The organism is Streptomyces odontotermitis (assembly GCF_050510915.1).
Lineage (GTDB): Bacteria > Actinomycetota > Actinomycetes > Streptomycetales > Streptomycetaceae > Streptomyces.
On sequence record NZ_JBNJLS010000002.1, the window covers coordinates 848429 to 906099 of the forward strand.

39 protein-coding genes (2 of these 39 running past the window's edge) are annotated in these 57671 nt (G+C 67.9%); 25 read left to right on the plus strand and 14 right to left on the minus strand.

The genetic code is table 11. The features are described 5' to 3' along the window. A protein-coding gene (locus ACQB60_RS10040) for a YciI family protein (RefSeq protein ID WP_496925491.1) crosses the window boundary here: on the plus strand, nt 1–217 show its 3' portion. 191 nt of this gene lie to the left of the window's left edge; 217 of the gene's 408 nt are visible here — the last part of the coding sequence; its start codon lies off the left edge, out of view; it ends in the stop codon at nt 215–217. Continuing rightward, nucleotides 214–1374: an RNA polymerase sigma factor gene (locus tag ACQB60_RS10045; RefSeq protein WP_496925492.1), complete on the plus strand. Its 1161-nt coding sequence runs from the start codon at nt 214–216 to the stop codon at nt 1372–1374. Before ACQB60_RS10040 ends, ACQB60_RS10045 begins: the two co-directional genes overlap by 4 nt. Nucleotides 1375–1451: 77 nt before the next feature. Here the strand turns inward: ACQB60_RS10045 and ACQB60_RS10050 are convergent, their stop codons facing one another. From ACQB60_RS10050 to ACQB60_RS10065, 4 genes are all read right to left on the minus strand, one after another. Next, nucleotides 1452–2015, minus strand: coding sequence for a hypothetical protein (locus ACQB60_RS10050; RefSeq protein WP_496925493.1), 564 nt, complete (start codon nt 2013–2015; stop codon nt 1452–1454). 333 nt (nt 2016–2348) lie between these two features. Next, nucleotides 2349–3350 carry a DMT family transporter gene (locus ACQB60_RS10055; protein WP_496925494.1) on the minus strand — a complete coding sequence of 334 codons (1002 nt, stop codon included), beginning with the start codon at nt 3348–3350 and terminating at the stop codon, nt 2349–2351. A 145-nt stretch (nt 3351–3495) separates the two neighbouring features. Beyond that, nucleotides 3496–4257 (minus strand): ArsR/SmtB family transcription factor, encoded by a 762-nt coding sequence (locus ACQB60_RS10060; RefSeq protein ID WP_496925495.1) that lies wholly within the window; start codon nt 4255–4257, stop codon nt 3496–3498. A 51-nt stretch (nt 4258–4308) separates the two neighbouring features. Next, a complete protein-coding gene (locus ACQB60_RS10065) occupies nt 4309–5610 on the minus strand; it encodes a beta-ketoacyl-[acyl-carrier-protein] synthase family protein (protein ID WP_496925496.1) in 1302 nt (433 codons plus the stop codon). Nucleotides 5611–5993: 383 nt separating this feature from the next. Here ACQB60_RS10065 and ACQB60_RS10070 point away from each other — a divergent pair, with 383 nt between their 5' ends. After that, nucleotides 5994–8189 (plus strand): tetratricopeptide repeat protein, encoded by a 2196-nt coding sequence (locus ACQB60_RS10070; protein ID WP_496925497.1) that lies wholly within the window; start codon nt 5994–5996, stop codon nt 8187–8189. A gap of 221 nt (nt 8190–8410) precedes the next feature. Then, the gene (locus tag ACQB60_RS10075) at nt 8411–8830 is read left to right on the plus strand and encodes a hypothetical protein (protein ID WP_496925498.1); all 420 of its coding nucleotides are present in this window, start codon (nt 8411–8413) and stop codon (nt 8828–8830) included. A 290-nt stretch (nt 8831–9120) separates the two neighbouring features. On the opposite strand, the gene ACQB60_RS10080 is transcribed toward ACQB60_RS10075, so the two are convergent. Continuing rightward, nucleotides 9121–10230, minus strand: a complete 1110-nt coding sequence (locus ACQB60_RS10080; RefSeq protein WP_496925499.1) for a TRM11 family SAM-dependent methyltransferase — start codon at nt 10228–10230, stop codon at nt 9121–9123. Nucleotides 10231–10325: 95 nt separating this feature from the next. Next, entirely contained in the window at nt 10326–10973 is a 648-nt protein-coding gene (locus ACQB60_RS10085) for a hypothetical protein (protein ID WP_496925500.1), read from the minus strand. Between the two features lie 549 nt (nt 10974–11522). On the opposite strand from ACQB60_RS10085, the gene ACQB60_RS10090 reads away from it, so the two are divergent. The 13 genes from ACQB60_RS10090 (at nt 11523) to ACQB60_RS10150 (ending at nt 27553) form a co-directional block, all read left to right on the plus strand. Beyond that, on the plus strand, nt 11523–11852 hold the full coding sequence (locus ACQB60_RS10090; protein WP_496925501.1) for a hypothetical protein: 330 nt from the start codon (nt 11523–11525) through the stop codon (nt 11850–11852). 90 nt (nt 11853–11942) lie between these two features. Then, complete coding sequence (locus tag ACQB60_RS10095; RefSeq protein ID WP_496925502.1) at nt 11943–12254, plus strand: pore-forming ESAT-6 family protein; 312 nt, start codon at nt 11943–11945, stop codon at nt 12252–12254. Nucleotides 12255–12337: 83 nt separating this feature from the next. Further along, the gene (locus tag ACQB60_RS10100; RefSeq protein ID WP_496925503.1) at nt 12338–12736 is read left to right on the plus strand and encodes a DUF6507 family protein; all 399 of its coding nucleotides are present in this window, start codon (nt 12338–12340) and stop codon (nt 12734–12736) included. Then, the gene (locus tag ACQB60_RS10105) at nt 12733–14856 is read left to right on the plus strand and encodes a hypothetical protein (RefSeq protein ID WP_496925504.1); all 2124 of its coding nucleotides are present in this window, start codon (nt 12733–12735) and stop codon (nt 14854–14856) included. The genes ACQB60_RS10100 and ACQB60_RS10105 overlap by 4 nt, the downstream gene beginning before the upstream one ends. A 19-nt stretch (nt 14857–14875) precedes the next feature. After that, nucleotides 14876–15649, plus strand: coding sequence for a hypothetical protein (locus ACQB60_RS10110; protein WP_496925505.1), 774 nt, complete (start codon nt 14876–14878; stop codon nt 15647–15649). A gap of 67 nt (nt 15650–15716) precedes the next feature. Beyond that, nucleotides 15717–15998, plus strand: coding sequence for a hypothetical protein (locus ACQB60_RS10115; RefSeq protein WP_496925506.1), 282 nt, complete (start codon nt 15717–15719; stop codon nt 15996–15998). A gap of 68 nt (nt 15999–16066) precedes the next feature. Continuing rightward, nucleotides 16067–17407 (plus strand): type VII secretion integral membrane protein EccD, encoded by a 1341-nt coding sequence (gene eccD, locus ACQB60_RS10120; RefSeq protein WP_496925507.1) that lies wholly within the window; start codon nt 16067–16069, stop codon nt 17405–17407. 401 nt (nt 17408–17808) lie between these two features. Further along, entirely contained in the window at nt 17809–18651 is an 843-nt protein-coding gene (locus ACQB60_RS10125) for a CpaE/TadZ family protein (RefSeq protein WP_496925508.1), read from the plus strand. Next, nucleotides 18648–22745, plus strand: a complete 4098-nt coding sequence (eccCb, locus tag ACQB60_RS10130) for a type VII secretion protein EccCb (RefSeq protein ID WP_496925509.1) — start codon at nt 18648–18650, stop codon at nt 22743–22745. The genes ACQB60_RS10125 and eccCb overlap by 4 nt, the downstream gene beginning before the upstream one ends. After that, a complete protein-coding gene (locus ACQB60_RS10135) occupies nt 22742–24154 on the plus strand; it encodes a DUF6177 family protein (protein WP_496925510.1) in 1413 nt (470 codons plus the stop codon). Before eccCb ends, ACQB60_RS10135 begins: the two co-directional genes overlap by 4 nt. A 387-nt stretch (nt 24155–24541) precedes the next feature. After that, nucleotides 24542–25369, plus strand: coding sequence for a hypothetical protein (locus tag ACQB60_RS10140; protein WP_496925511.1), 828 nt, complete (start codon nt 24542–24544; stop codon nt 25367–25369). A 293-nt stretch (nt 25370–25662) separates the two neighbouring features. Continuing rightward, on the plus strand, nt 25663–27297 hold the full coding sequence (locus tag ACQB60_RS10145; RefSeq protein WP_496925512.1) for an immunity 49 family protein: 1635 nt from the start codon (nt 25663–25665) through the stop codon (nt 27295–27297). A 37-nt stretch (nt 27298–27334) separates the two neighbouring features. Continuing rightward, complete coding sequence (locus ACQB60_RS10150) at nt 27335–27553, plus strand: hypothetical protein (protein ID WP_496925513.1); 219 nt, start codon at nt 27335–27337, stop codon at nt 27551–27553. Between the two features lie 112 nt (nt 27554–27665). Here ACQB60_RS10150 and ACQB60_RS10155 read toward each other — a convergent pair whose 3' ends face one another. The 5 genes from ACQB60_RS10155 to ACQB60_RS10175 all read right to left on the minus strand — a co-directional run bounded on the left by ACQB60_RS10155 (nt 27666) and on the right by ACQB60_RS10175 (nt 41642). Then, nucleotides 27666–28799: a hypothetical protein gene (locus ACQB60_RS10155; protein ID WP_496925514.1), complete on the minus strand. Its 1134-nt coding sequence runs from the start codon at nt 28797–28799 to the stop codon at nt 27666–27668. A 985-nt stretch (nt 28800–29784) separates the two neighbouring features. Beyond that, the gene (locus tag ACQB60_RS10160; RefSeq protein ID WP_496925515.1) at nt 29785–30405 is read right to left on the minus strand and encodes a hypothetical protein; all 621 of its coding nucleotides are present in this window, start codon (nt 30403–30405) and stop codon (nt 29785–29787) included. 313 nt (nt 30406–30718) lie between these two features. Then, the gene (locus ACQB60_RS10165; RefSeq protein WP_496925516.1) at nt 30719–31435 is read right to left on the minus strand and encodes a hypothetical protein; all 717 of its coding nucleotides are present in this window, start codon (nt 31433–31435) and stop codon (nt 30719–30721) included. Continuing rightward, nucleotides 31436–37915 carry an RHS repeat domain-containing protein gene (locus tag ACQB60_RS10170; protein ID WP_496925517.1) on the minus strand — a complete coding sequence of 2160 codons (6480 nt, stop codon included), beginning with the start codon at nt 37913–37915 and terminating at the stop codon, nt 31436–31438. Between the two features lie 121 nt (nt 37916–38036). Further along, nucleotides 38037–41642 carry a laminin G domain-containing protein gene (locus ACQB60_RS10175; RefSeq protein ID WP_496925518.1) on the minus strand — a complete coding sequence of 1202 codons (3606 nt, stop codon included), beginning with the start codon at nt 41640–41642 and terminating at the stop codon, nt 38037–38039. 1488 nt (nt 41643–43130) lie between these two features. Between ACQB60_RS10175 and ACQB60_RS10180 the strand changes: the two genes are divergently transcribed. The 6 genes from ACQB60_RS10180 to ACQB60_RS10205 all read left to right on the plus strand — a co-directional run bounded on the left by ACQB60_RS10180 (nt 43131) and on the right by ACQB60_RS10205 (nt 51151). Further along, nucleotides 43131–46523: an ALF repeat-containing protein gene (locus ACQB60_RS10180; RefSeq protein ID WP_496925519.1), complete on the plus strand. Its 3393-nt coding sequence runs from the start codon at nt 43131–43133 to the stop codon at nt 46521–46523. Nucleotides 46524–46618: 95 nt separating this feature from the next. Then, the gene (locus ACQB60_RS10185) at nt 46619–47020 is read left to right on the plus strand and encodes a hypothetical protein (protein WP_496925520.1); all 402 of its coding nucleotides are present in this window, start codon (nt 46619–46621) and stop codon (nt 47018–47020) included. Between the two features lie 55 nt (nt 47021–47075). Next, entirely contained in the window at nt 47076–47480 is a 405-nt protein-coding gene (locus ACQB60_RS10190; protein WP_496925521.1) for a hypothetical protein, read from the plus strand. An 89-nt stretch (nt 47481–47569) separates the two neighbouring features. After that, complete coding sequence (locus ACQB60_RS10195; RefSeq protein WP_496925522.1) at nt 47570–48106, plus strand: hypothetical protein; 537 nt, start codon at nt 47570–47572, stop codon at nt 48104–48106. Between the two features lie 90 nt (nt 48107–48196). Then, nucleotides 48197–50419, plus strand: a complete 2223-nt coding sequence (locus tag ACQB60_RS10200) for a trypsin-like serine protease (RefSeq protein WP_496925523.1) — start codon at nt 48197–48199, stop codon at nt 50417–50419. 291 nt (nt 50420–50710) lie between these two features. Continuing rightward, nucleotides 50711–51151: an Imm63 family immunity protein gene (locus ACQB60_RS10205; RefSeq protein ID WP_496925524.1), complete on the plus strand. Its 441-nt coding sequence runs from the start codon at nt 50711–50713 to the stop codon at nt 51149–51151. 180 nt (nt 51152–51331) lie between these two features. On the opposite strand, the gene ACQB60_RS10210 is transcribed toward ACQB60_RS10205, so the two are convergent. Both ACQB60_RS10210 and ACQB60_RS10215 read right to left on the minus strand, forming a co-directional pair. Beyond that, entirely contained in the window at nt 51332–53467 is a 2136-nt protein-coding gene (locus ACQB60_RS10210; RefSeq protein ID WP_496925525.1) for a TNT domain-containing protein, read from the minus strand. A 774-nt stretch (nt 53468–54241) separates the two neighbouring features. Beyond that, entirely contained in the window at nt 54242–54568 is a 327-nt protein-coding gene (locus tag ACQB60_RS10215; RefSeq protein WP_496925526.1) for a cold-shock protein, read from the minus strand. A 238-nt stretch (nt 54569–54806) separates the two neighbouring features. Here ACQB60_RS10215 and ACQB60_RS10220 point away from each other — a divergent pair, with 238 nt between their 5' ends. Then, nucleotides 54807–55409 carry a hypothetical protein gene (locus ACQB60_RS10220; protein ID WP_496925527.1) on the plus strand — a complete coding sequence of 201 codons (603 nt, stop codon included), beginning with the start codon at nt 54807–54809 and terminating at the stop codon, nt 55407–55409. A gap of 509 nt (nt 55410–55918) precedes the next feature. Here the strand turns inward: ACQB60_RS10220 and ACQB60_RS10225 are convergent. Continuing rightward, complete coding sequence (locus ACQB60_RS10225; RefSeq protein WP_496925528.1) at nt 55919–57349, minus strand: serine hydrolase domain-containing protein; 1431 nt, start codon at nt 57347–57349, stop codon at nt 55919–55921. 108 nt (nt 57350–57457) lie between these two features. Between ACQB60_RS10225 and ACQB60_RS10230 the strand changes: the two genes are divergently transcribed. Next, nucleotides 57458–57671: the start of a GNAT family N-acetyltransferase gene (locus tag ACQB60_RS10230; RefSeq protein ID WP_496925529.1), read on the plus strand. 278 nt of this gene lie beyond the right edge of the window; 214 of the gene's 492 nt are visible here — the first part of the coding sequence; it begins with the start codon at nt 57458–57460; the stop codon falls past the right edge of the window.

Below are 57671 nucleotides of genomic sequence, written 5' to 3' on the forward strand. Positions count from 1 at the left end.
CTACGACGGTGAGGGGCGGCCGCCGGTCACCGACGGCCCGTTCGCGGAGACCAAGGACCTGATCGCCGGGTGGATGGTGATCGACGTGGAGACCTACGAGCGCGCGATCGAGCTGGCCGGTGAACTGTCCGCGGCTCCGGGCGCGGGCGGCAAGCCGATCCACGAGTGGCTCGAGGTGCGCCCGATGTACGGCGAGCACTGCCCGACCGCCGAATGAACGAGCCGCTGCTGAGGGAACCGGCGCTGAGAGAGCTGGTACCCGAGGTGATCGGTGTTCTCGTCCGCCGCGGAGCCGACTTCGCGGCGGCCGAGGACGCCGTGCAGGACGCCCTGGTCGAGGCCGTGCGCGGATGGCCGGACCAGGAACCCCGCGACCCCAAGGGCTGGCTGATCACGGTGGCCTGGCGCAAGTTCCTCGACGCCGTCCGCGCCGACGCCTCCCGGCAGCGGCGCGAGGAGCGAGTCGAGGCCGAGCCCCCGCCCGGCCCGGGCGAGACGGTGGACGACACGCTTCACCTCTACTTCCTGTGCGCGCACCCCTCCCTCACCCCGGCCTCGGCCGTCGCGCTCACGCTGCGCGCGGTCGGCGGTCTCACCACGCGGCAGATCGCGCAGGCGTACCTGGTGCCGGAGGCGACCATGGCCCAGCGGATCAGCAGGGCCAAGCGGACCGTCTCCGGCGTCCGGTTCGACAAGGCCGGTGACGTCGCCACGGTGCTGCGCGTGCTCTACCTGGTCTTCAACGAGGGTTACTCCGGCGACGTCGACCTCGCCGCCGAGGCCATCCGCCTCACCCGTCAACTGGCCGCCATGACCGACCACGAGGAGGTCGCGGGCCTGCTGGCGCTCATGCTGCTCCATCACGCACGGCGCCCGGCCCGGACCGCCCCCGACGGCAGCCTCGTCCCGCTCGCCGAACAGGACCGCACCCTGTGGAACACCCAACTGATCGCTGAGGGCGTCGAGTTGCTCCAGGCCGCGCTTGCCCGTGACCGCCTGGGCGAGTTCCAGGCCCAGGCGGCCATCGCCGCGCTCCACGGCGACGCCCAGCGGGCCGAGGAGACCGACTGGGTGCAGATCGTCGAGTGGTACGACGAGTTGGTGCGGCTCACCGACAGCCCGGTGGCCCGCCTCAACCGGGCCGTCGCGGTGGGCGAGGCCGACGGCCCGCGCGCCGGCCTGGCGGCGCTCGCGGAACTCGACCCCGCCCTGCCCCGGCACGCGGCCGTCGCCGCCTACCTGCACGAGCGCGATGGCGATCGAGCGACGGCGGCACAGCTCTACGCCCAGGCCGCCCGGACAGCGCCCAACATCCCCGAACGCGACCACCTCACGCGCCAGGCGGCCCGGCTCAACGCGCAGTTGCGCGGTTGAGTGATGGGTTCGTCGGTGGACCCGTAGGCGGCGCCATGGGCAGCGGAGCGCGGGCCGTCCGCCGCACACGGATCCCGTCACCGAATAACGCAGATCTCCGACAGAGCCACGTTCCATTCACCGAGTTCCGCGACGAGAACACGTCGGGCCAACTCGCGGGCCCGGCTCCACCCCGCGTCGGCAGACAGGGCGGCTCTCGTCCAGCGGTCGGCGTTCTCTGCACCGCTCATCTCGCCGAGAAGCGCATCGATCTCGCGCAGGTCAGCCATGACGCCCTGGTCGAGTTGCCCCTCTGCCCCTGCCCCTGCCCCAGCCACCAGTCCTTCGGTCATGCCGAATGCGTGGTCGAAATCCAGGGCGATCTCGTCCGTCGCGACGCCATACGCGTCCAGCCAGGCCGTCTGGGCGGCAGCATCAGCTGCCAACAGCGTCAGTGACTCGATCAGCAGACGCCGCCGGAACGACGACCCGGGCCTCTCCGCTGCTCTCTCCGCCGCGCGATCGTCGCACGAAGTGTCCACTACCTCCCCCTGCACTCCCTGCCCGCTTGCCCCTTCGGGCATTGCCCTGCCAGGCATGGCCCGAAGAGCCAATGTCGTGCGCGGGCACGGATCCCTAATGTCGAACTCGCGGTAGTCCACTGCACCTCCCCCCCTCGCCGTGGACTGCCGCCTTCCCCGTGCCGACGGCACGGTTTCGGTCGGTCGCGCTGCTGCCGTACTGGCTGCAGCCGGCGTCGGTGGCGCTCGACCTTCCGGTGGCGCTGCTGTCCGTTCCGGATCCGCAATCTCCGCAGGGCAGACGATCGAGGCGTAACCGACGCCGCTCCGGCCGTAGTTGAGGAATCCGCGGGCAGAGAAGCCTGAGTTCACGCGGCAGGAACTGTCCTCCCCTCCCCCAGCCTCCCAGGCACCCCCGCAGTCGGACGGCCCCGCACCCTCACCCGCACCACAGCGAGCACCCCTCGCGCCGCGTCAGGACCCGGCACCCGCCTGCTCCCTGTCCACCACGACATCGGTCTCCACCGCGACATCAGCCTCCACCCCGCCCTCACCGCCACGACGCTCCGTCCGGGACCGCGACCGGGAGACGGCCACACCCGCCAGGCACAGCAGCCCGCCCAACAGCGTCAGCCAGGCCGGCACCTCGTCCAGGAACACCCAGCTGAGCACCACCACGATGGCCGGGACGGCGTACGTCGTCGCGCCCATCTTTCCGGCGGGTGTGCGGGCCAGGGCGTAGCTCCACGTGGTGAAGGCGAGAGCGGTCGGCACCACGCCGAGGTACACCATGTTCAGCGTGGCCGAGGCCCCGGCCTCGGGCAGCTCCGTCACCAGCTGCCCCGCGAACGGCAGGCACGCGATCGTACCGACGAGGCAGCTGAACGCGGTGACCTGCAGCGGCGTTCCGTAGGAGAGAGCGGGCTTCTGCGCGACCACACCGATCGCGTACGCCACGGCCGCGAGCACGCACAACACGACGCCCAGCAAGGGAGTTGAGCCCGAGGACTCCGAGGATCCGGCCGACATCGACAGCCCGACCACCACCGCGCCGCCAAAGGACACGGCCATTCCCGCTATCAGCCGGGGCGGCAGCGCCTCGCCCAGCAGCCGGGCCGCGAGCAGGGCCATGAGGATCGGCCCGATGTTCACGAGGAGAGCGGCGGTGCCCGCGTCGACCAGGCGCTCACCCCAGTTGAGGGCAACCATGTAGCCGCCGAACCAGACCACGCCGGACACGACGATCCCCCGCCACGCCTCGCGCGGCGGCAGCCCTTCACGCCGGATCAGCACGAGCACGATCAGCACGACGGACGCGGCGGCAAGCCGTCCGAGGGCCAGCGCTCCGGGTGAGAAGGCGGCACCGGCGCTCCGGATCGACACGAAGGCGGAGGCCCAGGCGAACACGGTGAAACACACGGCGCCGATGGTGAGCGCGGCAGGTGAGAAGGCAGCCAGACGGGATCGGGATCGCATGGCGGCCACTCTAGGAGCGATTCATTTCGGCGTCTACCGAAATATTGAAGGCGTACGCCGCCACCATCGCCTCGACCTCCACCTCAACCTCCTGCCACTGCCACCGCCACCGCCACCGCACCCGGACATCCACTGCGCACCACCGTCACGCCCACGCACTCGCGTTGATCCCCAGCAGCCGCTCAAGGGCCCGCTCACCGGCATCAGTGACCACGAGCCCCCGGCCGCCCTCCACCGGCCGTACGACCCACTCCAGTTGCAGAGCCCGAGCACACAGACGGGCAGCGGCCACTCCTCCGAAGTGGCGGCGGCGCTCGGTCCAGTCCAGACACGAGCTGGCCACGGGCCGCCGCCCAGTACCGCCAAGATCGACCCCCACCTCGGCGAACCAGCCCCGCCCCTCCTCCGTAAGCTCGAACACTCCGTCCGTACGCAGGAGTTGACGCGCCTCCAAGGCATCGGTCACCGCCAGACCGAGACGCCCCGCGAAGTGGTCGTAACAGGTACGGGCACGGGCCAGTGGGTCGGTCGCGGACACCACCGGCGTCGCGTGCGCGGCGTCCCGGCCGGGAACGGCGTGCGAGGCGAGGCCGTCGACCAGCCGCGCGGTGGCTGCATCGGCGATACGGACGTGAACGCGCCGCCCCTGCCGCTCGGTCACGCAGATCCCCGCGGCGCCCAGCTTCGCCAGATGCCCGCTGACGGTGGACGGCGCGACGTCGGCGATCCGCCCCAGCTCGCCCGCCGTCCAGACCCGTCCTTCAAGGAGTGCCATGCAGATGGCCGCTCGGGTCTCGTCGGCGAGCGCGGCGGCGAGCGCGGCGAGACGAGCGGCTGGCGGCGCGGGCTCCCCCGCATCGACCTGCGGAGCCGGGCGGGCCTGGGGAGCCTTGGGGGCGGTATCCATGCCTGCAGGATGACCCATCACTTCGCCATTCACCGAATAGTTCGACGATTTTCACGAACTGCCGCGCCCGTTCCCGTCACGGAGACGACGGAAGGCCAGCACGGCGTTGTGTCCGCCGAAGCCGAAGGAGTTGCTGAGCAGGATGTCGCGGTCCGAGGGAAGCGGGCGCGGGTTGCCGGTGACGACGTCCAGGCCGAGGTCGTCGTCGGGGTGCTCGAGGCCGACGGTCGGCGGAATCAGCTCATGATGGGCGGTGAGTACCGCGAGCCCGGCCTCGACCCCTCCCGCCGCACCCTGCAGATGCCCGATCGCGCCCTTCGGCGCCGTGACGGGCACGTCGCGTGCACCCTGGTCGCCCAGCAGCGCGCGCAGGGCGACCGCTTCGGCCAGGTCTCCTTGCGGAGTGGCGGTGGCGTGCGCGTTGACGTGGGCGACGTCGCCCACGGTGGCACCGGCATCGGCCAGGGCCTTCCGCAACGCCGCCAGCACACCGGAGCCGTCGGGCCTAGGCGCCGTCATGTGATGGGCGTCGGCCGAAATACCCCACCCCGCCGCTTCGCAATAGACGCGTGCACCCCGGCGCCGAGCATGCTCCTCGGACTCAAGGACGAGAAGCCCGGCCCCCTCGCCCAGTACGAATCCGTCCCGGTCCCTGTCGAAGGGGCGCGATGCACGCTTAGGCCCGTCCGCTCCGGGCGACAGGGCCCGCATGGAGGCGAAGGCAGCCATGATCGTCCGGTTGATGCACGCCTCGGTCCCACCGGCGATCACCACGTCGACGTGGCCCAGCCGGATCCGGTCGATGGCCTGCCCGATCGCCTCAGAGCCCGACGCACACGCGCTGACGACGGTGCGGGCCTCGCCCCGTACGCCCAGGTCGATGGCGATCCGGGCGGCACCTTCGTTCGGAACCGTCATGGGCGCCGTGTGCGGCGACACCCGACGGGGCCCCTTGTCGCGCAGTACATGACTGGCATCGGCGAAGACGGGCGCGCCGCCGATGATGGTGCCCACGCTCACCCCGAGGCGGTCGGGATCGACAGCCTCCTGGTCCAGCCGGTCCAGACCCGCGTCGCTCCACGCCTCCCGGGCGGCGATCACGGCGAATTGCGTGCTGCGGTTCATCGTCCGCGCCTGAGCGCGCGGCAGTACGTCGAAGGGGTCGAGGGCGGCGGGGGCCGCAATGGAGATGGGGAGATCGTCGAAGCCCTCCCCCAGGGCCACCGCACCGTTCATGCCGGATATGAAGCCGTCCCAGGTGGCGGACGCGGTGCCGCCGAGCGGGGTGATGAGGCCGATTCCGGTGACGACGACGCGGGTGCCGTGACCGCGGGCGACGCTCGCTTCTGACATGGCGCGTCCTAGTCGGTAAACGGGACAAACGCGGGCATTTAAGACGATAGCACCGGCGGAGATCGAGGGAGATCGGTGAACAATTCCTCTCGATGAGCACCAGACACGAAACCGGCACCCCACAAGGCTCCAACTCCCCTTCACTTGAGGCGAGTTGACGGAGGAGACCCGACGGCGATTCGCACTTCGATCACAATCCGCGCGATCCATTCCATGCGCAGCCAATGCGATCGCCATGTCCGTATGGCGAACATCCAAGTCTTGCCATTTGGTCGGCCTCCTGGCCCCTCCCGGGCCCTGCCCTGCCTCTCCTGCCCCTTCCCGGTGTCTCGGTCCTGCGGTAAAAGCGAGGAACGGTACGTGGTGCGAAGCGGGGGTGTTGCTTGAACCAGAGGTCATGGCGGCACATCGGCGCATGGGCGGCACTCGCCCTGTGCGGTGCGCTGGGGGTGGGGAGCGCATTGATCGCTGCCGTGTGGCTGCCCGCTGTCTGGGCCGTGTCAGCGGGCGGAGCGGTCAGCGCATGCACGGTGTTTCTCGGCGGCCGGATACAGAGGTGGCTCGAACGCTCGGTGGCGGAACGAGAGCGGGTGGCGGCGTCGACCGCCGTACCGGGGTCGGGTGGTCTCCTGCCGCTGGTGGCGGACATGGGTGACGCCGTCCGGCTGGGTGTGCATCCGGCACGTACCGCACAGGAGGCCGGGTCGCTGTCACAGTCGCCGTCGCCGTCGCCGCCGGCGCCGGCGACACCGCGTGGGCTCCCCGCCTACGTCCCCCGCGAGATCGACACGGCGCTACGGGCGGCGATCGCCCGCGAGGCGTTCGTCCTGATCGTGGGCGAGTCCACCGCGGGCAAATCGCGTGCCGCGTTCGAAGCCATGCGATCCGTCCTCCGCTCACATCTCCTCGCGGTACCGGCCGATCGCAGCGGAGTCGGACCGCTCGCGGCGTACGTGTCTCAGCGCACCGAACCGGCCGTACTGTGGCTGGACGACCTCGAACGCTTCCTCGGCAGCGACGGCTTCTCGCCCCAGATCCTGGCCGAACTGGCGGACCGTCCAGGGACCGTGGTGCTGGCCACGATCCGCTCGTTCGAGTACCAGCACTTCACGGCTCGCAGCGAACCGGCCGTCAATGAAGGCGACCGAGCAGCGTGGCGCGCGAGCCGCCATGTCCTCAAGAGCGCGCACACCTTGTACCTCAACAGGATCTGGTCACCGGAGGAGCTGGGGGCCGCGTCGTCGTTCAGTGACGATCCCCGTATCGCCTTGGCGCTCCACCGGACGCACTCCTTCGGGCTGGCTGAAGTCCTCACGGCAGGCCCGGAGTTACTGCGGGACTGGCGCACGGCGTGGGAGGCGGGTGCCCATCCCCGGGCGGCGGCCCTGGTGGCGGCGGCCGTCGACTGCCGCCGCGTCGGTCTCGACGATCCGGTCCCACGGGAGTTGCTGGAGGAGCTGCACCACCACTACCTGGCGGCGCGGGGAGGTCACGCGTTGCGCCCGGAGCCGTTGGAGGAAGCCTGGCGGTGGGCGCTGCAGCCCGTGCACGGGGCGAGCAGCCTGATCGTCCCGTCAGGACCCGACCTCCAGGAACCCCGTTTCAGGGCTTTCGACTACCTCATGGACCAGCCCGGCCAGGCGTCCGTCCCGGCGGAGACCTGGGACATCGCGATCAGCCATGCCAGTGCGGACCAGGCGTCCCTCATCGCCGGCAAGGCGTACTGGTATCAGCGCAAGACGTTTCATCAGGCCGTCGACGCAGGCATCGTCGACGACGTCTTCTCCCGGGCCTCCGCCCTGGCGGACCGACGCCGCTATGCCGAGGCCATCGCGCTGTTGTCGCAAGAGCTGGAGCGACAAGAAGCATCACCCGGCGACGACCTTCCACCCCACCACACGTCGCTGCGCCACCAGATCGCCTTCTACACCATGCTCATGGGCAGACATGCCGAGGCGGAGGCAGCCTTCAGGGAGCTTCTTGCGGAGCAAGAGGCACTGCTTCCGCCAGGCGACGAGTACTTGCACGCCCTCCGGCACAACATCGCCTCCTGCACACGCCGCCGCGGGGACCTTGAGGGCGCCTTGGAGCAGTTCCGCGCCCTACTCGCTGACCGGGAGACTTATCTGGGTCCCACGGCGCTGAATACGCTCGACACCCGCCGGGTGATCGCCAGGGTCGTGGCGGACATGGGGGACCCCGTAGAAGCGCTGCGTCAGGCTCGCGAGGTTCTCGCTGCCGAAGAGGCACATCTGAGCCCGGACCACACCAACACGCTGGAAACCCGCTGCCGCATCGCCGATTTCCTGGCCCAGACCGGCGACCACGCCGTCGCGCTGGAGGTCTTGGGCGCCTGCCTGCCGGACCTCGTACGCGTCTACGGAGACGAACACCCGTATGCCCTCAGGGCTCGGTGGCAGTGGGCCATCTACGCCGTGGAGTGCGGTCGTTGGGCCGAGGCTCTGGAGGAGTTCGAGGCGGTTCTGGTGGTGCGTGACCGCTGCTTCGGGTCGGACCACCCCGATACGCGGGAGGCGCGTGCCGAGCTGGCGGAGTTGCGTTCGCGCCGAGTGCGCTAGAAGTCCGATCAGAATGCCGGGAGTTCCGACGACCCGCACACGGGCGGGTGCCGGGCGCCCGACATCTGGAGCACCGCATCAGTGGGCCCCGGATGCGGCTCGTCGTGATGCACAGGCCGTGGCAGTGCTGCTCCACGTGATGATGTCCAGCCTGCCGGATATCCCTCCCTTCGGGCGAAGCCCTGATGGCAGGATGATCGCCCCGACGATCCTGAGGGGCCATGCCCGTGCATACGCCTGCCGACCACCTCGAACTGGCGCGTGCCGAGAACAACAGCGCCGTCCTGCATCGACTCGCGCGTTGCCCGTACCCCTTCGTCTGGCACGCACTGGCCGCCAACTCCGCTACGGCGCCCGACACTCTGCTGGAACTGAGCACGGCTCAGGACAGTGCCTGGAACGACAACAGGCTCCTTCGCCTGCTGGCCGAGCATCCCCGTGCGGACCGCACAGTGCTGCGAGCCGTCCGTGACGCCGTGGTGGCGAAGCTCGCCGAGGGCGAGCGGCCCTATGCCGCGGTGCTCGCGCTGGCAGGACGGACGGAACTCGCGGCGGCAGAAGTACGAGAACTCGGGGCTCTTCGTGGAGCTTCTGCCCGTCTGCGCAGTCAGCTCGACCGGCGCCTCAGGCTCCGTACATGACCCCATGCCGGATCAGCCGCAGACAAACCCCTTCCCCGGGCTGAACCGGCGCTGCTTAAGCAAGTTGGTAGCCACCGCGCGGCGCAGGATGACCGCCGGGCTACACCGCGGGCGGCGCTAGGGGGCTCCGGCTTGAGGCTCGGGTTCGACTGCTCTCGGCTTACTGACGGACGAGAGCGACGATGCTCCAGATCATCTCTCTGCTCGGCATTTTGAACTCAAGGGCGGCGGCGTCCATCACGCCATGCTCGGCGTCGCCCATGCGCAGGCTGCCGATCTCGATCCGCAGCTCATCCTCCGTGGCGGAGGCATTCGTTGACGCATGCGCGGGCACGGGCGCAGGTGCGGGAGCGGTAGGTGGCTGTGGTGTGCGGTTTGTGGCAGGTGCGCGTCGTGCAGTGCGGAGCCGTTGTCGCGAAGGCGGGTCCGAAGGTGCTGCCGGGACTGTCGTGCGGGGTGGGCTTGGTGAAGACGAGTACGTCCTCGTGCTGGATCACCGAGAGGGGGACGCCTCGGCGGCGGGCGTCACGGACGTTCTTCATCTGGAAGAACGAGGGGCGGGTGACGAGTTGGCTGTCGCGGATCCCGGCGAGCAGGGCGACGCAGCGTTCGGTGGGAGTGAGTCCGGCGGATCGTCCTGCGGCCAGGACGGCGGAGGGCAGGTCGATGAGTTCCCCGCGTTCGCGCCAGGGCCGGGTGCTGACGACGACGGTGCCGCCGGGGCGCAGCATGAGGCGGCATTGGGCGAGGATCTCGGTGAAGGCGTTGAGGAGTTGGTCGGTGGAGACGTGGGCGAGGTTGGTGGGGTCGTGGCTGTAGCGGTAGTGGGTCTTGGTCACGCCGCGTTCGCCGCTCTCGCGGGTGGAGCGGACCTGGCCGTGGACGGAGGAGCCGTATGGGGGTGAGGTGACGACGAGGTCGACTTTGCCCAGGTGGCGGTCGTCGAAGAGGTCGGTGAGGTGGCGGGCGTCGCCGCAGCCGATGAGGCCGATGCCGGTGCTGCTGGTGCGGATACCTGTGCTGGTGCTGGTGCTATTGCTGGTGCTGCTGGTGATGGGGGATGTGTCGTCGTGCTTGCCGCAGTCGTTGCGGCGGGCGCGGGTGGGGGCGGCCATGGTGTGGATGACGTTGTCGCGGGCGAGTTTGGCCCAGCGGGGTTCGTATTCGACGCCCAGGGCGTTGCGGCCGAGGTGGAGGGCCTCGACGAGGGTGGTGCCGATGCCGCACATCGGGTCCAGGACCAGGTCGCCGGGCCTGGTGTAGGTGGTGATGGCGTGGGCGGCCAGGGCGGGGAGCATTTTGGCGGGGTGGTCGGCGGAGCCTGGGACATAGCGGTCGCCGCGTTGGAGGCGGGCGGGGGTGGGGGCGGTGTTCCACACCGAGGCGGGGCAGCAGGGCATGTGCGGGGTCTCCTTGGTCCTGGGTGCTTGGCCGTTCGGTCGGGTGGGGCTCGGGTGGGTGGGGTTCAGGCGGATGGTGCTCAGGCGGGTGGGGCTCAGCCGTGGTGGATCGCGGAGAGCACGATCAGGTCGCTGTGGATGACCCCGGGTGCGGCGTCGGCAGGCGGGGACGGCATGAGCTTGTCGCCGACGGCGTGAGCGTGTGCGATCACGATGTGCTGGAGGTAGCGGAACCCGGCGGTGCGTGCGCAGGCGATGAGGGTGCCCAACGGGTCGGTGAGTACTCCGGCTTCGCGGTGTTGACGGGTGGCGAGGAGGAGCAGGCCGTCGTTGGGGAGGAGGTGGTGGGCTCGGTGGAAGAAGCCGGGCCAGTCGTCCTCCCCTGTCCCGGGCGTCTTCGTGCAGCCGGTGTCAGGCGTCGGTTCGGGGGTGGGGAGGGCGTTCGGGTGGAGTTCGGCGACCAGGACCGGTGCGGTGCTGGTGGCGGAGATGGGGCCGTCGGGGGTGTCGGGTTCGGGGTAGGTCGTGCACGGGGTGCGGGCATCCATGCCGGGTGCGGTGTCGTGGATCGAGATCCTCAGCAGAGGGGCAGGGGCGTGATCGGGGCCGGAGCATGGGCCGGGGCCGCGATCCTGGGTGAACTCGGTGCGGATCTTGTCGAGGGCCCAGTCAGGGAGGACTTGGTCGCGATCGGGGCCAGCGGCCTGCTGGCCTGCCTCAGGCAGCCAGATGGCGGTCGGCAAGGGGTGAGCGGAGGACTGGGAAGGCGGGAGAGACATGGGCGGGGCCCTCGGGCTCGGGATCCGCCTCGTGCTGACACCAGGTAATAGGGATCGCGCTCCCGGAAAGTGTCACCGGGCGAGCACTGGCCTGCCCGCTGAGCCGTCGCCCGCACTCACCTCGGCCGTAGGGGGCGGGAGAGAGCGCGCGTCTTCGCTGTCGCCGGGTCGTTTGCCTCTGGTACGGGATCACTATGCGTCCACCGTGGTTGAGGCGCACTGATTCGGCCACAACCGGCTTCCGCTACCGCTCGGCGCTCAGCACCTTCACGCCCGTCAAAGTGCTCGACTGCAGATGAAACGGGGCACGGCAGCGCCTCCCGTCTCGCCTACAGAGACAGTCGTCGAGCGGATCACGCCACCGCCCTCAACTGTGTTGCGCTTGCAACGTCTTATGGGAGAGGATGTTCGATGCGCTACGAGACGTGAGTGGCGCGTGTGCGCGCAGTGACCAATGTGACGGCGTGAACGCCTCCTGTGCGCACCTCGGTTGGCGAACTACGGGGTGGGTTCATGAAGTTCGACATGGGTGACACGACCCTTGCGACGCTCGGCAAGCAGACGGTCGGGTCCAGCGACGATCTGGGCACGCTGATCCATCTTCTGATCCAGGCGGCGGAGCCGCTGGAGGGAAAGTTCAACGGGTCGGGCAAGGCGACCTTCGACTCGTTCAAGGCGCGCGCGGATGAGATCACAGCGGCACTGAACGGGTCGCTGTCCTCGATCCTGGGCGGTCAGTCCGGCATGGACGTCGCGTTCGGCTCGGGTGACCAGGAGCAGGCGGACAACGCCCACCAGAACATGGGCCTGGCCAACTTCGAGGGCGCCCGCTTCTCCGGCTGAGCCGCCCCGGCCGCCGCACCGACACATCCGGCCTGCCCGGACCACTGAGACCGGGTGGCCAACCAGACATCGAACACGGGGAGTTCCGCCATGGCAGGAAACCAGGACCGCCGCTCGTACGACACCGGCGCTTCCAGCGAGGTGCAGGGCGGCCTGCACCTCATCATCGGCCAGCTGGAGCGTGTGCTCACCGACCGCGACAAGGCGGTGAAGGCCGCGATGGCCGATTACCAGGCCGACGGTGTCTCGGACGAGTACCACGGCAAGGAAGTGCGCTGGCACAAGGCCGCCCACGAGGTCCGCGAAATCATCCACCTCGTGCGCACCACCCTCGAGAAGAACGACGGCACTGCGCAGTCGACGCTCGCCAGGGCACGCGCAGCGGTCAACAACATCGGCTGAACAGCCAAGTAGTCGGCGAGGTCTCGCCGCTGGCAAGCGCGCACATGGGGACACGGGGCACGGGGTTGAAGTAGGGGGTTGGCATGCCTAATTGGGATATCGAGCCAGGCGGAGTGCGCCGGGTCACCTCGCACGTGACCGATGTACTGGACGCCTTGGCCGAGCTCGAGGGTGCGTACGGCAAGAACATGGCGGGCAGCGCGGCATCCGCGGGCGTTCTCGTATCAGGGACGGAGGGCGGCGGCAGCAGCCGGGCGACCGGTCTGGTCGCCGCAGCACTGGTGGAGTTCATCGAAGGCACCGCCGAGGAAATGAAGTTCATCGGCGAGCGAGCCGGCAAGTCGGTCACCGGCGCGTTGCTGGCGACTGCCGCCTACGAGACGGGCGACCTGCACATGGCGGCCACGATCCAGGGTGAGGCGGCCAACATCATCGACCCGACGCTGGACATGCCGGGAGCCTTGAAGCGGGGCCAGCTGTGATCACTCCCGAAGACGTTCCTCACTTCGTCGGGGACCTCGGCCAGCTGCAGCAGCACGCCGCCGGGCTGCGGACCAATGCCGCCGGTATCCGCCGGGCGGGCAGCGCGGCGCACACCAAGTTTCAGGCGCTGGCGGCCTTCTACCACGCTCCCGAGGCGGGAGACCTGTTCTCCTCCACTGCCCCGGTGCGTGACAGCGCGGACCTGTTCGCGGACAAGGTCGAGATAGTCGCCGAGGCGTTGGACGAGTACGCCAGTGCCGTCGAACCGATCAAGGCCAAGCTCGCCGACCTCAAGGCCAAGGTGACCACCTTCGTGGCGGGCCTCAAGACGGACGGCGGCGAGATCGACGAGGACTGGACCCAGGACCAGGACAAAATCGACGAGTACCAGGGCATCTGGGACGGGATCGCCGCAGCCAAAGGCGCTTTCACCGCCGCGGAGATTGCCGCCAACAACAAGATCACAGCGTTGGTGGGCGGCACCCAGTACGTAGCGCAGGGCGACAAGGGCACCTTGATCCCGCGCGGTTCCAAGGTCTACGGCTATACCGGTGACGCGCTCAAGCATGCCAAAGAGCTGCCCTGGGGGACCCCTGAGACCCGGACCTACAGCAAGTGGGATGTCGGGCACCACATAGAGAACGTCAGCACCGACTTCAAGGACCTCGCGGTTGGCACCGTCACGGGCCTGTACGACCTCTTCGATACCGGCGAGGACGGCAAGTACGCGCGTGAGGGACTGATGCGGGTCTTCGTGGGCGTGGACTCCTACCTGCTCGACCCGCGCGGCGACCGAGACGATCTCAAGCCCGGCGTGAAGCAGTTCCTCGACGAGAGCCGCCCGTACCCCCTCGCCTTCGCCAAGGGCATGGTCGGCTGGGACGACTGGTCCACCAACCCCGACAAGGCAGCCACCACCCTGGCCTTCAACGGCCTCACCCTCGCCTCGGGTCCCCTCGCCGCCGTCTCCAAGATGGCCAGGGCCGGAGGCGTGGCCAAGACAGCAGGCACCGTGGCCAAGGTCGGCGAGGCCATCGACCCCATCAGCGCGGTCGCCAAGACCATCGGGGCCACCACCCGCCACGCACCCCGGATCGCGGAAGTAACTGCTCGCATCCGGGCCGGTGTCGGCGACGTACCGCAGACCGGATCCGTCAGCACCAGGTGGAAGTACGCCGAGAACGCCGAACTCCACATCAGTAACGGCGAAGTCACCATCGTCAAGAACGGCACCCCTGACACCACACCAGCCCTCGTCGAGCCCCGCGCGGACCAACGCACCCCCTCCACTCAGACGCCACACGAGCCTGAACTCGTAGGCATCGGTGGCCGCGCACCCGAAGGCGCAGCCGCCCACGCAAGTGGGAAGCTCCCTCACCAAGCTGGTCACTCCTCGGCGTCCGGCACGGGGGCGGGCGCAGCATCAGGAGGTGGCGGCGGCCATGCGACAGCGAGTAACGGAAGCGGCCCACATCACGACGGTTCCGCCTCCGCAGGTTCAGAGACTCACCACGGATCCGGAGGCGGTGGGCAGGACCATGGGGCAAGGCACGTCGGTCATGGCGATGAGCGGCCACACCTGATGCGCCAGGACGACAATTTCCGATCGGAGCATAATCACAAAGGGCAGCGCAAGTCGCACCTCAATAGCGACGGCGACCTTGTGCCCGCCAACCCGGACGGCGAGGCGACGATCGTCGATCACATCGTTGGCCGCGATCCCCGTAAGTCAGACAGCCCCTATACGTCACTCAGCCGCAACGGAGCTGACGCCAAGGCTTTTGGTACGGGCAAAATCATCATTGATCTGCCAAGACTGGAACGGGACATCGCCTCGGGTCGGGTCACGGGCGTTGACGTCTACTCCCCGGAGCAAGTCCAGGCTGCGCTGCAGGCGGACGCTGACCGGATCGCCGGGCACCATGTCGACCTCACCGTCCCGCCGGGTTCCTCCCGCGCAGAGGTACAGGAGATCGCGCAATCATTGGGCCTCAGCAAGGGTAAGACAAAGCGGGTTGCCCAGCGGATGGTAGACATGATGAACACCACACGCGACGAAGAATGGCTGATCAAGGGCGTCGTCCCGCACGAGTACATCACCGGGCCACACGGCGGTTGATCATGAAAGGGCACCACGGGTGAGTGAGTTCAAGCAGCTACTTGGCACGGATTTCAACGGTGAACCAACGACCGACATGGAAGAGCTGATCTACGACGGTCTTGATGACCCACGTCATCAAGACCGCGTGCCGGGGCTCACCAACCTGATGAATGACCTGGCAGCGCCACCGAAGGAGCGCTTTCTCTCATGCGTAGCGCTGACGACATGGGGTGAGTCTGCCGGGTACAACAAAGTGGTGCACATCGCCGAGTCTCCCAAGACCGCACCGTGGTACGACACCCTCATCGACCGGAAATTCTCGGTTGACAGCACCTTCGCACAACTCGCGGTAGCCGTCAGCGACAGCGATGAAATCGCAGAGTCCAAAGGGACACTTGCGCAACGGCTCGAGTCGTTCCGTTCCTTGGTAGACATCGCGGACAGCGAGTATTTCGAGGACAAGCTCGGAGATCTCCTCGACCAGGAAACAGCCAGATCCATCCTTGACAACATCGTGGAAACGGTACGACGGGGGGCGATGAAACTAGCCGTTGGCGAACCGCATAAATTCGACCTCGCCACTCAACTAGTCGATCTGGCCAGCGCATCCGCCCTTGCCGACGGCCCCATCGCTGCCGAGCTTGTCATGCATGTGCTGAACGTTGCCGCATCACACCGCACCTTGGTCCACGCAGTTACAGTGCTACATCGATCGAAGTCTCCAGAAGTAAAGCAACTTGGCGAGTACATCAGCTCCATCGGTGACGAGCAGGTAAGCCGGATGGCATTGGAGGCCATCCGGACCGCCTAGCTGCCTCCAAGAGCTCTTCGCTGAATGCACACACGTATACAAATCAAGCCGACAGAAGCGGACAACCGTGGCAGCCCAGGACTACGACAGCCAGCTGTTGGAGTCGGTATCGGTTCGACGCCGACGGCTCCGGGATGCCCTGCTGTTCGGTGTGCAGCGGCAGCGGCGGACAATTGACGAGCGGTGGGGGAAGGTCCTCGCCGGAGTGGTGATCGCCGCGGTGCTGTGTGCCGGGTGCGTAGGGTGGTCGTTCGTCTCGCACCGGCTCATCGGGAAGAGCCCCTACAGCTCCTCTGTGCCTACTTCGCCTGCGTCGTCTTCGCCTTCCACGGCGCCTTCCTCTCGATGATTGGTTTCTAACGCGTGATATCTGCGGGGTCGCTGAGTCCCACGGGCCGTACGGGAAGTACGGGCCGTGTGGCGTTGAGTCGGGTCACTCTCGTCGGTGAGCGGCGGAGGGTTGATCTCGTGCTTCCCTCGCAGGAGCCCATCGGGCTGCTGCTGCCTGAGGTGATGCGGCTGCTGGACGACCAGGTGGGTGGGCGGCCGGAGTTGCGGCATCTGGTGACCGCCGATGGGTCGGCGCTCGCCCAGGACAGCACGCTGGAGTCGGCCGGCGTCGTCGATGGTGCCGTGCTGCGCTTGGTGCGGCTTGAGGATGCGCCTTCCGCTCCCGTCGTGCATGACGTCAGTGATGAGGCCGCGGACGATCTGAATGTGCGGGCCTGGCGGTGGGGCGCGAAGGCTCGGTCCGTCGTGGCCGGGGCTGCCGTTGTGGTGTGGGTCGTAGTAGCGGGCGTCTTGGCTCGTGGGCAGTTCGAGCTGGCAGTGGTCGGGAACGCGCTGTTCGGTGGCGCTGTGGTGTTCGGGCTTGGCGCCGGTGTGTTGGGGCGGTCGAGGCGGACGGAGTTGGCGGCCACGGCCGTGTGTGCCGCTGGAGCCTTGGGCGTGCTCGGTGCTTGGACCGCTGCCGATGCGCATGGCTGGTCCGGTGGGGGGCGATTGGCCGGCCTGGCTGCGGTCGTTGTGGTGGTGTTGGCGCTCCTGGGGTGGGTTACCGGGTTGGGGCGCGGGGCCTTCGTCGGCGCCGGTGCCGTGGCCGGGTGTGCGGTGCTGTGGGAAGCGGCCATAGGAGTACAGGGCGGGGCCGGGACTGGTAGCGAGCAGGCTCGTGTTGGGGCCTTGCTCACTGTCGTTTCCGTGGTGGCGCTGGGTGTGCTGCCTCGAGTTGCGTTGATGGCTTCGGGGTTGTCGGGGCTTGATGACCGGCGCTCGGGTGGGGCGTCGGTGAGTCGGTACAAGGTGGGGGCCGCGTTGGCCGCCGCTCATCGTGGGCTGGCGTTGGCCTCGGTCGCCTTGGCTGTGTCGGCGGGTGCGGCGGGCGTGCTGGTGTTGCGGGCGCCTTCGGTGTGGACCGTGTTGGTGGCCGTCGCCTGCGCGGTGGTGCTCGCCTTGAGGGCGCGGGCGTTTCCGTTGGTGGGTGAGGTGGTGGGGTTGCTGATCGCCTCCGCCGTGGTCGTTGTCGGGCTGGTTGTGGTGTGGCTGGGGCGCTCTGCGTCTGCGGCTGGGCCGCTCGCTGTGTTGGGTGTGTTGGCGCTGGCGCCGCTCGGGGTTCTGGCTGTGCGGCCTGCGGAGCATGTGCGGGTCCGGCTGCGGCGTGTGGGTGATCTGGTGGAGTCGGTGGGGGTGATTGCCCTGTTGCCTCTGGTCATTGGGGTGTTCGGTGTGTACGGGCGACTGCTCGACACCTTCGCGTAGGGGAAGGGGTGGTGGTCGTGGCTGGAGCTGGAACGCCGGACTGGCAGCGGGATGTGCTGCGGGAGCTTGGGGCTGCCACAGCGGAATCCACCGCCGCGCTGCGTCTGGTGGCTTCGGAGGAAAGGGCGGCAGGTCAGGGGGCTCGGCCCGATTCGAGTACTGCGGACTCGGTGGCCCCGGACCCGCGTACGCCGGGAGGTCGTGCGCCGGTGTCGGCTCAGGGTCCTCGAGATGCACAGCCCTCCCAGTCTCCTCAACCCGGCCAACCCGGCCAACCCGCGCCGCGAGCACCTCGCGGAATGCCGGACCCCCGTATCCCGATGGTGGCGCCCGAATCCGTACCGACCGTCGACCCGCGCCTCGCACGCGCGCTGGGATCGCCTCAGCACGGGGATACCGCGGTGCGCCGCACCGGACGTTCCCTGCGCCGCCTCACCTCTTCCGCCGGGCAGGAAGTCGCCGAGCAGACCCGGCTCGCACAGGAAGTGCAGCAGCCGGTCACCACCGGGCGGGTCATCGCGGTGACGTCCATCCGTGGCGGGGTGGGCAAGTCGACCGTTTCCGCGCTGCTCGCCCGCACCTTCAACCACTACCGGCACGACCCCGTCCTCGCCCTGGAGGCCGATGCCGCGCTGGGCACCCTGCCCGTGCGTATGGGCGCGGAGTCGGTGCGCTGGTCGTGCGCGGAACTCGCCCATCTCCTCTCCCCCGCCATGCAATTGACCGACGTCACCGGCTACTTGGTGCCCGTGGCCGATGGCGGGTGGCTGTTGCCCGCCAGTCAGGGGCGCGTCGGAGCGCCGCTGGACGTGCCGACGTATCGGACAGTCACCCTCGCCCTGCGCCGCTACTTCGCGGTGACCGTTGTGGACTGCGAGACCCTGCCCGGCGAGGTCGCACGTACCGCCATGGATACCGCCCATGCCCGGGTCGTGGTCGCGCCCATGACCGCGGAAGGCGTCAACGGCACTCGCGTCGTCCTTGACTGGCTGGCTCAGCTGCCGCACTCCGCGCTCGCGACCACGGTGGTGGCGCTGACCGCCCACTCCCCCGACATGACCCTTGATCTCAAAGCGGCGACCGCGCACTTGCGGGAGACGGGTGTGTCCGTCGTGCCGCTGCCTTACGACCGTCATCTGGCCCAGGGAGGCCCCATCCACACCGGCATGCTCGGACAGAGCTCCCGTGACGCGGCCGTCCAGTTGGCTGCGGAGGCGATGCAGCGGGCGGTGCGGGTGCGATGACGCAGCAGCTCGTACACCGTCCGGCTCGTTCCACGCGGCCGCCCAAGGCTGCCGATCAGCGCACCATCGAGCCGCCGCCGAATCTGCCCGAGGGCAAGATGGGCAACGCCGCGACCGCGCTGCTGCCCATGGCCGGCGTGATGGGTTCGGTCGTGATGATGACGATCATCCGTAACAGTCAGTTCGCGGCTGTCGGCGCGATCGTGCTTGTTTTCGCTCTGCTCGGGGCTGTCGCGCTGTTCCTGTCCCAGCGGGGCAAGGCGCAGCGCACCCGGCGTACGCAGCGGGAGCGGTATCTGGAGTACGTGGAGGAGCAGCGCGTCGAACTCGGCGCCGCGGAGAGGGAGTTGCGGCAGCGGGCCCGGTTGCTGAATCCGCCGCCGGAGGCGCTCTACGACCTCGTACGGGATCCGGCGCGGCTGTGGGAGCGGCGTCGGGCGGATGCGGACTTTCTGCGGGTGCGAGTCGGTACCGGGGATGTGCCCGTGCAGGACCTCGCCATCGGCCAGAACTCGGGCAGTGGCGTGCTGACCCCGCCCGATCCGTTCATGCTGAACGAGGCGCGGGCGCTGCAGCACCGGTTCGCCATCGCCAATGACTTCCCGCTCACGGCCGGCCTGGACCGAGCGGGCAACGTCAGCGTCGTCGGTGATGACCGGGAGGCCGTACTGCGCGTCGCTCGGGCCCTGTTGGTGCAGACAGCCGTGACGCATGCGCCCGATGATGTGGCCGTTGCCCTGGCCGTTCCGGGTGGGCGGCTGGAGGCGTGGGAGTGGGCGAAGTGGCTGCCGCATGTGCTGGACGCGTTGGAGGACGACGGTCCGGTCGCCGCGCGGCGGATCGCGCCGAGCCTTGCGGAGCTGGCCCGGCAGGGCGCGCACGATCTGCGGCGGCGGGCCTCGTACGCGGCGGAGGTGCGACGCGGGCTCTCCGACAAGAAGGCGCTGCGGCTGTCGGACCGGCTGCTGGTCATCAGCGACTCGTACGGAGAGACGGCAGCTGAACTGCCGCGCCCGGACACGGCTGTTGATCTTCCCACCATGGGTTTGACCGTGCTGCATCTGCTGCAGGAGCAGGTGCATGAGCCGGACGAGGTCAGTGTCCGGCTCACGGTGAACGGCGATCAGGTCACCGTCGAGGACCTGCGCACCCCGGACGCCATCCCCGGACGGGGCAGCGTCGACGCGGTGAGTGTCGCGGGCGCGGAGGGGCTGGCGCGGATGCTGGCGCCGCTGCGGCTGTCCGCGGAGTCGGCGGCGAGCGAGGGCGCGCCGATCTCCGGTCCTGTCGACTTCCCGCAGCTGCTGGGCATCGACGATCCGGCCGCGCTCGACCTCACTCACCTGTGGGCGCCGCGCTCCGAGCGGGACTTCCTGCGCGTGCCCATCGGTCTCAACGACCGCCATGAGCCAGTTCTGTTGGACCTCAAGGAGTCCTCCGAGCTGGGTATGGGCCCGCACGGGCTGTGCGTGGGCGCCACCGGCTCCGGCAAGAGCGAGCTGCTGCGCACCCTGGTTCTGTCTCTGGTCGCCACGCACTCGCCCGAGGAGCTGGCGATGGTCCTGGTCGACTACAAGGGCGGCGCCACCTTCGCGCCCTTCGCGCAGCTGCCGCACGTGGCTGGGGTCATCACCAACCTGGAGAACCAGGCCGATCTCGTCGAGCGCGTCCACAGCAGCCTCGCCGGCGAGGTCAAGCGCCGCCAGCAGGTACTCAAGGATGCCGGGAACATCGCCGACATCGGGCATTACGCCACCCTGCGCGCCCAGCGCCCCGAGCTCGGCCTGGAGGCACTGCCACATCTGTTCGTGGTCATCGACGAGTTCGGTGAACTCCTCACCGCCAAGCCGGACTTCATCGACCTGTTTCTGTCCATCGGGCGCATCGGCCGCTCGATCGGCGTGCACCTGCTGCTGTCCAGCCAGCGCATCGAGTCCGGCAAGCTCAAGGGCCTGGAGACGTATCTGTCCTACCGGCTCGGCCTGCGCACCTTCTCCGCGGACGAGTCCCGCACCGTCCTGGACACGGTGGACGCCTTCCAGCTGCCGCCGCTGCCAGGCTTCGGCTACCTGAAGGTCGACACATCGACGTACGAACGCTTCAAGGCGGGTTACGTCTCCGGGGCCTACCGGGGACCTGCCCTGAGGGCTCAGGACGATGACGAGCCGCTGGCCTGGCCGTATCCCACGTACAACACCGGCAGCCCGCACAGCGCGCAGGGTGAGGCAGCCGGTCCCACCCCGACGATGCGGGAGCGCGAGACCGGTCCCACCACCCTGTCGGTGATGGTCGACCAACTCACCACCGCCGCACCGCCGGTACGCCGCATCTGGCTGCCGCCGCTGCCCGAGACGGTCACGCTCGACCAGTCGGCAGGACCGGTGCAGGCCGACGCCGACGGCCTGCACCTGGCCGGTGGCGGCGGCACGCGCGCCAGCCGTGGCACCCTGGACCGGCAGGCCCACGGGCAGCCCCAGGGGCACGGGCGGCTCATGCGCGTCCCCCTCGGCGTCCTCGACGACCCCGCCAAGCAGTGGCAGGCCCCCTGGTTCCACGACCTGACCGTCGCTGGTGGCCACACCGCCGTCATAGGCGGCCCACAGACCGGCAAGACCACGCTGCTGCGCACCCTCGCCCTCTCCCTGGCGCTCACCCACACGCCCCGCGACGTCGCCGTCTACGGCCTCGATCTGGCGGGCGGCGGCCTGTCCGCACTGTCCGGCCTGCCGCACGTGGGCGGCATCGCGGGCCGTGCCGACCACGAACGCGCCGCCCGCACCGTCGCCGAGGTGACCGCCCAACTCGCCACCCGCGAAGAGCTGTTCCGCACCCACGGCATCGACTCCGTCGACCAGCTGCGCCGCCTGCGCGCCCAGGGACAGCTGACCGAGCTCGGCTCCACCGACGTCGTGCTGCTCATCGACGGCTTCGGCGCCCTGCGCGAGGAGTTCAACGAGCTCGACGACTCGATCGCCGACCTCCTCAAGCGCGGCGGCGGCTACGGCATCCATGTCGTGGCCGGCATGCTGCGCTGGAACGACGTGCGCATCGCCACCCAGTCGATGTTCGGCTCCCGCATCGAGCTGCGCCTGAACGATCCTGCCGACTCCTCCGTCGACCGCAAGCTCTCCGAGACGCTCTCCCCCGACACTCCGGGCCGCGCCTTGACCGAGGGCAAGCTGTTCGCGCAGACGGCACTGCCGCGCATCGACGCCGCCGCGGCCGCTCACGGCCTGGGCGAGGCTCTGGAGGAGGCGGCGCGCACGATCCGCGCCACCTGGCACGGTGAACTTGCCGCGCCCGTACGGGTACTGCCCACGCAGCTGCCCGCCGCGAAGCTCCCCACCCCGCACGCCGAACCCTCCCGCATCCCCCTCGGCGTCGACCAGGACACCCTCGCGCCCGCGCTCCTGGACCTGTTCGGGTCCGACCAGCACCTGCTGATCCTCGGCGACAACGAATGCGGCAAGACCAACCTGCTCAAGCACATATCCCGCCAGCTCACCGCCCGCCACAGCGACAGCGAGCTGGTCTTCGGCGTCTTCGACCCGCGCCGCGGGCTGCGCGGCGTCATCCCCGAGCCCTACCGCGGCGGCTACGCCCACAACGCCAAACTCGCCCAGGCCCTCGCCACCGGCATCGCGGGCGAACTCGACAAGCGCCTCCCGGAGACCGCCGACCCCGACGAGATGTCCATGCCGTCCGAGCCCTCCTTCACCGGCCCGCGCATCGTCATCCTCATCGACGACTACGACATCCTCACCACCGCAGGCCAACAACCCCTCACACCCTTCCTTCCCTACATCTCCTCCGCCCAGGACATCGGCCTGCACTTCATCGTCGCCCGCCGCGCCGCCGGTGCCTCGCGAGCGCTGTACGAGCCGTTCCTGACCACGCTGCGCGAGACCGGCACCACCGCCCTCCTCATGAGCGGCGACCGCACCGAGGGCCAGCTGTTCCCCGGCCTCTACGCCTCCGCGCAACCGCCGGGCCGCGGCACGCTCGTCCGCCGGGGACGCCGCCACCAACTCATCCAAACCGCCGTAACTGACGAAGCCGACAAGCCAGAACCGGAAGACGCAGAACAGTCGTGACCAAGGACGTCATCACCCTCACCCCGACCATGCCCGACATCAACACGATCCTCGCGGGCCTGTTCGCGGGCGGCCCCGACCTGGGCGTGCACAGCGTGGCTGAGGGCGCCGTCGTCCAGCTCTGCGCACCCGACGGCCGCCCCCTCGTCGCCGTCGAGGCACCGCAACTCGTCCACCACCCCAGCGAGGCCCCCCGCCTCCTCGGCGACCAAGTCCCGCTCCCTGACGGCCCGTTCTGGTGGACCGAGGCCCGCGCCACCACCTCCATCCCTGAGGCCGAACGCCTCGCGGGCTCCTTCGCCGGCCGCGTCGCCACGGTCCTGAACGGCACGGTCTGGCCCCCGGAGGCTGCCCACACGGACGTCGTCCCCCTCACCACCGACCTCGCCACAGCCCCGCCCGCGGACCCCACCGCACCACCCGCCGTCGACGCTCTCACCGACAAGGCGGCCGTCGTGATGCAGGACCGCCCCGTGATCGCGATGACGACGTGGCTGGCCGATGCGGTGCGCACCGCAGCGGAATCCGACCGCGCCCTCCACCTCGTCACCCCGCCCCACACCCGCCTCACGTCGGCAGCCCGCACGGCCCTGCACGGCCACCCCAACCGCTGGGTCGTCCAGCACCCGGAGCACGGCTTCTACGACGGCCTGAGCGGAGCTCAACTCCGATGGCGGGAGGGCGCCTTCACTCCCGTACGGGATGAGGACAGCGACGCCCTTCCGGCACCCGCGTTCAAGCCCGACACCGACTCAGGCGAACGGCAGCTGATCGTCTCGATCCGCACCGCGCACCCGCCAACCGCGGACCTCACGCTCGGCCACGCCCTGGAAACGGCCTTCCAGCACCTCACGGGGGCGCCCCCGGCCGGCTGGGGCACGTCTGAACCCATCAACCTCCCCTGGTCCACGCGGCAGTTGACGGACTTCGCCCGCAGCCGGGCCCCTCGCCCCACCCTCCTCCTCGCCCTCGGCCACCCTGACCACGGCCCCGCCCAGGCCACGCTCCAGGTCACGCGCACCACGGCCGGGGTCGAGGAACACATCACGCTCACCCTTGGCTACGGCGAGGACGAAACCCCGCCCCTCGCCATGATCGAAAACCTCGCGACCACTCTCGCGGCAGAGCACAACTTGCTCTCCATGCTCACCTCGCTGCGCACCGCGCGTCGCGACCTCACGACACTTCCCGTCTTTGAGGCCCCGCCCATTCCTCATAGCTTCACGCTCGGTCCTGAGGCGGTGCGGGAGGTCGGCCTCACCCACGCCCAGCACCTGCCCCACGACCTCACCCCGATCCGCCTCGGACCGGCCGCCGACCCCGCCCTGCACTACCACCTCGGCGACGGCACTGACACTCAGGCGTGGGCGGCCCTTCAGCAACTCACCACTCACCTCAGCAAGGCGTAGCTCCGCACATGCGGCCGAGGCAGCTGCTCCCTCGAACTCCACCACTCACACGGCATCGGAGACACCATGCGCACGCACAGACAACGGTCGTTGGCCACGGGCGCGACCGTCGCACTCGTCCTGCTTCTCGCGGCTTGTGGCAGCAGTGACTCCGACGACAAGGGCCACCAGTCCGGCGCTAGCGCATCGCCCGAGTCCGAAGCCAGCCCGGCCGCCGCTCATCCACGTCCCCTGCCGCTGAAGTCGGCCACTCACAAGACGACATGGACAGGACGCGGCCCGGATCGCGGCACCTACACGTTTCCGGTCAAACTCACGGCCAAGAGCCTGGAGCGCGGCACCACAGCCGACTTTTCCGGTGTCCAGCTCTCCGGCGATGTTGCTGACATGACTCCCTACTACCTCACCGTCTCCTACACCAACACCGGCAAGACGGAGATGTCCCAGCCCGACCTCATCAGCGACTTCTCCGTGGCGGGCGCGAACGGCCAGGCAGGCAAGCAGCTCGCCCTGCAGAACCAAGGCGGCCTGGCAAGCCGTGACGTGCCGCTCCCTTGCGACGGACCCCCGATCCGCGCGCTGGCGCCGGGTGACACAGCAGAGGTCTGCCAGACCTTCATGCTGCCCAAGGAGGCGACGCCCGCCTCCGTCTCGTACACGGGTGACGACAGCGGCACGCTCCTGTGGCAGGTCGCCAAGGGGAAGAAGGGCAAGGGGGGCAGTGACGGCGACACGAGTGAGGTGTCCGACGGCGTCCTGCCCGCACACAAGTCCGCCGACTCCGTATGGACGGACAGCAAAAGCCGCCCGGTCGCGGTACGCGCCACCCCCAAGAGCGTGCGCGCCGGAGCCATCACCGATCTGGGCCACTTCGATCTGGACGAGGACCAGAAGAAGCTGGTGCCCTATTACGTCACGATCGACTTCCGCAACACCGGCAAGCACGACCTGTTGCCGCAGATGCCGGACGGCGTCGTCCTCAACACCGCTGGAGGGCAGCCCGTCCAGAAGATGATGCTGCTCAGCGTCGGCGGTCCCGGTGTCGCCCAGTGCCCCGAGGCCGTGCCGGACAAGATGGTGGTCCCCAAACGCTCCGTCACCCTGTGCTCCGTCTTCATGCTGCCCAAGGGCGACCGACCCGCCAGCATCACCTACAAGGGCGACACTCTCGACGCTCCGACGATCACCTGGCGGGTCACCGTCAACAGACGGTGACGAGGATTCCGTCCTCGCCCGCGCGGAGTGTCTCCCACCGACCAACAGCACCGGGATCGGCCAGCCTGGGAACGAGTCTTGCGCTCTCGGCCCGATAGCGGCATCGCCGCATTCGTCTGACACCACCTCAAACATTTCAACGACCGCTTGGACCTCAGCCATCGAACCGGCTGACGAATACTGAGAACACGGAGCGCGGCACAGTGCACATAGAACGACACCGAGTGGGCGAAGCAGCGATTTCGGCAGCCCGTGACGACTTCCCCAACAGGATCGGCTCGATGGTCAACTCCATGTCGAAGGCCAGCCGGATGGGCACGTACGACTGGCAGCTGATCTCGGAGGAGTTCCTCGACTACCTGGGCGCGCTCTCCGCCGAGACTCCCGATCTCAACACGCCGGAGGCCAAAGCGATCCTTCAGGACGCCGCCGAGGCGGCTACCGGGGCTGTGTCGTACGCCGCGTACTACCCGTACAGCTACTTCACGATCTTCCTCAGCTACGTGAACTTCGGGATGAGCTACGACGTCGAGCCGGCCTCCGAGACAGACCCGGACGACTGCCGAGAATCCGTCACCGCAGGTGAATGGCTCGACGCCTTCTGCCTGTCGATCCTGGTCGACAAGACAGAACACCATGGCGAGGCATTCCATTTCGGCCGCGAAGAGCCCCAGGAGGGCGCGGCCGGGCGCCCCCCGGTCGAGCTGATCAACGGCCTCATGGCGTACGTGATCGGAGACACCGGAGACGACTCCAGCTATCCCCCATCCAAGGAAGAGAAGATTGCGGCGATCGACGCGGCGATCAGCCGGATTCACGCCCTGGACAACGCAAGCGACCACGCCTTCCTCGACCACCCGCACACCACTGCGCTGTTTGCGCTGCGCGCCTTGTCTGCCGGTGAACAGGAAGCCTTCCGCTCCGCGCTGACCAATCTGCTGCTGTCCCACAGCACCACGCCCGGTCCCGGCGCGGAGCCCCGAACCCTCCTCCCGCTCCTCCCGCTCGCTCTTGCCGCGCTCGCCTACCGCCGCAAGGGCTGGTCGCTACCGGTTCAGACGGACTATCTGCCGCGTGCGCTGGTCACCGGGTTCGAGGAATCCAGGCCGCGGGTGGGTGCCTTCGGCAGCAACCGACGCCCGGACGCAGTAGCTCACCTCACTTCAGGAAGTGTGCAGTTCGAGCGGCCGGAACACCCCAAGGTACTCACGGACGACAACGTGGCCTGGCTCGAAGGGAGCACGAAGGAGGTTCTCGACCCGAACCGCAAGGAACCGGTTTCTGCCGCGGATTGGTCGGACGCCATGCACGACCAGGAACTGCTGTTCCGGTGGCGTTCCACGCTGACGTCCGACATCACCGACGAGCAGTGGGAGAATCTCACACTGGCCTCGAGGTTGGGGGCCGGAGCCTTCCGTGCCGCCCGCGGCGAAGCCAGTCACGACTCGCACTACACCGGTGCCTGGCGTTGGCTCACCGCAGTCAACTTCGCGCTCATCACGGGGACTCGTGAGGACTTGGCCACCCTGGTTCTGATCGATCCGACGCTACTCGCCGACGGTTCCGCCTACGCGTCGTACTACCAAGCCCTCCACGACTACCTACGCAGCGGGGACCCCGAAGCGGCCACGGAGCGCGCCGTCCACGACTGCGCGAAGGCCCAGGGCGGGAGTTACTTGCCCCCGCCCACCATCCTGCTCTCCCAACTTGTCGAGGGCGACGAAGAGAGCTTCAACCTCGCCCTCCTCGACGCTCTCGAAGCCCATCGCGACCACTACCGTTTGGCCGACCGGGCAGAGGACTCCGATGCCGCGGTCAACCTTCACATCCTGGCCCTGACCTGCCACGCGCGCCGCAGAGGCTGGAACATCCACATCTCGTCCCCCTACCTGCCGGCTCGACTTCTCCAGGCCGCCAACCCTTTGTAAAGGTGTCCTCGACGCCGTACGCGCCGGCACCGGCCACGTGTACGGCGAAAGGGACCTCGCTTTCGCCGGCGTCTCAACGGCCGGTCTGATCGCCTGGTACTCGCGCAGCCACGTCCACGATGACGAAATCAGCGTGGTCCTCGCGCACTTCCCGCGGGTGTTGCGGCCCGGTGATCCGCTGCTGATCGGCTGCTACGTCGGTGAAGAGTCTCGGCTCAAGACGGAGGGCTACGGCGGCCGCCCGATGAACGTGTAGGTCCGTCGTCGCCAGCCAGACAAAATATGCGCGCCGGGAAGCCGTATCGCCACTTCCCTTGTGCACCGAGCCAGTTGTCAGAAGGCGCGCTGGACCCGCTGGCCTCGTCGAATCACTCCGGCAGGTGATCCGACCCTCCATAGTCCGGGCTTGAGAAGTCCGGGCTTGAGAAGCTCGGGCGCTGTCCGGTGGCAGTGCTTTCGCCATCCGGGCTACTGAACCCGGGCCTGTTGTAGCCGAGTTGAGGCATACGGCCCGCGGATCCTTCCCGGCCGTACCGCCGAGGGCTGTCGTAGGAGGGGTCCGCGAGCGCGTGCCTCAAGAACGGCATGATGCCTCGCTCCAGCAGCGCCGTCTCCCACGCTTCTCTGGCCCGGTCCACCGCCTCGTTGGCTCTGCCGTCTGCGCTTGTCTGCAACGAGGTCGAGCCATTGCGCAGAGCTGACATAAGTAGTCCGGCCACCGCGACGAGAATGCTCGCGCCGGTCAGCGCCGTGAATACCCAACCGGCCCCCACCAGGTGGTCAGCGATGGCCGGTGTGGGTTTGAGCAGCATTAGGAGGAGGCCGACGAGGAAGAAGAGCACGGCTGCGCATCCGGCGAGGACTGGGGCGAGCACGAGCATGACGGCGAGGAGTCCAGGGCCTACCACTTCCGTTATCCCGTCGGACTTTGCTTCGCGCCTGGTCCGCCGGGTACAGGCGGCCGGCGGTTGTGCGGGCGTGTGCGGTGGCCGTGCCCCCGCCCCCGTCGGCGCTTCGGGGCGAACGCGCAGGCCGATAATCGCTGCCAGCAGGCGACGGCCGTAAGACATCCCGGCCCACCGTTGCGGAGCTACTCCGCCGCTGGCCCACGGGCCTTCGGATTGTCGCGTGCCGAGAACGGTTTGGGCGAGACGACGCCCCAGGCTGGCTCGTGCGCGGCGGCCTGCCGCTGCCGGGTGGACGGACGGGGCCGGGGCGGAGGAGGCCGGGTTAGGTGATCCGCATGTCGTGTATGACGGCTCGTGTTGGATCGCCGTACCGCGCTGTTCCTCACGAACCCGCACGTAGTGGTCGTACTCCGACGCTGCGGCTGCCGCGATGAGGGCGGTCGCGTTCAACGCCATGGTGCGCAGCTGTTCTGGATTGAGCCGCTGGCCGAGGCCGGCCAGTTCGGGGCGGTCAGAAGCGGTGCGCAGCGCCTCGTCGAGGACGCTCTCGTACGTCTGGCGGTCTTCAGCCAGCAGATGTGGAGCGCTCTTCACAGCCCCTCCTCCCCGATCGCGGGGCCCTGGCGCCATCGTGGCCTGCCCGGGCCGTCAAGGCCAGGTGCCGTTCCGTCGGTCGGGGTTGCGGGGTGGGAAGCGTCGCTCTCAGAGCGCGTGGGGTCCGAGAGCTGCGGTTGATTTACGGGTGGCTCCGCGGGGGTCGGCTCGGGCGAACGTGCCTCGGCGCCCGCGTTGGCGGGCCGTCTCGGCGAGGGCATGTCCCGCCGGACGGGGTCGGTTAGGGGTGCGGCGGGTTCTGTGGCGGCCGGTTGTGTACGAGGTGGAGGCTCGCTCGGTGCGGTGGCGGGTGGGGGGATGGCAGTCTCTGGCTCGTCGGTTCCCGGCGTCGCGCCCAAGGCGCTGGTAGGTGAAGTCGTCCCAGCCTCTGCCGCCGCTCCCCCGGCATCAGCTGGTTGTCGGTTGCCGGTCACCGCCTCGTTCACCGTCTGGATGCGGCTGAGCTGGGTGAGCAGCATGGGCGCCGACATTCCCACCACGACGGCTGCGTACTCGCCGTTGATCTGCCCTGTCTCGCCCAACAGCGCAGCGGTACCGGCGCCCATGAGGCAGTGCACGAGGGCTGCCGCGATATCGACGGAGGGGTCGAAGTAGGCGAGGAAGCGCGGGCGGTTGTCCTGCGTTGGCTCCGTCGCCCCTGCCGCGACCGACTGGCGATGGGCAAGGCGGTCGACTCGCCAGGACGTGAAGCGGGCGTAGAAGTCCACGGCGCCCCGTAGCAGACCGCCTGCAGCCCCCAACAGGGCTAAGGTCGTGACGTCCACGGTCTCCCCCGGCTGGTGGCGCCGGCGTCTGGCGGCGAGCTAGCGAGTATTGGATGAGCGTAGAGCCGCGGACGAGTCGGATGGAAGGCCAACTGGGCTGGCGGGCACTCGTCGTTGACGGCAGTGAGCGGGCAGAGCTCATGGGTTCTGGGCCTCACCTGTCGTCGAACACACCTGACGACGACGGGACCTTCTCGCCGCTACTCGCTCAGCCCGACAACACACCAGCCACGCGTGGCTGCTTCGGTGAGAACTCGACCCCAGTCTTCCAGCAAGTCGCTGAATTCGTCGAAGTCACCTATCCAGGCGCCCGGTTGGGCAGCGTGTGCGGTGAAAGCCTCACGCAGTTCACCGAGTCGGGGCCGCACCCGCTCCCACGTCGCCGCAAGTTCCCGCGTGGTGTCCGGGGTCTTCGCCACGAGCAGGCCGTAGGCGACGCGAGGGTCGTCGCTGGAGAGGCCCGAATCAATGTGCTCGGCTTCGCCATCCAGCCCACCCCAGATCAACCCGCGGAGCAGTGAGTCCAGTTCGACCCGCATCAGCGGATCGGCATGGGCTCGGAGGGACTCCCACCGCTCTCCGGCCCAGAAGTGCGCCTTGAACGAACCTAGGGTGCGCCGGAATTCATAGATGCCGAAGCAGCCGCCGCCGGGCCCCGGCGGCCACACCCACTCCCCCTCGTCCTGCGGCGTGGCGTCGAGTTCCCACAGCCCTGTCTCGTCGTCGTACCAGGCGCTCCTCAGGCGTGACAGCCGCTCGCCAGGTGGGGCCTCTGCCAGCCATGCCCAGTCGACGGTCAACACAGTGATGTCCAGGCCCATGCGGTGAGGGTACTTACCGGATGTCTGGCATGGACCAGGCTCCCGCTTCAAGAGGGTTTATCGATGTCAGCGCTGATCAGCCTTGGGACGTGGCCCGAAGTATGGCGAGGCCGCCATCATCCGAACCTGTTGATTAGATACCTCTTCATTGCAGTGAACTCTTGAGGGCACTTCTGGCTACATTCCCCATACACACCACAAGCTGAAACGCACAGGAGGAACGCTGTCACGGAGCCCACAAGGGATGACTGGAAAAGAATGCGAAGGATCACTTCCCAAGTCCTTGAAGCTCGTTCGATGGAACATTCCTCGGCTATCTGAGCGCTATGACACAGGCCACAGAGGCTCCAATAAGGAGCCAGGTAACTACGCTTCCCGCAATCCCCCAGCCACCCAATGTGGGAACATCAGATGCCGCCCTTTTCTTGCGGACTCTCACCAGTGGATAAGGCTCGGACCAAAAGTACGCGGGAAAACCGAACCCAAAGACCAGCGAGGCAATGAGCCAGTATCCCACGCTGGTCGCCCTATGTTTAGTTCGGAAGATCATCCCAATCAAGGCGACAGCGCAGCAGATCAGTACGGGAATAGCTAGGTACGGCATCACCCGCCAGTACATGACTGGCACCAGGAGGTCCAAGCTCCCCAGCTCTCCAAGCTTATCCCGATCCCGGAAGGAGATCTGGCCACTCTCGGCGCCGAGCTCCTTCCGCATATCAGACTCGAACTGTTTGTTCGCCGGCTCCAGAGCATCGACCGGATAGCTGAGCTGCTTGTCCTGGAGGAACCCCGTCGACCAGGAAACACGGGCGTCACCAGAGTCAGAGCCGACAACGTCGACAACAGATACGTCGCCGCTTCGGGCGTCGCGCAGGAACTCGGTGGTGCTCACGTCACGGGGCAGGAGGAAAGAGCACAGCCCCGCAAATCCTGCCGTCAACACCAGCAGCGCTAGGACTCGGAATGCCCGGTCTGCGATTCGGGTAAAGTCCCCGATCTTCGACCCCGCGGGGGTGGCCACAATACTCACTTATCCGCCTACCGTAACCGTCCAGTAATACATCTGCCGAAGTGTCCCCGCCTGGCGCCCTTCCGCCCTGTCAGGAAATACATGAGTCAGAGATTCTAGACCTGTCTCATTGTAAGCCGCGAAGGCGACCGTGAAGGAGCGTTTCCGCCTATCGACGTTGACCACCTGGTATTCCTCATCCCATGAGCCCAACCACGCATCGGGAATCTTACTTCCCCACTTCCCCCCGGTAGTCATGCCTGCGAGGTCTTTCAAGAAATTGGTCTTGGGGTCTCTACGGGAAGCCTTCCCTCCCAGCTCTTTCGGGGAGACCTTGAAATCAGATCCTTCAATTTTCCGACTGAGGCTTTGGAGAAGTTTCCTGTTGTGCTTATTGCTTGCCAGTTGCCGTGTAATCAGGCTACCTGCCCCAAACACATAGCTGGCACCGTCCCCGTTCAACCAGTCATTGACGACGTCGTTCATGTCCATCTCCGACCCGACCCGCGCCAAGTCGGCGCAGGCAGCTGCCGATCCTGACGTAACCGACGCACCTTCTTGACAGGGGGAGGTGTTCTCAGCAAGGGCCATGACGTATTTCTCCATCTCAACAGCCATGGCTTTGTACAACCCTCCCTTGAATTTCTTCTTCAGGCTTCTGAATGCTGATTGGCAGGGCCCGTTGCAACCTCCGCCAACCGTGCCCGAACTCCCAACGCTGGCGGTTCCGCCTCCCCGCCCTCCACCCGTATGCCCGATACCGCCGCCGTTGGGCTTGTGCCCGTCGTTCCCATGCTTGGGGCAAGGGATGCCATCACCCCCGCACTTCAGTCCGAGGCCGCTGGGGTCGGCGTTCCTCAGCGGGTTCTGCGCTCCGTAGCTGTAGCCATTGAGGGACTGGGTGATATCGGTTTGCAGGAGCGGATCGACACTGATGAACTGCCCGACGCCCGGATCATATTCACGCGCCCCGACATGTGTAAGCCCTGTGCTGTCGTCGACCGGCTTGCCGAGGAAGCCCTTGTCGTCGGGCCAGGTGGCCGCCCCGGGGCCGCGGGAGGCGCCAAAGGGCGTGGTGTAACGCTTGGTGAGGGCGTACGTGCCGGCTTCCAGCGAGAGGCTGGACGTGCCGTGGTGGTCGGCGGCCAGGAAGCTGAGCTTGGAGGTACCGGAGGCCGACGTGCGGACGGCGATCGTCTGACCGCCAGCTGTGTAATAGCGGCTGCCGGAGAGAGTCTTGGTGCTGCCCTTGGCTGTCAGGTGGACCTCTGTAGCGCCAAGGTAGAGGACGGTCTCGCCGTCGCCCTTGGCTCGGCGGATGAGGAGCTCGCCGTCAGCGTCATACAGGTAGCTCGTCTCCGCGGTGTCTTCGAGGGTCTTGGCCAGCTTTCCTTCGCTGTTCCAGGCGAGGGTCTGCTGGGACTTGGGGCCTGGGCGCTTGGTGGTGTTGCCGGTCGCGTCGTACTCGTAGGTGCCGGGCTTGGCACCGGAGGTCTTGGTGAGCGGGTGGGGTTGGTTGGTGGGGGTGTTGCCGTAGTCGTAGGTGGTGGTGTCGTTGCCTGAAGCCTTGTGCTGGGTTTCGGTCTTACGCTGGCCTGCGTCGTTGTAGGTGTACGACGTCCAATACGGGGCCGCGCCGTCGATGTTCGCCACCGCGCGGCCGGACGGCGCGCAGTCAGCAGTCTTGGGAGTCCAGGCTTCGCTGAGGCGGCTGTGACCGTCGTAGGCGAAGCACTGGTAGTCGGGCTTGCTGGTGCCGCCTTGTGTGGTGGCGTCGAAGATCGAGGTGACGTTGCCCGCGTCGTCCTGGGTGAACTTGAGCTCCTGCGGCATGTAGCCGTGCACGTCGTCGGTGACGTAGGAGCGGGTCAGACGGCGCGTGCCGGCCTCGTAGTCGTAATTGAGGTATGCCTTCTTCGCCGAGCTGGTGCCGTCCTTGCCCAGGGTGAGCTGGCGCAGGTCGCCTTGGGGTGAGTAGACCGAGCCCAGGAGGTAGCCGGTAGTGCCCTTCAAGGTGAGTTGCTGGCCGGTCGCGTTGTAGGTGTAGCTGACCGTTTCCGCGGCCAGTCCGGCGACCGCGGGCTGTGATGCCTGACTGATCGTGCCGTCGAGGCGGTACCCGGTGGAGAAGGAGAGGGTTTTGGGTATGCCCGCCTGTACCAGGGGGTCGTCTTCGGGCAGTGTCAGCTGGCTGCCCATGACCTGGTAGAGGCTGTCGTACTGGGTGACCTTCTGCGTGTATGCCTTACCGCTTGTACCGCCCTCGTAGCGGACCGCGGTGTCCTGCTGACCCTTGGCGAGGCCGTCGAAGGTCCAGGCGGCCAGCTTGTTGGTATCCGTCTTCTCGGTCTGCCACATGCCGGTCTTGCGGCCGAGATCGTCATAGCCGTAGAGCAGCTTCTTCTCTTCGGCATCCTTAGCTGTTGTCGGCCGGTCGAGGGTGTCGTACGTGGTGATGGTCGTCCCCTTGTCGGGGTCACTCCCGGCAGTTTGGCGGCCGAACAGGTCGTAGGCGTAAGACCACTGGGCTTCGTCTTCGCCCGTGATGGTCTTCTGCTGACCACCAGGCGTGTAGGTGTACTTGGTCTTGGTGTAGTCAGCGCCGGTTGGCTGTGGGCCGCTGTATTCGCGACGCTGCGTCAACTGGCCACGTGCATTCGTGACTTCAGCGCTGGCCTGGCCGCCGTCGGGGGCGCTGGTGGCGACGGTGTCGCCCGTGTAGGTCGTGGTGGTTGTCCAGCGGGTGACTCCGTAGTTCTTCGTCACCTGTTTCGTCGCGCGGCTCGCACCGTCGTACGTGGTATCCGTCTGTGTCGGGGCCTGGCTGCCCTCGGTCTGCACGGGGGTGCCCGAGGGAACTGCCGTGTTGTCCCAGATGTCGCCCTGTGTGCTGGTCGCGAGGCCGCGGTCGTCGTAGAGCGTCAGGCCGATCAGTCGGCCGCCGACGGGGCTCGGGGTCTGGGTCTGGCGGGTGCGCAGGAGCGAGTCGAAGAATTCGTATGTGGTGTTGTAGCCGGAGCCGTCGCCCTTGAGGGTGCCGGTGGACACCCAGGGCATGGCGGTGCTGGTGACCTTGTAGTTGTAGACGTAGCTGGGGCTCGTCTTGTTCAGGACGCGGAGGCGGTTGGGCAGCCAGACCTGTGTGACGCGGCCGAGGCTGTCGTAGGTGCTCTCGGTGATCTTGCCGTTGGGGTCGGTGGCCTTGAGGGCAGATCCGGTGGCGAAGTCGACGTCGGTGGTGGTCTTGTACTGCTTGGCATCGCTGACGCTGCTGGAGGTCAGCGGGCCCGCTGCCTCAGGGGTGTAGGCGGTCGTGGCTGTCGTGAGGTCGTTGGTGTCCTTGACGATCAGGGGACGGCCGAGGGTGTCGTAGGTGGTAGTTGCCGTCTTCTGCCAGGCCGGTGTGTTGTCGCCACCGTAGGACTTCGCTCGGCCGACCCAGGTCGCGTCGCCCCTGGTGGGCTTCTGTGAGGCCGACCAGCTCGTGGCTGACGGGTTGTCGTAGACGGTTGCCGTGTCGGCGATCACGTCGCCGGGCTTCTCCGAGTCAGCGGGCAGGTTGAGAGCCGCGTCGCTGGTGGCGCATGTCTTGGCGACGCTGCGGGTGCGGGAGACCAGCGAGTTGATTCCCTTGGCGTCGTCGCGGGCGTACCAGGTGCGAGTGCAGGTCTCATCGTCCGGGAGGGAGTCGTCGCCTTGGTCCTCGACGGTTTCGGCCATGCCGTGGTCGTCGTAGGTCGTCTTGGTGGTGCGCACTCGGTCAGTAGGCGTGGTGGTGCTGGTGATGCGGGTGCGGGCGTGGGTGGCGGCGGTGCGCACGTAGTAGGACTCGGTGTCGGCGTAGGACTTGTGCTGGGTGGCGGTCCGCTTTGACCAGGGGTCGTTGATGGTGCCGGAGACCTCGTTGTCGCCGTTGTAGGTGACCTCTTCGCGGGTGAAGCCCGCGTACTGGTCGGAGTCGGTGATGTCGGCCGCCTTGATGCCGGGCACCTTGGCGGTCTTGCGCTTGTCGGGGTCGGGGGTCTTACCGTCCGCTCCCGCGACGCGGTCGCCGTTCATGCCACGCATGTAGACGGAGACCGTCTTGAGCTGGGCACTGTCCTTGTCACCGGTGAGGTGGGTGACCTTCTCGTAACCGCGCCAGATCGACCAGGTGCGTTCCTTGGCGGGGGTGAGCGGGTCGTCGTTGTAGTGCCAGGCTCCACCGCCGGAGTACTGATAGGTGTGCTCGACTGCTTCCGAGCCGCCGTGCGGGTCGGTGGTGGAGACCGCGGTGACCGGGTACTTCTGGAACCAGTCGAGGACCGGGGTCTTCTCGCCGTTGGGTGACCAGTAGACCGGGTAGCAGCGCTTGGTGTTCTCGTCGACCTTGGGCATGGTCTGCCCGGCCACGCACTCTGCGGGCGCGTAGGAGACGATCGTCTGTGCTCCGGTCTCCGAGGTGACGGTGCGCAGGCGAGGCTTATCCAGGGAGAGGATGTCGTCGGCCGCGCCGTCGACTCGGTTGGGCTGGAAGACGTGGGTGAACTTCACCGGGTCCAGGGCGAGGTCGGTGCCGCGCTTGCCGGTGTGCTTGATCTCGTCCAGCCACAGGGACTGGTCGGTGGTGTCTCCGGTGTCTCCGGGGTCGAGGTAGAGCTGCTTGAGCTCCCAGGTGTCCACGGGCGCGAAGTCGGGGGTTGCCGCAGCGGCGTCCCATGCCTTGGTGGTGATGCCGGTCATGCGCTTGCGGGTAAAGAAGGCCGGGCCGACGTTGCCGGTGCACTTGTCGCCGTCCTTGCATACGGCGTCGTACGGGACGTCCGGCCAGTTGTCGCGCTTGTCCTTGGTGAGGGCGTCACAGCCGGTACCGCTGGCCAGGCAGCGTTCGGCGTAGGCAAAGGTGACCTTGTTGGAGGCTGCGGGCTTGGCGGAGAAGAGAGCGCCGGCGCGCTGGCCGTAGCGGATCTCCTTGAGGTATCCGCCGCGGGTGTAGTCAGTGCCGGTGTTGTCGTCGCCCAGCTTGTCGTAGTTGTTGTGCTCGGCCGCGTACCAGTACGTCATGGCGTTGTCGTGGGTGTCCTCGACGAGGTCGAGGTTCCAGCGCCATGCCTGCTTCTTGTCGCGGCCCGAGAAGCTCGTGCCGTCGGCATAGCCGGGCTCGCCCTCGTCGTCGCCGAAGACCGGCGCCGTCCACACCGAATCGGTGCGGTCGTCCGAGCCCGCTCCATCCAGCTTGTTCAGGCCGAAGGTGTACGTGGTGCCGTCGCCCGTCGTGACGGTCCAGTACTCGCCATTGTCGTCACCGTTCTCGGCGCCCGTGCTGTGGGTGACCGTCGAGGCATCGTCGTTCTTCAGCCGCCACTTTCCGGTCGTGTCGTCCTTGACCATCTCGGTGGATTTGCCGTTGAGGACGAGGGAAGCGTTGTCGTACTTCCAGCACAGGTCGTACTTCTTGTCCTGGCCGTCGTCGTCGCAGGAGCCGTACTTGCGCTCGATGTAGGAGGACGTGAGGTCGAAGCCCTCGCCGATCGCGGTGCCCTGGTTGTTGGTGGAGGCGGTGCGGCCGTCGACGCCGCCGGAGTCGTAGGAGATCTCCAGGCCGGGGGTGGGGCCCGCAGCGGGCGGCGGGGTGCGCAGGGGGTACGACCACGTGAAGGTGCCGGAGGAGCCGCCGGCTTCCCAGGTGGAGGAGGCTGCTAGTGGAGTGGCCTTGTAGTCGCCGGCACCGGACTTGGTTCCGGCCGCGAGGGCCAGGACCATCGTTTCTCCGGTCGCCGACTCACTCTTCGAGGCAGGTGCGAGAGAGAGGGAGGTGCTCAGCTGCTGGGCGCCGCGGTCGTTGGTGAACTCGAGCGAGTCGCGGGTGCGGCACTGGGCCTTGGCCGGGTCGTCGAGGGCACAGGACGGGAGACGCAGGGCCTGCAGACGACCGGCCCAGTCACCGCCGTAGGCCGAGGCGAATGCCCTGTAATCGAGGCCGAGTTCGGCCCGACCGCCCGCCTTCGGGCCGGTGACGGTGAGCACGACGCCCTTGACGCCCAGCTGCTTGGCTTCACGCTGGCCGAGGACCTTCACCTTCACCTCGGGGGCGGCCGCCTCCGACCGGCTCTTGGTCGCCTTCGGCGCGGTGAGCGTGAGCGGCAGCGAACCTGGATCCGCTTTCGCCTGCCCCGACTTGGGCAGGGTGAGGGTTGCTGTCCCGCCCTTGGGCCAGGTGACGGAGTGGTTCTGGTCCGTGCGGGCGCGCCTGGCCGCTGCTCTGTCGGCTGCGGCGGACTTCGCCACGACGTCCGCGCTCTTCTTGTTGAGCTTCGCGGTAAACGGTGTGACCTCCGCGGAGCGCGGTGCCTTGAGCTTCGGCCGTCCCAATGGATCCGTATCCGCGGCGAACGCCACGGGGGTGAGCAGTCCCGGCAGCAGGGCAAGGCCGGTGACCGCGGCGATGTGCCGGGGCCATGAACGTCTCGCAGGTCTCTTGATGCCACCTGTCCGGGACAGACCGAAGGCAAGCAGTTTCATCACGCGTCTCCTTGCGTGCGGCCACCCCGAGGTCGGTTCGATGGCCGCACGCCGTAGAGAGTCAGCTAGAAGCAGTTGAGAGGGCGGGAGTGGGGGCTGGGTGAGGCCGCAAGGTCTCCGGCTAGACCGACGGCTGCGCGATCTGGCTGCTCACCTGATCCGGTGTCATCGCCCCGGTCCACACGCGCACCTTCGCCAAATCACCGGGCAGGTAGTTGCCACTCACGCCTCCCGTGGAGCCGCGGCCCGTCGAGAGGGCTCCGCTGCCTTGTTGCGGCCTGGCGAGTCCGTCGTCGTCCTCGCCTTGTTGCAGGAACTGACCGACGTACAGCTGCGCGACACCGAACTGCTGGGTGCCCTCGGAGTCGGTGAAGTCCTGTCCGCCGTCGAAGACACCCGTCACATCGACCCAGGTGTCCCATTCCTTCTCGCCCACGGGCTCTTGGGCCAGTGCGAGCGCGGTGTCCACGATCTTTCCGTTGGTATCGACGGCGCTGCGTCCGAACTTCCACCGGTAGACGTCCGCTTCGGCCTTCTCGATCCACACCGACCAGGACGATTCCTTGCCCACCGGGGTGGCCTGGGCGGCCACCAGGCCCTTGTAGCCCACCGGCTTCGCGGTCAGGAGCGCCTTGTTCAGGCGTACGCGAGCCGACACGGTGAACGATCCGCTCTCATCAACCACGGGACCCGTTGCCTGGGCGTACCCGGCGGCCCCGTCGAGCACCAGCGCCGTCGCGTCCTCCCCCTTCAGCCCCGATCCGGAGCCCGAGAGGGTCAGCCCGCCCCGGTGATAGGGGAAGGACGTACTGGCCGGATCATCAGGATCCTCCGGACTCTCGACGACCTGGCTGCCGGAGGAAATGGTCGCGTCCCAGTGCGCGACCAGCTCATTGGTCGGCGCCTCGTCCTTCTCCACCCGGTCTTCCTGGCGGATCTCCTCGGGAGTCAACGGCCGCTGCCAGGTGGCGATCTCATCGACCCGACCGAGAAAGTACTCGCCGTAGCTGCCGCCCACCTTCGAGCGCCCGACCATCAGATTCCGGTTGGCCGTCCACGGCGTGTACGTGGCTGCCTCGTCCGCAAGCACGACCGGCTTGCCCTGGGGCCGCCCGTTGATGAACAGCTGGATGGTGTCGTTGCTCTTGTCCGTGTCGCCCTGGGTGTCGAAGACGCCCGTGAGGTGGGTCCACACCTTGAGCGGTGGATTGGCCGCATCGGCAAGGGAGCGGATGTAGACCGGCCCGTCCTTGTCCTGGTCGGTGCGGTTGAACACCCACTTCTTGCCAGCCGACGAGTAGTAGAGCGTGAACGCCGACCCGTGCTCCCCCGGCGCCGAAAGTACCGTACGGTTCGCTGAGTTGTCGCTGAGATAGGCCCACGCGGACACGGTGAAGGAGTCCTGGGAGTTCACCGAGACGCCGTCCGTCGAGGCGTAGCCGACCTGCTTGGCGGGGTCGCTGATGTTGTCGTTGAGGCGTAGCGAGTAGTCGGCTGCGCCGCGTCGGCCCATGGTCGACCAACCGGTGCCGGCCTCCTCGCGCAGGACGACGTCGTGCCGTGTGCCGACCTCGCCACTGTCCTTGGCTGCGGTCGCGCCCGAGCCCGGGGCGCCGTCATCGAAGCGCCATCGTCCCGTGGAGCCGGATGCCGCGCCCACCTTGAAGACGAACTCGGCGGGCGGTCCCCAGCGTTTACGTCCGTCCTTGTCCAGCTTCAGGTCGCTCGCTTCCACCGACAGTGTCTGTGTTCCGGGCAGGCCGGGTTTGATGTCCTTGGCCGTGACGGGCCCGTTGGTGGTCGCCGCGTTCACGGTCTTGGTCGCATCGGCGTCCGAGGTCAGCAGGCGCCACCGGTACGCCTTCACGTCCTTGTCCGCCGCGTTCGGCTTGAAGGTGAAGCTGCCTGGCTCTCCTGGTCCGCCGGCCGCCGCGCAGTCGTTGGTCGTGCATTCGGTGTACGGGGCGCCGGGGACGATGGTCGGGACCTTCGGGGCGGTGGAGTCGATCCGCAGATAGCACCAGTTCGAGTACGGCGAGAAGAGGTCGCCGTCTCTCCCGTTGTACTTCCAGTGAGACTGAGTACGCGCCTTGAATCGGTAGAGCCCTCCATCGGCTCGCTTGGACGTGACCGTCTTCTCCAGCGTGCCGTCCGGATGCCATCCCGAGTCCGGCTCGTAGTCCTTCCACACATCGGACCAACTGCCCGACGTCGTGTCCGTGCTGGAGCGCTGCATCACGAACTCGGCCTGCAGAGAGCCCTCTTCCTCACCCTGATGCTGCTCGACCTTGGTCTGCACCCGGGCCTGCACCGTCGGCGTGTCCACCGTCACCGTCAGAGGATCCTTCGACGGCCGGCAGTACGCCTTGTTGCCCGTGCCTGGGATGGCCCCGACCGAGGTGGGCACCCCCGGCTTGTGCACGTACCAGACCTTGAGCTCGGCGTTGTTGTCGAACCGCTTCCACGCTCGCGGCTCGCCCTCGTCCTTGGCCCGCAGCATGAGCGTCAGCCGGGACATCTTCCCGTCCGCGAGCGCGCGCACGGTGGAGGTGAGGTTCTCGTCCTTCTCATCCGGGTTGTCGTTGAACTCGACCCAGGAGTTGGGCTGTTCGGGATGGCACAGGTCACCGCGTCCTGCCGAGATGTAACGGTCGCCCATCTGGTCCAGCTGCTTGGGGCCCGGCCAGCGGGTGCCCTCTGAGATGTTGTCGGTGCGCTCGAGGTCCACCCAGTAGGGGGTGCAGTTGAAGGACCAGGTCTCGTACGCACGGAACGTGGCGTCGAGCACCTGCTTGCCCGCGAGCTTTGATGCCCCGAACTCGAAGTACATGCGGTCCGTGTAGCCCCCGGTGCTGCAGTAATAGCCGTCCGCGACACCGCAGCGGCCAACGCCCTTGGGTTCGCTGAACTTCCAGAACTTGTCGCCGTCCGAGGAGATCTTGGTCCATTCCGATACGCCTAGCCCCACGGACGGGTCGATGTAGACCGGGTAGACGGTCTTCTCGCCGCGCAGCAGATCGAGATCCGGCGTCACGGAGACGGTCCCCTTGCCGACGGTGACCGGCAACTCGGCGGTGGCATCACCTTCACCGGGCTGGGACGGATCCTCGGCAGTGCCCGATCCCGGGCCTTCTCCGGTTCCCGAGTCAGCCTGCGGCTCCCCCGCCACCGCAGACCTCGACGCTCCCTGGAGGCCCTTCGCCGCGGCTCCTCCCGCGGAGTCCCACATCTGACCGGCCGGCCCCCGGAACAAAGGGTTGCCGTCCGCGTCGACGGCCCGCAGGCCACCCCCTTCGCCGGGAACCAGGCTCAGGCCATCGCCCGTGGCGGTGAGCTTGATCTTCTCCAGTTCGGGGCTGGCCGCGGCTTCGGCAGTCTGTACGGCGAGGACCTCTCGATACCCCTCAGCCGTCGCCGTGAGCTGCAGGTCCACACCGTTGATCGGCACATTGGCGTACGTGGCGGTGGCCCCGTCGAGCGTCGGGGCGGGCAGTGAGGTCGGCCAGCCCAGCTTCACGCCCTGTCCGTCCCGCCCCAGGCGAAGCAGCCCCGAGCCACTGCCGCCACCGGAGAAGGACAGGTCCACGACGGCCGCCTTCGGCCCGACCGTCCCATCGGGGCGCTTCTCCAAGGTGACGTCGACGTCCCGCCAACTGCCGTCCTTGGCCCGGGCGCGCTGCGGTTCCGTCGACTGCGTCAGGACGAACGTGCCGTCAGGGTTGGCCATGGTCGTCGTGTACTCGGTCCGTTCCGAGGTCACCTCGACCGGTTCACCGGACGCAGCGGCACGGGCAGACGCAGACTCCTCTGTCACCTGCCCCGCGGCGGCGGACTCGGATGCCGAGGCATGAGCCACGCCGGAGCCGGCGAACGCGGCAACAGGCAAGAGCGACAGGAGCATTGCTCCCACGGACAGCACACCGGTCACGCGACGCGACCCGGTTCTTCGCACACCGACATAGCGGTGCCCCGACCCCAACTCCACAGTCCCCACCCCAGAGTTACCGAACCATCACAGGCGGGGTGAGTTAACGCCTCGGGAGTTCCTGGGGTCAATGTGAACTGGGACACATTTTAGTGTGCACGTTTAGCGCCAACTGGATGAAATCTGTTGAAACTCGGAGTGCCCCCACGGCACCCGCACCACCCCTGCCGATAACGGTCCGCGATCAGCACATCTCCCCACTGGCCGAGAACTCGCCAAACTTCCCAGACGAGGGCAACCATGCCGGACGCGACGCCCCCATTAGCCAATTTGCCACCCACCCAGGGGCGTTCAGCCGACGAATCCACCGCGGGCACAGCGAGTCCGTCCTGGTCTGCACCAAAACTCGCCACCATCCGCGGCAACATGAACCTCCACCTCACGCAACCCGAGCCGCTCCATCACTCTGCGTACCGGCATGAGTGACCCGCCGGAATTCGAGCGGCGAATCACCGTGGGCGCAGATGAGTTAGCTCGCATTAGGGACATCCGGGGCAACTCCGCCTTGCGGTCACGTACACGCTCACCTTCGCCGCCGCTCCACTCACGCCACCCACCCACCCCATCCGCCCGCAAGGACCTGTCGCAGCCGAGCCGTCGGCACGCCGCACCCCCTTCGTAGCTCTCTACGAAGATTGGCGTTGCGAGATAGGGCCGATGGAACATATTCAAGAGCCCTAGAAAAGGCCCCTTGCGTCGCGGACGGATAGCCGCTGAGTCATATTCGCCACTGTCGACGGGAGTTGGGCTCCCCGAGCGGTCAGCAGCCACTCCTCCAGTCGGGCGTGCGATTCACCCCCTATAGGCGTGATTCACGTAGAGACCCCCTTGATGCGCCGTGGTTACCAGTTCGTAACTGGTTAGTACGTAGGCATATGCCCGAGTTGGGTGGATCTTGGAATGTTCTCATGGGTAAGCCGCTTTGCGAGGTCTTTAACAACAGGACTTCCTGTTGCCCCCTGCGTGGGGGTCGCCTCCCAGTGGCCGAGCGCATTCCGAGCCGCTGCCGAAGCGGCCGCGGGGAATCGAGGGGTTCGGGGGGTCGGGGGTTCGGGGATTCACGACCGGAGCACGTGTCCGGCCGTCTCCTCGGGTGCGGGGTAACGAAAGTTCGGGGCGTTGCTGGGGGTGTCTGTATGTCGTTCGTCGAGTGAGGCGTGTCAGTCAGCAGTAGCAGTGATTCCGGATTCTGAACTCTCGGGAAAGAGAACCTTCTTGACCGCCATCTCCATGAGCCGACGCATGCTCCTCGCGAGCATCGGTGCTGGCGCAGCCGTCGCCGCCCTCCCTGCCATCGGCAGCGGCCGCGCCTACGCCGCCGGCGCATCCGATCTGCCCGACATTCCTGAGGACTCGGGCCTGCCCGACACCGAACGGGGCCGGACCGTCTGGGCGTACAAGCTCGGCGGCAAGGCGGTGAAGGAGGCTGCTGTCGGCGCGCTGACGAGCGGCTCCGTGAGCGCCTTCCTGACCGGCGGGTTCGACAAGGCCCGTGCCGAGGACAACAGGGTCGCCTTGTTCGAGTCCCTCGCCTACGCCGGGAAGTCGGTCACCGACAGCGTGGGCTCCGCCCTGTCCGGTGGGGACAAGGCCATCGACACGTATCTCGCGGGTGGCTGGCAGAAGCCGGTGGTGACCGACCTGCGCGTTGAGACCTTCACCGTCATGAACGCCGGGGGCAAGGGAGTGCAGCGCGAGGCGTCCAAGGCGCTCGCCGAGGGTTCCCGTGAAGCCCTGAGCACGTTTTTGAACGAGACCCAGTACGCCGCGCATGCCGAGGACCAGAAGGTTGAAGTCTTCAAGGTCCTGAACGGTGCCTCGCCCGAGGTGAAGAAGTACGCCGAGCGTGCGCTCGCCGACGGGTCGCCGGAGGCCGTCCACTGGTTCCTGGTCACCGGGCAGCACATCGCCCGCGCCCGTGACGAGGAGAAGGCCACGATCGACCAGCTCGTGGCCGTCGTCGAGCGCGAGGGCAAGCGCGCCAAGGTGACGACGGAGCGTGCTGTCGCCGCTTCCGACCAGGCCAAGACCGCCGCCGAGAGCGCCAAGAAGGCAGCGTTGGCGGCGGCCGAGGAGGCCAAGGCCGCCAAGCAGGACGTGAGCAAGTCCGCGAGCGCCGCCCGTAAGGCTGCCGGGGCCGCGCGGGGAGCTGCCGCCGCTGCGAACACCGCCATCTATGCGTCGCGGACCGCGCAGGCGGCCTCCGCCCGTGCCACCCGCGCCGCCCAGGCCGCTGCCGCCGCGGCGGCGAGCGCGGGCCGTGCCGCCGCCGGGGCCTACAGCGCGGCCATCGCTGCGTCGAAGGACGCTTCCCAGGCGCGTGCCGCCCGTATCGCCGCCGAAGGTGCCCGCGACGCCGCAAAGAAGGCCCGTAGTGCGGCCAAGGCGGCGGCCGCCGCGTCCACCGCCTCGCGGCAGGCGTCCGCCGCGGGTGGCGCCGCCGCCTCCGCCGCGCGCAACGCCGCTGCCGCGGCCAACGCCTCCGCCGCCGCTGCGAGTGCCGCCGGAGTCGCCACCTCGCAAGCCCGCGAGGCTCGGCAGGCCGCCGCCGAGGCCAACTCCGCGGCCGCGCGCGCCACTCGCGCCGCCTCCACCTCCCAGACTTTGGCCAACAGGGCCGCCAGCGCTGCTTCCGTCGCGCACAAGGCCGCGGACTCCGCCGCCGATCACGCGGAGAAGGCGGCAGACGCGGCCGAGGACGCGGCGAAGAACGCGGGCAAGGCCGTCGAGTTCGCCAAGCGCTCCGGCCACTATGCCGACCAGGCGTACAAGGCGGCCACGAACGCGCGGGACGCGGTCAAGGAGGCCCAGGCAGTCGAGAAGGCCGCCCGCGAGGCCGAGACGAAGCGGATCGAGGAGGACACACAGGCCGGTCTCGAACTCGCCCGTGAACAGGCGCGGTTGGAAGCCGAGAGCCTCGACCGCATCGAGCGCCAGCGGGATTTGGCCGACCAGGCCAGCAAGGAGACCAAGGACCTCATCGCCGGGGCCGAGCGGGCCCTGCAGGCAGGGAACGAGGCCGAGGCCGTGGCGACCGGGCGTAAGGCAGCCGCCCGCCTTCTCGACAGTTACGGCACGTGGACCAGGGAGGCGGCTGAGTTCGCTCTCGCCGGTGCCGACGCCGACGTACTGAACTGGGTCGACGCCGACCGGCTCGCGGCCCAGCGCCAGGACGACCGCGAGAGCGTCCTCGCCCTCGCCGAAGTCGCCCCGGCCGCAGTCGCCGAGGCCGCGCGGGAGGCCATCGACAGCGACGACCCGGACGCCGCCACCCAGTTCCTCAAGACCGGCCGGATCAAGGCGTCCCGCACCGACAACCGCGTCGCGGTCTTCAAGATCCTCGGGCAGGAGCCCGGCAAGGCCGTCAAGGCGGCCGCCGAGGCCGCGCTCTCGGACGGCAGCGCCGAGGCTCTCGACACGTTCCTCGCCTCGGGCCTGGGCAAGGCGCTCCAGGAGGACGACAAGGTCGAGGTGTTCCGCCTGATGAACACGGGTGGCCCGAACCTCAAGTCCGCCTGCCAGGTGGTCCTGGAGGGCCCGGCGCGAATGCGGCGGTTCTTCGTCGCGCGCGACCAGCACAGCATCGCCCGGGTCGACCACGACTCCGCCAGCCATGTCGCGGCGATCCGTGCCTCGATCGCGCATGCGGCGAAGGTGGCCGCCAAGGCGCTGGAGGACGCCGCGCGTGCTTCCAAGGTGGCCGCGGAGGCCAAGGACGCGGCGAAGGAGGCGGCGGACTGGGCGGCCAAGGCCAAGAATTACGCGGCCGACGCGGGCAAGTCCGCGGACGAGGCGCGGAAGAACGCCGCCGACGCGGACGCCTCCGCGAAGAGGGCACAGAGCTCCGCGCAGACCGCGAAGAAGGCCGCGGCCACCGCCCGTACCGCCGCTCGTACGGCGAACTACGCGGCCAACCAGGCGTACGACTCGGCACGGAGCGCGGTCGCGTCGGCCGGCTCCGCGCAGGCGTCCGCGGCCCGGGCAAGGGCGTCCGCCGTCGCGGCGGGCAAGGACGCGCGGGCCGCCGCGGTCGCCGCGAGCGAGGCCCGCAGCGTCGCCGTCGCCAAGCGGAAGGCGGAGGCCGCCGCCGCGGCCAGGGAGGCCGTGCGCAAGGCCAAGGAGGCCAAGGAAAAGAACAAGAACCCGGCCGACACTCCCGCCAACGACCAGTGCAAAGTCGACGAGCCGGGGACGTGGCTCGGAAAGACCGCCCAGGAATGGCAGGACATAACTGGGCGGGCCAGCACGGCACTCGGGACGCTGAGCCTGCTCGCCATGGGCGCCGGCGGTGTCGCCCTTGTCACCGGATTCGGTGCCCCCGCCGCACCCTTCCTGTTCGGCGCCGGGGCCATCTTGGGCGGTGCGTCCTGGGTGGCACAGGGGTTGAACGTCCTCGCGCACGGCTTCGACGACCGAAAGGGACGCGGTTGGGGGAGCGCGCCCTTCCAGGAGTCGCTGGGCATGTTCGCGCTCGGCGGCATCTTCATGGGCAAGGGCGCCGTCGCCAGCAAGCTCGGCTACGGCTTCAAGGTCGCCAAGGATGGCGTCAAGAATGCGGGCACGGCCATCAGCGACGCGGCCGGCGGCATCGTCACCACCACCATCGGATGGCTGACCTGGTAGGGGAAGGTCGTAGCGCCGAAGCGCAAGCGCACTGAAACGAGACGGGTGGCGGCACCCAGCCGCCGCCCACACATTCCCAGTTGGAAGATTTCCTCATGTCCGGTTCCGGTCTTTCCACCGGCCAGTGGTGGGTTCTCGCGGTCGCCTCCACGTTCCTCCCCGGCCTGGCCATGCTGCCTTACATCCAGAAAGCAAAGAAGGTGGCGCTACCTCTCTACTTCGCTGTTTCCGCCATCCTGGGGACGATCGGCATCGGCGGCAACGCGATGCTCCGTGACTACGGCCTCGCCGAATCCCTCGAGATGTACGTCTGGTGCATGGGGGGCCTGGCGCTCCTGATCGTGCTCGGGCGCCCCCAGATCAAGCGGAATCAGGAGCTTCAGGCAGCCGGCAAGGAAATGGAGAAGCCGTCTGGGCTCTACATGCTGGTGGTCTTCGTATGCCTGGGTATTGCTGCCACCCTCGCCTTCATGATCCGGAACTACGTGCTCGGCTGACCACTCCTCGCCTGTCGCGTTACGGATTCCCCCTTCCCCTCTGACAGAAGGCTTTATGTTCGGTTCGGGCCTTTCGGCCAGCCAGTGGTTCGTCGTCGCGGCCATTTCCTCTTTCCTTCCCGGTACGGCGATGCTGCCGTACATCCGGAAGGCAAGGAAGAAGGCGGTCATCCCCCTCTTCTTCATTGTCCCTTCCGGTATCGCGGCGCTCGGACTCACCGTGAGTGCTGCAACACGCGGCTACGGGTTGGCCGAGTCACTGGAGATGTTCGTATGGGTCACGGCCGGTCTGGCACTGCTGATCGTTCTGGGCCGCCCTCAGATCAAGAGGAACGAAGAACTCCAGGCAGCGGGTAAGCCGATGGAACAGCCGTCGATGCTGTACATGGTCGTGGTCTTCGTGCTCTTGGGAATTGCCGCTGTACTGGCCTTCATGCTCAGGAACTTACTGATCGGCTGAGGCTCCTCTTCCCCGCCGAACAACCTTCCGGGCTTCTCCCTGCCCATTTCCCGAAATTTTCCCCTGCTCTCCTACGAAAGGACATCGCTTTGCTGACTCGCATACGGAGGACCTGCGTCATCGGCGCGGCCACGGCAGCCGGAGCCACCGCGGTCACGGTCGCCGCCCTGCTCCCCTCGGGCGGCGCCACGGACACCACGGCCGGGCCCCAGGCGGACGGGGCCAGGGCGGTCGCGGCCGCCGACAAGGAACCCGGCTACGTGGTCGAGGACTTCAACTACCCCGGCGCCGACCGGATCCTGAAGGACAAGGGCATCGTTCTCAAGCGCGGCGACGGTCACATCACGCTCGCCGAGTGCGGCTCCGCGAGCGGCCTGATGGAGATCTACTCGCGCAAGGACGACAGCATCTGCTTCCGCACCACCGGCACGTCCGGCCATCTCACCATGGAGATCCCGGCCGTCTACGGCGTGAAGACCTCCGCCATGGACGCCGACCTCAAGCTGAGCGCCGAGGGCAAGAACACCGACGTCGCGGTCGGCAAGAACAGCTTCAAGCCGGTCGGTGAGACGGCCGACCCGAACGGTCGCGAACACATCCTCCTGGAGATCCGCACCTCCAAGTAGCCCTTGCCCGTACGTAGCCCTTGCTCGTACGGAGCGCTCGCTCGCACCCACGTAACACGTAACCCCTGCTCGCCGGAGTACGCACACCCCATGAAGTCAACTCCCCTCCGACGCAACGGACTTGCCGCCCTGATCGCGGCTGCCGTCGTCGCCACTCCCCTCGCCGCCGGAGCCCCCGCCCACGCCGTCACCGGCGACAAGGAGCCCAACAATCTGCGCGCCTACACCGCGCGCCTGGACATCGGGCGCGGCGACCGCGCCTGCACCGGTGCCCTGGTCGCCCCGCAGTGGCTGCTGACCGCCAAGTCCTGCTTCGCGGAGCGCCCCGCCGCCTCGGTCGACGTCCCCGAAGGCGCCCCCAAGAAGCCCACCAAGGCCGTCATCGGGCGCACCGACCTGACCGGCAAGGCCGGGTCCGAGCGCGAGGTCGTCAAGCTGATCCCCCGCGGCGACCGCGATGTGGCCCTGGCCAAGCTGTCGGCGCCGGTCACCAATGTCACCCCGGTCACCCTCGCGTCCGGCCCGGTGGAGGCGGGCCAGAGCCTGACCGCCACCGGCTACGGCCGCACCAAGACCGACTGGTCGCCGCTTGACCTGCACCACGGCACGTTCACCGCGGCCGCCGCCAAGGGCACCGACGTGCAGCTGACCGGCGAGAAGGGGGAGGCGATCTGCGCGGGTGACGCAGGCGCGCCGCTGGCCATGGGCAGCGAGGACCGTCCGCAGATCGCCGCCCTCGCCTCCCGCTCCGACCAGGCGGGCTGCTTCGGCACCGACCCCGCCCAGAAGTCCACCAAGGCGGTCGCATCGCGCGCCGACGACCTGGCCGCCTGGGTCGGCGAGCAGACCGGCCAGGCCGGCTTCGTCGACTTCAACGGCGACGGGGTCGAGGACATCGCCGTCGGCGACCCGTACAACACGGTCGGCGGCCACAAGCAGGCTGGTTCCGTGAGCGTCGTCTACGGCGGCGGCAAGGGCAGCGCGCAGATCGACCAGAGCCTGTCCTTCGTGCCCGGCGGCGCCGAGGCGAACGACCGGTTCGGGCACGCCCTGGCCACCGTCGACTACAACAAGGACGGCTACACCGACCTGGTCGTCGGCATTCCTTACGAGGACCTCAAGGGTCAGGCCGACTCCGGCATGGTGTCCGTGATCTACGGCTCCTCCACCGGCCTCGGCAAGGGCAGGGCATCGACCAACTTCGAGCAGGGCGAGGGCACCGGCGCCCTGAAGAGCTTCGCCGCCGAAGCCGGGGACAGGCTCGGCTACTCGGTGACGGCCGGGATCACCCGCTCCGGCAACCCGTTCATCTTCGCGGGCACGCCCGGCGAGTCCATCGGCTCGGTCAAGGACGCCGGTTCGTCCGTGTACATCACCGGCAACACCAGCTTCGCCATCACGCAGGGCAACGGCGGGGCCGCGGGCGCCGTCGAGGCCGGTGACCAGCACGGATGGTCGGTCGCGTCGGACGCCAACTACATCGCCATCGGCGCCCCCGGCGAGTCCATCGGGAAGAAGGCCAACGCCGGCAACGTGAGTGTGCTGCGCCACCCGGACAAGCCCGGGGTCAAGCCCACGTACACGGCGAGCATCAACCAGGACAAGGGCTATGTCTCCGGCGGCGCCGAGGCGGGCGACAAGTTCGGCTTCTCCCTGTCCATGACCGCGTACCGGGGCGACGGTGAGAAGACGGCCACGTCGTCCGCTCTCGCCGTCGGCTCCCCGGGCGAGGGCATCATGCCCCCGGGCGGCGGCGCCGAGAAGAAGGAGGCGGGACACACCCACATCCTGAGCCTCGCCGCCGACGGCAGCGGCAGCCAGCTGGCCTCGGTCTCGCAGATGAACACGGTCAACCAGAACGAGGCCGACACCGCGGGCGGCTCCGAGCCCTACGACCACTTCGGTGAGCGCGTCGCGATCTCCAACCGCGCCCCGGGCAAGGTGCCGGGCCGCTTCGACCTGGTCCTTGCGGTCGGTTCGCCCGGCGAGGACCTGGAGGGCATCAGCAACACCGGTGCGGTGCAGACCTATTCGGCCATCGGCAAGCCCGGCGACGGCGACCGCTGGATCGAGATCGGCAGCAACGGCATCCCCGGCCCGAAGAAGACCAACCAGTACCTCGGTACGACACTCACGGCCACGCCGACCAACCTCTACATCGGCACCCCGTTCGGCCCGGCCGCAAAGGGCGCGGTCTACTCCATCCCGTGGACCACGCTGACCGGCGGTCCGTCGCAGCCGACGACGGTGTTCCAGCCGGGCAAGGACGGCATCCCCAACGAGGGCTCCCGCTTCGGGACCAGCGTGCAGTAGTTCCTTCCCTGTCCCAGTAGTTCCCCCCCTTTTCATGACAGCGCCCGGACTCCGGCTCGATGCAACTCCGAGCCGGGGTCCGGGTGTTCGGGGTCGGTAGGCAAGCGAAGGTCGGCACGGAAGCGAACGCCGACCTGCGGGAGATCGCCCCCACCCTCGGTGTCCAACCCGTCGCCATGATCGTCATCCGCTACCTCGCCGAGGAGAGCGGAGACCACGTTGTCTACGCCGAGGCTCTGGAGCAGGGGAACAAGGCGCTGAACGGGCTACCAGACCCGTATAATAGTCGCCATGACTATTACTGAGGCGGAGATTGTCGCCGGCGCCCGTGCCATCGCCGCCGCGCTACATGTCTCCCCGGACACCGTGATCCCCTTCCACCCGCCCCTCGACGGATGGCCCTACGCCGAGCTGCGGGACGGGAAGGTCCACTACCTCGTGCGGGAACGCGCGCACGTGGATCTCATCGCCACCTACACCGACCTCGACGCCTTCCTCTATCAGCTCGCCGAGGAAGCAACGTCCAGCCTGGCCCGAGGCTGGGAACTCAACAACCGCACAGGGTCGGTCGAGGACCCGGACTTCGACTCCCGTATCGCGTGGGTCGCCAAACAGCTGCAGCTGCTGAACACCGTCAACCCGGTCTGGGCGGAGCGATTCCGCGCCACCGTCGAGACGCGGTTCTCCGGCCTCAGCCTGCAAGACGTCGACCGCCATCCTGTCGGCCCCTGAACGCGGAAGTGGGAGGGGCGCCGAAGCAATCCCCTCCCACCGGACTCGGGCCCCGCAACCCTGACCCCGGACCGATGCCGTCTGTCCGTCACACGGACGCCGACACCGGCCGAGCACAGGAATCGGACGAGTCACGAGTCACGAGTTACGAGTTACGAGTTACGAGTTACAGGCTGTGCCTTAGCCCGTCACTTCCACGATGTACTTGTTGTCCAGGAGCCACTGGACGTCGATGCCCTTGGGCAGCAGGTATTGCGTGCCGCCGCCCGGCTGCCCGAACCACGGTGCGATCTTCCCGCCCTGGATGTTGCCGTACTTCTCCACTTCCGCCGGTCCCCAGTCCCTGGACCACCTGTACGCGTGGTATCCGGGGCCCATCGCGCTGGCATCGGCGTTGACGTTGGACGGGGGCAGGGCCCGCTCGGTGTAGGGGGTGCCGTCCCTGGGCGCGAGGAAGCCGCCCTTCGGCGAGCCGAAGCGGTCCATGTGATCGCCGACCTTCGGGAAGTGCGCCTTGGACGCACCCTCGAAGCCGTCTCGCGGCGGGTACGCGAACCAGCCTTCCTTCGCGTTCCAGTACCGGTGGAACCACTCCTCGATGGTCAGGTTGCCCAGCGGCTTGTATCCGGCCATCAGCTGCTTGGGCTCGGGCCGCATGTTCTCGGTGATCTTCGGCAGGTCGACGACCTGCTTGAAGGTGAACGAGAGGCCGCCGGTCTTGTCGGCCGCGACAGCGGCGTCGATGATCGACGCCAGAGCCTTGGAGTACTGGTTGGTGGCCACGCCGGCCTTGAGGTCCTTCAGGGCAATCTTGGCCTTGGAGATCTGTGCGGCCGTGAAGTTGACCTCGACGAGGGGGTCGGAGACGACCTTCGCGGAGCTGCCGATCCGGCCCAGCGTGACCAGCGAGCCCAGCTGCATGCCGGTGTCGGCGCACTGCTCGGCGGTGGCCCGGGCGTACGGCGGGGCGGCGGCGACGGGCGGGGCGGCGACGACGGGCGGCTCGCCGCCGGAGGTGTCGCCGGAGACGCACTGCATGAACGTCTTCGGGAGGTCCCCGAGCATCTGGCCGATGAACTTGTCCCAGCCGTCAGTGATGCGGTTGTACTCGCGGGTGAACTCCTCGGTCTGCGACTCCGAGTGGAATCCGGTCCAACGGATGTCCTTCTCGGGGCACTTGCTGCCGATGTCCGCCGGGACGTCGGCGGCGGTGCAGTAGAACGTGTCGACGCTCAGCACGTAGTCGAGACGGAACTTCTGCGTGCAGTGCAGGGCACCCTCACACCCGCCGACCGTCGAGACGGTGGGGTTGTTGTTCGGGGTGCGGTCGTCGTACACGCGGGCGGCCATGAACTCGCGCGGCACGCCGTAGTAGCCGTTGTCCGGCAGGGCGATGTGGTCCCGCTTCAGCTGCCTCAGTGCGGAGGCGGCTCCGCCGTCGGTCTCGCCGTCCTTGTCGGTGAGGCCGTGGGCCTTGGTGTCGGCGATCCTGGCCTGCTCGCGGTCGTAGCTCGCCAGGGCTTCCTTGGCGAGCTGCTGCCACTTCGCCTTCACATCGGCGGGCACGTCATCGCGCGGGTCGCCGTTGTCGTCGGAGCCGTTGCCGGTGAACTTGACCGGAACGGTGTCGGAGGTCCCGGTGTCGTGCGCGGTGCGGACGTTGAGGGTGTGGGAGGCCGTGACGGGGGCGCCGCCGGCTCGCAGGCCGGTGTCGACGGTCACCGACGTCTTGCCGGCCGCGTCCACCCGCTTCCACGCCCCGTTGTCCAGCTGCCACTCCACCCAGCGTGCCTTGTGGCCGGCGGGCAGAGTGACGGTGAACTCGCCGGGCTTGCCGTTGTTCGCCACGCGGGAGGGCGCCACCGGACGGTCATCCGGCGCGTCCACCTTGAACTTCGACCACGGGGACCAGTCCGCCTCGTACGCGCTGCCGTCGTAGGCCGAGGAGCGGACGAGATAGGTCCAGCCGTCCTTCAGCTTCCCCTTCGAGACGGTGACGGAGGCCGGCGTGCCGGAGGCGACGTATCCGGAGACGAGCACGTCGAACTTGTTGTCGTCGGTGAGGTTCACCTTGGACCCGGCGGTGCCGTCCGCCTTGACGGTCCACACCTCGAAGGTGCTGGTCGTCTTGTCCTTGTCCGGGTCCACCACGGTGTTGCGGAGGGTGGGGGTCAGCGTATTGGTCTGCCATACGCCGGATGCCTGCTTGAAGGGCGGGCCGACTTCGGGTGCTTTGGGGGTGTTCGGCGCGCGGTTGGCGCTGGCTGCGGCGCTCGGGGCGCCGAACGCCTGGGCCGTCGCACGTCCATCGAACACGTGGGGTGGTGTTGCTGAGGGCCGCTCGTCGGCGGGAGCGGTGGGAGTGGTGGCCGACGACCGCTCACCGGTGGCTGCGGTGGTGGTCCGCGGGTCGTCGAGGGCGGCGGCGTTGGCCGCTGCGGAGCCGAAGAGTGTCGCCAGGGCGATGGCCCCGGCGACGAAAGATGCTCTCTTTCTGGGAGAACGTCTAGATATGGAGCTTTTCACTGTGGTCCAGTTCGCTTGATCTTGATGCGGAACTTATCCCCCGCACAGATCACGGGACTCTACCCGTTGGTCTGGACCAATGCAGTTTCGGCTGCGTGAACCGGGTCACAATGCATCAACTCGCCAACTCCCCTGGCTACCAAAGGGGTTGATCACCATTAACCTGGTTCACCCTTGTTGCCTGATATGCAAATCCTGCGGCGTTCAGTCGCCTATTCCCGCCACGACTGCTTGATTCGGAATGTGCGATGTGGACGCTTTCGCCAATATCTCATCGGCTGCCTCATCAAGGTCCACTTGGGCTGCTTAAGGCACTTGAGGTACTTGAGGTACTTGAGGTACTTGAGCGTGACTTGCTTGGTTTGCGTTGTGCGCGCGGTTTGCTTGACCTACGGGGTTCTGCGGTCTGTGCCCGTTTGCTCGCCACGCCACCGCTTCCGCCCGCTCCTACCTACCGGAGCCGGAGGCGCCGAAAGCCACGGCCGCATGAACTGAACGACCGAGAGTCAATGGGCACGTTCGCGGTGCGACTCCCCGGGGCGGCGCCCCGACCGGGACCGGTCCTCACTCGCGATCGAATTCAATGCGGACATCGGGCCCCCAGTCCATTTCGTCACCGTCGTCGGCCTCGTCGTCCTCGTCGTCCTCATCGTCGTCCCAGTCCACCTCCGGGCCACCGGGCCGCCCCACGCGCAGCGCGCGATAGCGGTAGCCGTCCTGCTCGGCTTCCTCCCAGGTGAAGAGGACGGCCTCGCCGGGCGTCAGGGAGGCGAACGCGCCGGGGTCCGTGCGCAGGGCCGAGAAGTGTGCCCAGATCTCACCCGGCACTGCGGGCGAGGTCAGTACGCCCCAGCCGAATTCGTCGTCCCATGACTGGACGGTGCCGCGCACCGGGTGACTGCTGATGGCTCCTCCTGCGGTGCATCCGCATGATCGTCTGAATGGCGTGCGCATTCTGGCCGTGGGTCGGCGGGAGTGCCAACGACCCTTTGCTGTACGACCACTGACTGGTCGTTACCCGCACTCAGCACTGCGCTCACTTGCCCCTTTGGACAATTGCCGCTGTGTTCACGCTGGTGTGGAGTGCTCGGGACGCAAGTGCCCGATGTCTCACGCAGGGGGACCACACATGACGTACGTGAACAGGGTCGGCCGTATGGCCGTCGTGACCGGAACGGCCGCCGCGATAGCCCTCGGCGCGGTCGGTCTCGCGGAGGCCGCGCCGACGGCGCCCACGGCGGCACCCACCGCGGCCAACGACCAGCTGAAGACCGTCTTCACGCCGAAGCACCAGGGTTACTCGACGCCCAAGGCGAAGCGGAAGGCCGGAGTTCTCCACGCCCAGGTCGATCTGCGGGGCAAGCACCCCAAGTACTACCCGATGGCCTGGAGTTTCAAGGTCACCAATAAGAAGCTGAAGGCCATCGCCCGCGGACCCATGAGCTGCAAGGCGAGCGGCCTCAACGGCAAGTACCACGACAAGCACTACCCCATCCCGGTCGGCTACCAGTGGCACTCCACGGTGGGCAGCAAGAAGCACCCGCACAAGAAGAAGAAGGTCTACAACCTCACCGGCACCTGTGTGTTCAAGGTCCAGGTCGGTCACAAGCCCGGCAAGGCGACGGTGGGATTCCACTTCAAGTACGCCATCAACCCGTACAAGAAGAAGTCCGCGGTGCGAAGCGATGTCTCCGCTCCGGTCACCACCACCAAGGTCGCTCTCAACGACTGACGGGCGTCTTCGGTGGGCCGAGGGCCGGAGCCGGGGGCCGGGGGCGATACCCGGCCCCTTCGGCCACGCCCGAGCCTCCCCTGTCCGACGGGACGGTGACCTCATCGGCTCGTCCACCACGCGGCTCCCGTTCCGGCCGCCGCACTGACCGCAGTGATCAGCCACGCGGGTACGCGCTCGATCGTCAAGTGCAGCCCACCACAGCGCAGTTCGACCTGCGGGTGCCGCTTCCTGCTCTCCCTGGCCTGTGTCATGCGGCCAGTGCAGCACATCAGGTGTCTCACCGGCGCGGGCCCGCTTTGGGGCCACCTTTCGGCGATACGGAAAGCGCGTGTGGTGCGTGAATGCCACACCCCTATATCGCGCGCGAGAGTGAGAAGACGCCGAGTCCTTACGCGACTTTCCTTGGGAATTTTCAGCCACTCTTTGACTCGAAACCACCCCTTTGCATGCTGCGTTCCCACAGCCGAAGCCAGGCACTCGAAGGCCAAAGCCCCTTGCGGCGTGCCTTATGCGACGTCGGGTCTGGTCATCAGGGGTGAGCGCACGTGCAGTTGCAGGCTGGGGCCGGTCAGGGGCGGGGTGCTCCACGTCGCTGTCGCGGTGCCCGTGGTGGCGTCGACGGTCAGCCGGACGCGGTGCGGAGTGGTGATGACGTAGAGGTCGGCGACGAAGGTGTCGCCCTGCCATGCGCCGGTGGAGACGATGGGCCGGCCGAGCGGGGCGCACTCGCGCCAGTCGTCGCCGTGGCCGACCTCTACGTCGAGGATCGATGCGAACTGCACACGCCACCCTCCGTCGGTGGGGTGCACGGTGACCTGCGTTCCCTCGGGAAGGGCCGAGTCCGCCGGCGAGGCGTCCAGTGTCGCGGTGACCGCACGCCCGGGGTCGCTGGACCCCGCAACCGGCTGCAGTGTCAGGTGCCGTAGTCGTTCGGCCAGAACCGCGTCATCACGGATGCTCGCCGCCTGCCCCACACCGGGCAGCAGGCATTCCCACACGGCGTCGAAGACGTCCTGGGCCTCTCCCTGCGCGGTCACGGCGACGACGAGATCGTGGGAGGGGATCACCAGGCACTGCTGCGCATAGGAGCCGTGGCCGTGGTAGCCGTGGCGTGCCATCCAGAACTGGTAGCCGTAGCCGTGGGCGAAGTCCGTCTGGTCCGCCCCGTCCAGGATCCATTCGCTGTTCACGTGCCGGCGGGTCGCCTGCTCCACCCACTCGCGCGGGACGAGCTGCTGGCCCCTCCATACGCCCTTGCAGCGCAGCAGTTCGCCGAAGGCGGCGACGGCCTCGGTGGTCAGGTGCAGTCCGTGGAACCCGAAGGCAGCGCCACTGGCCACCCGGTCCCACTCGGCATGGTCGATGCCCATCGGCTTGAACAGGCGCGCGTCGAGGTACTCCGGAAGACCTGTGCCCGTGGCCTGCTCCACCATGCGGGCCAGGATGTACGTCGTCGAGTTGTCGTAGACGTGCCGGGTGCCCTCGGGATGGGCGAACGGCAGGCTCAAGAAGCCCTTCACCAGGTCGGCGGGTTCCCTCTCCCATGCCTCGGTGAGGCTGTCGGTGGGGTGCCCGGCCGTCATGGACAGCAGATGGTGCACGGTGATCCGACGGCCCTGCTCCGCCACGTCGGCCGGGACCCGGTCGGGCAGCACGTCCACCACCCGGTCCTCGAGCGAGAGCAGCCCGTCGCCGATCGCGAGACCTACGGCGATCGAGGTGAACGATTTGGTCAACGAGTAGAGCAGGTGCGGGCGTTCGGCCGAGTACGGGGTCCACCAGCCCTCGGCGACCACGTGACCGGCGTGCACGACCATCAGCGAATGGCATTCGCCGGAGCGCGCTTCGAGCCGGTCCAGCAGTGCGGCGATCGAACGGGAAGATATCCCGGTGGCGGCTGGTGCGGAACGGGGAAGCAGGGGGCGCTGAGACGTCATGCCGACTGTCTAGCAGTCGTGCACGATCCGGCGGGACGCGTAAGCGTGCTGGAGTTGCCGGTGGGTGGGCCATGGACGGCTGCATACGGGTTCGGGACCATGGCCTGCATGTCAGAGTGGACCATCAAGGCAGAGCCCGTCCGCGGCGCGGATGTCGGGGAGGTGACGCGTGAGTACTTCACCGAGATGGGGCGCCGGGTGCTGGGGCGTTCAGCCACGGAGGCGGAACTTCGAGCGGTGCTTGCTGAAGACCCTCACCATGACCTCAGCCCGCCCGACGGCGAGTTCCTCGTTGCCCGCGATGCACAGGGCGAGTTCCTGG

Coding starts and splice junctions, on each gene's coding strand:
- ACQB60_RS10045 (WP_496925492.1), top strand. CDS start 214: ATGAACGAGCCGCTGCTGAGGGAACCGGCGCTGAGAGAGCTGGTACCC.
- ACQB60_RS10055 (WP_496925494.1), bottom strand. CDS start 3,350: ATGCGATCCCGATCCCGTCTGGCTGCCTTCTCACCTGCCGCGCTCACC.
- ACQB60_RS10060 (WP_496925495.1), bottom strand. CDS start 4,257: ATGGATACCGCCCCCAAGGCTCCCCAGGCCCGCCCGGCTCCGCAGGTC.
- ACQB60_RS10065 (WP_496925496.1), bottom strand. CDS start 5,610: ATGTCAGAAGCGAGCGTCGCCCGCGGTCACGGCACCCGCGTCGTCGTC.
- ACQB60_RS10075 (WP_496925498.1), top strand. CDS start 8,411: ATGCCCGTGCATACGCCTGCCGACCACCTCGAACTGGCGCGTGCCGAG.
- ACQB60_RS10080 (WP_496925499.1), bottom strand. CDS start 10,230: ATGCCCTGCTGCCCCGCCTCGGTGTGGAACACCGCCCCCACCCCCGCC.
- ACQB60_RS10090 (WP_496925501.1), top strand. CDS start 11,523: ATGAAGTTCGACATGGGTGACACGACCCTTGCGACGCTCGGCAAGCAG.
- ACQB60_RS10095 (WP_496925502.1), top strand. CDS start 11,943: ATGGCAGGAAACCAGGACCGCCGCTCGTACGACACCGGCGCTTCCAGC.
- ACQB60_RS10100 (WP_496925503.1), top strand. CDS start 12,338: ATGCCTAATTGGGATATCGAGCCAGGCGGAGTGCGCCGGGTCACCTCG.
- eccCb (WP_496925509.1), top strand. CDS start 18,648: ATGACGCAGCAGCTCGTACACCGTCCGGCTCGTTCCACGCGGCCGCCC.
- ACQB60_RS10140 (WP_496925511.1), top strand. CDS start 24,542: ATGACTCCCTACTACCTCACCGTCTCCTACACCAACACCGGCAAGACG.
- ACQB60_RS10145 (WP_496925512.1), top strand. CDS start 25,663: ATGTCGAAGGCCAGCCGGATGGGCACGTACGACTGGCAGCTGATCTCG.
- ACQB60_RS10160 (WP_496925515.1), bottom strand. CDS start 30,405: ATGGGCCTGGACATCACTGTGTTGACCGTCGACTGGGCATGGCTGGCA.
- ACQB60_RS10170 (WP_496925517.1), bottom strand. CDS start 37,915: ATGAAACTGCTTGCCTTCGGTCTGTCCCGGACAGGTGGCATCAAGAGA.
- ACQB60_RS10175 (WP_496925518.1), bottom strand. CDS start 41,642: ATGGCCAACCCTGACGGCACGTTCGTCCTGACGCAGTCGACGGAACCG.
- ACQB60_RS10180 (WP_496925519.1), top strand. CDS start 43,131: ATGAGCCGACGCATGCTCCTCGCGAGCATCGGTGCTGGCGCAGCCGTC.
- ACQB60_RS10185 (WP_496925520.1), top strand. CDS start 46,619: ATGTCCGGTTCCGGTCTTTCCACCGGCCAGTGGTGGGTTCTCGCGGTC.
- ACQB60_RS10190 (WP_496925521.1), top strand. CDS start 47,076: ATGTTCGGTTCGGGCCTTTCGGCCAGCCAGTGGTTCGTCGTCGCGGCC.
- ACQB60_RS10200 (WP_496925523.1), top strand. CDS start 48,197: ATGAAGTCAACTCCCCTCCGACGCAACGGACTTGCCGCCCTGATCGCG.
- ACQB60_RS10205 (WP_496925524.1), top strand. CDS start 50,711: ATGACTATTACTGAGGCGGAGATTGTCGCCGGCGCCCGTGCCATCGCC.
- ACQB60_RS10220 (WP_496925527.1), top strand. CDS start 54,807: ATGACGTACGTGAACAGGGTCGGCCGTATGGCCGTCGTGACCGGAACG.
- ACQB60_RS10225 (WP_496925528.1), bottom strand. CDS start 57,349: ATGACGTCTCAGCGCCCCCTGCTTCCCCGTTCCGCACCAGCCGCCACC.